57 protein-coding genes and 5 pseudogenes (1 of these 62 only partly in view) are annotated in these 54,630 nt (G+C 58.5%); 23 read left to right on the top strand and 39 right to left on the bottom strand.

Annotation, left to right across the window (positions count from 1 at the left end):
• Window positions 1-275 (bottom strand): annotated as a pseudogene (locus ACI2KK_RS10930) (ferritin-like domain-containing protein); its annotated part reaches 223 nt to the left of the window's first position; the annotation flags it as partial.
• A gap of 271 nt (window positions 276-546) precedes the next feature.
• On the opposite strand from ACI2KK_RS10930, the gene ACI2KK_RS10925 reads away from it, so the two are divergent.
• Genes ACI2KK_RS10925 through ACI2KK_RS10915 form a run of 3 tightly spaced genes read left to right on the top strand, consistent with a single transcriptional unit; the run spans window position 547 to window position 2,197 of the window.
• A complete protein-coding gene (locus tag ACI2KK_RS10925; RefSeq protein WP_261871709.1) occupies window positions 547-1,425 on the top strand; it encodes a manganese catalase family protein in 879 nt (292 codons plus the stop codon).
• A 16-nt stretch (window positions 1,426-1,441) separates the two neighbouring features.
• Complete coding sequence (locus ACI2KK_RS10920; protein ID WP_054888269.1) at window positions 1,442-1,672, top strand: hypothetical protein; 231 nt, start codon at window positions 1,442-1,444, stop codon at window positions 1,670-1,672.
• A gap of 24 nt (window positions 1,673-1,696) precedes the next feature.
• Window positions 1,697-2,197, top strand: a complete 501-nt coding sequence (locus tag ACI2KK_RS10915) for a ferritin-like domain-containing protein (protein WP_054888270.1) — start codon at window positions 1,697-1,699, stop codon at window positions 2,195-2,197.
• A 155-nt stretch (window positions 2,198-2,352) separates the two neighbouring features.
• On the opposite strand, the gene ACI2KK_RS10910 is transcribed toward ACI2KK_RS10915, so the two are convergent.
• Complete coding sequence (locus tag ACI2KK_RS10910; protein WP_102689577.1) at window positions 2,353-3,147, bottom strand: OBAP family protein; 795 nt, start codon at window positions 3,145-3,147, stop codon at window positions 2,353-2,355.
• Window positions 3,148-3,445: 298 nt separating this feature from the next.
• Between ACI2KK_RS10910 and ACI2KK_RS10905 the strand changes: the two genes are divergently transcribed.
• A complete protein-coding gene (locus ACI2KK_RS10905) occupies window positions 3,446-5,044 on the top strand; it encodes a histidine kinase famiy protein (RefSeq protein WP_102689582.1) in 1,599 nt (532 codons plus the stop codon).
• Window positions 5,045-5,220: 176 nt separating this feature from the next.
• Here the strand turns inward: ACI2KK_RS10905 and ACI2KK_RS10900 are convergent.
• Both ACI2KK_RS10900 and ACI2KK_RS10895 read right to left on the bottom strand, forming a co-directional pair.
• Window positions 5,221-5,313 (bottom strand): annotated as a pseudogene (locus ACI2KK_RS10900) (general stress protein); the annotation flags it as partial.
• Window positions 5,314-5,574 (bottom strand): annotated as a pseudogene (locus ACI2KK_RS10895) (general stress protein); the annotation flags it as partial. It abuts the pseudogene before it with no gap.
• Between the two features lie 317 nt (window positions 5,575-5,891).
• On the opposite strand from ACI2KK_RS10895, the gene ACI2KK_RS10890 reads away from it, so the two are divergent.
• On the top strand, window positions 5,892-6,110 hold the full coding sequence (locus ACI2KK_RS10890; RefSeq protein ID WP_102689575.1) for a hypothetical protein: 219 nt from the start codon (window positions 5,892-5,894) through the stop codon (window positions 6,108-6,110).
• Window positions 6,111-6,197: 87 nt separating this feature from the next.
• Here ACI2KK_RS10890 and cyoD read toward each other — a convergent pair whose 3' ends face one another.
• Genes cyoD through cyoA form a run of 4 tightly spaced genes read right to left on the bottom strand, consistent with a single transcriptional unit; the run spans window position 6,198 to window position 10,053 of the window.
• Window positions 6,198-6,536 (bottom strand): cytochrome o ubiquinol oxidase subunit IV, encoded by a 339-nt coding sequence (gene cyoD, locus ACI2KK_RS10885; RefSeq protein WP_210014320.1) that lies wholly within the window; start codon window positions 6,534-6,536, stop codon window positions 6,198-6,200.
• Window positions 6,536-7,147 (bottom strand): cytochrome o ubiquinol oxidase subunit III, encoded by a 612-nt coding sequence (gene cyoC, locus ACI2KK_RS10880; RefSeq protein ID WP_134698424.1) that lies wholly within the window; start codon window positions 7,145-7,147, stop codon window positions 6,536-6,538. The genes cyoD and cyoC overlap by 1 nt, the downstream gene beginning before the upstream one ends.
• Before the next feature lie 3 nt (window positions 7,148-7,150).
• On the bottom strand, window positions 7,151-9,124 hold the full coding sequence (cyoB, locus tag ACI2KK_RS10875) for a cytochrome o ubiquinol oxidase subunit I (protein WP_054888276.1): 1,974 nt from the start codon (window positions 9,122-9,124) through the stop codon (window positions 7,151-7,153).
• A gap of 5 nt (window positions 9,125-9,129) precedes the next feature.
• Window positions 9,130-10,053, bottom strand: a complete 924-nt coding sequence (cyoA, locus tag ACI2KK_RS10870; protein WP_054888277.1) for a ubiquinol oxidase subunit II — start codon at window positions 10,051-10,053, stop codon at window positions 9,130-9,132.
• 217 nt (window positions 10,054-10,270) lie between these two features.
• On the opposite strand from cyoA, the gene ACI2KK_RS10865 reads away from it, so the two are divergent.
• The 3 genes from ACI2KK_RS10865 to ACI2KK_RS10855 all read left to right on the top strand — a co-directional run bounded on the left by ACI2KK_RS10865 (window position 10,271) and on the right by ACI2KK_RS10855 (window position 12,087).
• Complete coding sequence (locus tag ACI2KK_RS10865) at window positions 10,271-10,567, top strand: hypothetical protein (protein WP_404668945.1); 297 nt, start codon at window positions 10,271-10,273, stop codon at window positions 10,565-10,567.
• Between the two features lie 1,090 nt (window positions 10,568-11,657).
• A complete protein-coding gene (locus ACI2KK_RS10860) occupies window positions 11,658-11,867 on the top strand; it encodes a hypothetical protein (protein ID WP_016488107.1) in 210 nt (69 codons plus the stop codon).
• 13 nt (window positions 11,868-11,880) lie between these two features.
• Window positions 11,881-12,087 carry a hypothetical protein gene (locus ACI2KK_RS10855; RefSeq protein WP_404668944.1) on the top strand — a complete coding sequence of 69 codons (207 nt, stop codon included), beginning with the start codon at window positions 11,881-11,883 and terminating at the stop codon, window positions 12,085-12,087.
• A gap of 117 nt (window positions 12,088-12,204) precedes the next feature.
• Here the strand turns inward: ACI2KK_RS10855 and ACI2KK_RS10850 are convergent, their stop codons facing one another.
• On the bottom strand, window positions 12,205-13,653 hold the full coding sequence (locus ACI2KK_RS10850; RefSeq protein ID WP_404668943.1) for an efflux transporter outer membrane subunit: 1,449 nt from the start codon (window positions 13,651-13,653) through the stop codon (window positions 12,205-12,207).
• A 90-nt stretch (window positions 13,654-13,743) separates the two neighbouring features.
• Here ACI2KK_RS10850 and ACI2KK_RS10845 point away from each other — a divergent pair, with 90 nt between their 5' ends.
• The 6 genes from ACI2KK_RS10845 (at window position 13,744) to ACI2KK_RS10820 (ending at window position 22,030) form a co-directional block, all read left to right on the top strand.
• Complete coding sequence (locus ACI2KK_RS10845) at window positions 13,744-14,358, top strand: TetR/AcrR family transcriptional regulator (RefSeq protein WP_404668942.1); 615 nt, start codon at window positions 13,744-13,746, stop codon at window positions 14,356-14,358.
• A gap of 80 nt (window positions 14,359-14,438) precedes the next feature.
• Window positions 14,439-15,545, top strand: coding sequence for an efflux RND transporter periplasmic adaptor subunit (locus ACI2KK_RS10840; protein ID WP_404668941.1), 1,107 nt, complete (start codon window positions 14,439-14,441; stop codon window positions 15,543-15,545).
• Window positions 15,542-18,634 carry an efflux RND transporter permease subunit gene (locus ACI2KK_RS10835; protein WP_404668940.1) on the top strand — a complete coding sequence of 1,031 codons (3,093 nt, stop codon included), beginning with the start codon at window positions 15,542-15,544 and terminating at the stop codon, window positions 18,632-18,634. Before ACI2KK_RS10840 ends, ACI2KK_RS10835 begins: the two co-directional genes overlap by 4 nt.
• A gap of 65 nt (window positions 18,635-18,699) precedes the next feature.
• Entirely contained in the window at window positions 18,700-19,992 is a 1,293-nt protein-coding gene (gene fabF, locus ACI2KK_RS10830; RefSeq protein WP_404668939.1) for a beta-ketoacyl-ACP synthase II, read from the top strand.
• Window positions 19,989-21,230 (top strand): multidrug effflux MFS transporter, encoded by a 1,242-nt coding sequence (locus tag ACI2KK_RS10825; protein WP_404668938.1) that lies wholly within the window; start codon window positions 19,989-19,991, stop codon window positions 21,228-21,230. Before fabF ends, ACI2KK_RS10825 begins: the two co-directional genes overlap by 4 nt.
• Window positions 21,231-21,799: 569 nt before the next feature.
• Window positions 21,800-22,030 carry a hypothetical protein gene (locus tag ACI2KK_RS10820; protein WP_404668937.1) on the top strand — a complete coding sequence of 77 codons (231 nt, stop codon included), beginning with the start codon at window positions 21,800-21,802 and terminating at the stop codon, window positions 22,028-22,030.
• A gap of 158 nt (window positions 22,031-22,188) precedes the next feature.
• On the opposite strand, the gene ACI2KK_RS10815 is transcribed toward ACI2KK_RS10820, so the two are convergent.
• From ACI2KK_RS10815 to mobH, 6 genes are all read right to left on the bottom strand, one after another.
• Complete coding sequence (locus ACI2KK_RS10815) at window positions 22,189-24,105, bottom strand: hypothetical protein (protein WP_404668936.1); 1,917 nt, start codon at window positions 24,103-24,105, stop codon at window positions 22,189-22,191.
• Window positions 24,095-24,601, bottom strand: coding sequence for an ABC-three component system middle component 5 (locus tag ACI2KK_RS10810; protein ID WP_404668935.1), 507 nt, complete (start codon window positions 24,599-24,601; stop codon window positions 24,095-24,097). The genes ACI2KK_RS10815 and ACI2KK_RS10810 overlap by 11 nt, the downstream gene beginning before the upstream one ends.
• Window positions 24,601-25,167, bottom strand: coding sequence for an ABC-three component system protein (locus ACI2KK_RS10805; RefSeq protein WP_404668934.1), 567 nt, complete (start codon window positions 25,165-25,167; stop codon window positions 24,601-24,603). Before ACI2KK_RS10805 ends, ACI2KK_RS10810 begins: the two co-directional genes overlap by 1 nt.
• Entirely contained in the window at window positions 25,164-25,457 is a 294-nt protein-coding gene (locus tag ACI2KK_RS10800) for a hypothetical protein (protein WP_404668933.1), read from the bottom strand. The genes ACI2KK_RS10805 and ACI2KK_RS10800 overlap by 4 nt, the downstream gene beginning before the upstream one ends.
• A 533-nt stretch (window positions 25,458-25,990) precedes the next feature.
• Entirely contained in the window at window positions 25,991-26,083 is a 93-nt protein-coding gene (locus tag ACI2KK_RS10795) for a hypothetical protein (protein WP_404668975.1), read from the bottom strand.
• 715 nt (window positions 26,084-26,798) lie between these two features.
• Complete coding sequence (gene mobH, locus ACI2KK_RS10790) at window positions 26,799-28,514, bottom strand: MobH family relaxase (RefSeq protein WP_404668932.1); 1,716 nt, start codon at window positions 28,512-28,514, stop codon at window positions 26,799-26,801.
• Between the two features lie 222 nt (window positions 28,515-28,736).
• Here mobH and ACI2KK_RS10785 point away from each other — a divergent pair, with 222 nt between their 5' ends.
• Together ACI2KK_RS10785 and ACI2KK_RS10780 are read left to right on the top strand one after the other, a co-directional pair.
• Window positions 28,737-28,946, top strand: a complete 210-nt coding sequence (locus tag ACI2KK_RS10785) for a hypothetical protein (RefSeq protein ID WP_404668931.1) — start codon at window positions 28,737-28,739, stop codon at window positions 28,944-28,946.
• Between the two features lie 102 nt (window positions 28,947-29,048).
• Window positions 29,049-29,414 carry a histone-like nucleoid-structuring protein, MvaT/MvaU family gene (locus ACI2KK_RS10780; protein ID WP_100851758.1) on the top strand — a complete coding sequence of 122 codons (366 nt, stop codon included), beginning with the start codon at window positions 29,049-29,051 and terminating at the stop codon, window positions 29,412-29,414.
• Between the two features lie 85 nt (window positions 29,415-29,499).
• Here the strand turns inward: ACI2KK_RS10780 and ACI2KK_RS10775 are convergent, their stop codons facing one another.
• The 16 genes from ACI2KK_RS10775 to ACI2KK_RS10700 form a co-directional block, all read right to left on the bottom strand.
• Window positions 29,500-30,438 (bottom strand): ArdC family protein, encoded by a 939-nt coding sequence (locus ACI2KK_RS10775; RefSeq protein ID WP_404668930.1) that lies wholly within the window; start codon window positions 30,436-30,438, stop codon window positions 29,500-29,502.
• Window positions 30,439-30,523: 85 nt separating this feature from the next.
• Window positions 30,524-30,847, bottom strand: coding sequence for a hypothetical protein (locus ACI2KK_RS10770; RefSeq protein ID WP_404668929.1), 324 nt, complete (start codon window positions 30,845-30,847; stop codon window positions 30,524-30,526).
• Window positions 30,848-31,144: 297 nt separating this feature from the next.
• Window positions 31,145-31,510, bottom strand: coding sequence for a DUF3085 domain-containing protein (locus ACI2KK_RS10765; RefSeq protein ID WP_404668928.1), 366 nt, complete (start codon window positions 31,508-31,510; stop codon window positions 31,145-31,147).
• Between the two features lie 812 nt (window positions 31,511-32,322).
• Complete coding sequence (locus ACI2KK_RS10760) at window positions 32,323-33,861, bottom strand: conjugal transfer protein TraG N-terminal domain-containing protein (RefSeq protein WP_404668927.1); 1,539 nt, start codon at window positions 33,859-33,861, stop codon at window positions 32,323-32,325.
• Window positions 33,862-33,870: 9 nt separating this feature from the next.
• Window positions 33,871-34,176 (bottom strand): hypothetical protein, encoded by a 306-nt coding sequence (locus tag ACI2KK_RS10755; protein ID WP_404668926.1) that lies wholly within the window; start codon window positions 34,174-34,176, stop codon window positions 33,871-33,873.
• Entirely contained in the window at window positions 34,173-35,528 is a 1,356-nt protein-coding gene (locus ACI2KK_RS10750) for an integrating conjugative element protein (protein WP_404668925.1), read from the bottom strand. The genes ACI2KK_RS10755 and ACI2KK_RS10750 overlap by 4 nt, the downstream gene beginning before the upstream one ends.
• A complete protein-coding gene (locus ACI2KK_RS10745; RefSeq protein WP_404668924.1) occupies window positions 35,528-36,505 on the bottom strand; it encodes a TIGR03756 family integrating conjugative element protein in 978 nt (325 codons plus the stop codon). Before ACI2KK_RS10745 ends, ACI2KK_RS10750 begins: the two co-directional genes overlap by 1 nt.
• A gap of 221 nt (window positions 36,506-36,726) precedes the next feature.
• Entirely contained in the window at window positions 36,727-39,468 is a 2,742-nt protein-coding gene (locus ACI2KK_RS10740; RefSeq protein ID WP_404668923.1) for a conjugative transfer ATPase, read from the bottom strand.
• A complete protein-coding gene (locus ACI2KK_RS10735; protein WP_404668922.1) occupies window positions 39,468-39,887 on the bottom strand; it encodes a TIGR03751 family conjugal transfer lipoprotein in 420 nt (139 codons plus the stop codon). Before ACI2KK_RS10735 ends, ACI2KK_RS10740 begins: the two co-directional genes overlap by 1 nt.
• Window positions 39,850-41,358, bottom strand: a complete 1,509-nt coding sequence (locus ACI2KK_RS10730; protein WP_404668921.1) for a TIGR03752 family integrating conjugative element protein — start codon at window positions 41,356-41,358, stop codon at window positions 39,850-39,852. Before ACI2KK_RS10730 ends, ACI2KK_RS10735 begins: the two co-directional genes overlap by 38 nt.
• Window positions 41,348-42,154, bottom strand: a complete 807-nt coding sequence (locus tag ACI2KK_RS10725) for a TIGR03749 family integrating conjugative element protein (protein WP_404668920.1) — start codon at window positions 42,152-42,154, stop codon at window positions 41,348-41,350. The genes ACI2KK_RS10730 and ACI2KK_RS10725 overlap by 11 nt, the downstream gene beginning before the upstream one ends.
• Window positions 42,154-42,792: a PFL_4703 family integrating conjugative element protein gene (locus ACI2KK_RS10720; protein ID WP_404668919.1), complete on the bottom strand. Its 639-nt coding sequence runs from the start codon at window positions 42,790-42,792 to the stop codon at window positions 42,154-42,156. Before ACI2KK_RS10720 ends, ACI2KK_RS10725 begins: the two co-directional genes overlap by 1 nt.
• Entirely contained in the window at window positions 42,789-43,190 is a 402-nt protein-coding gene (locus tag ACI2KK_RS10715) for a TIGR03750 family conjugal transfer protein (protein ID WP_404668918.1), read from the bottom strand. Before ACI2KK_RS10715 ends, ACI2KK_RS10720 begins: the two co-directional genes overlap by 4 nt.
• Before the next feature lie 7 nt (window positions 43,191-43,197).
• Entirely contained in the window at window positions 43,198-43,575 is a 378-nt protein-coding gene (locus ACI2KK_RS10710; protein WP_404668917.1) for a TIGR03745 family integrating conjugative element membrane protein, read from the bottom strand.
• A 15-nt stretch (window positions 43,576-43,590) separates the two neighbouring features.
• Window positions 43,591-43,830 carry a TIGR03758 family integrating conjugative element protein gene (locus ACI2KK_RS10705; RefSeq protein WP_404668916.1) on the bottom strand — a complete coding sequence of 80 codons (240 nt, stop codon included), beginning with the start codon at window positions 43,828-43,830 and terminating at the stop codon, window positions 43,591-43,593.
• Window positions 43,817-44,149, bottom strand: a complete 333-nt coding sequence (locus ACI2KK_RS10700; RefSeq protein WP_404668915.1) for an RAQPRD family integrative conjugative element protein — start codon at window positions 44,147-44,149, stop codon at window positions 43,817-43,819. The genes ACI2KK_RS10705 and ACI2KK_RS10700 overlap by 14 nt, the downstream gene beginning before the upstream one ends.
• 136 nt (window positions 44,150-44,285) lie before the next feature.
• Here ACI2KK_RS10700 and ACI2KK_RS10695 point away from each other — a divergent pair, with 136 nt between their 5' ends.
• Window positions 44,286-44,495: a DUF2188 domain-containing protein gene (locus ACI2KK_RS10695; protein WP_404668974.1), complete on the top strand. Its 210-nt coding sequence runs from the start codon at window positions 44,286-44,288 to the stop codon at window positions 44,493-44,495.
• Window positions 44,492-44,947 (top strand): DNA methylase, encoded by a 456-nt coding sequence (locus ACI2KK_RS10690; RefSeq protein WP_404668914.1) that lies wholly within the window; start codon window positions 44,492-44,494, stop codon window positions 44,945-44,947. Before ACI2KK_RS10695 ends, ACI2KK_RS10690 begins: the two co-directional genes overlap by 4 nt.
• On the opposite strand, the gene ACI2KK_RS10685 is transcribed toward ACI2KK_RS10690, so the two are convergent.
• Window positions 44,925-46,046 carry an ATP-binding protein gene (locus ACI2KK_RS10685; protein ID WP_404668913.1) on the bottom strand — a complete coding sequence of 374 codons (1,122 nt, stop codon included), beginning with the start codon at window positions 46,044-46,046 and terminating at the stop codon, window positions 44,925-44,927. The genes ACI2KK_RS10690 and ACI2KK_RS10685 overlap by 23 nt on opposite strands.
• A 250-nt stretch (window positions 46,047-46,296) precedes the next feature.
• On the opposite strand from ACI2KK_RS10685, the gene ACI2KK_RS10680 reads away from it, so the two are divergent.
• Both ACI2KK_RS10680 and ACI2KK_RS10675 read left to right on the top strand, forming a co-directional pair.
• Window positions 46,297-46,536 (top strand): DUF6555 family protein, encoded by a 240-nt coding sequence (locus ACI2KK_RS10680; protein ID WP_404668912.1) that lies wholly within the window; start codon window positions 46,297-46,299, stop codon window positions 46,534-46,536.
• Window positions 46,537-46,666: 130 nt separating this feature from the next.
• Window positions 46,667-47,047, top strand: coding sequence for a response regulator (locus ACI2KK_RS10675; RefSeq protein WP_404668911.1), 381 nt, complete (start codon window positions 46,667-46,669; stop codon window positions 47,045-47,047).
• Here ACI2KK_RS10675 and ACI2KK_RS10670 read toward each other — a convergent pair.
• The 3 genes from ACI2KK_RS10670 to ACI2KK_RS10660 form a co-directional block, all read right to left on the bottom strand.
• The gene (locus tag ACI2KK_RS10670; RefSeq protein ID WP_404668910.1) at window positions 46,943-47,416 is read right to left on the bottom strand and encodes a response regulator; all 474 of its coding nucleotides are present in this window, start codon (window positions 47,414-47,416) and stop codon (window positions 46,943-46,945) included. The genes ACI2KK_RS10675 and ACI2KK_RS10670 overlap by 105 nt on opposite strands.
• 131 nt (window positions 47,417-47,547) lie before the next feature.
• The gene (locus tag ACI2KK_RS10665; RefSeq protein WP_404668909.1) at window positions 47,548-47,982 is read right to left on the bottom strand and encodes a low affinity iron permease family protein; all 435 of its coding nucleotides are present in this window, start codon (window positions 47,980-47,982) and stop codon (window positions 47,548-47,550) included.
• Between the two features lie 220 nt (window positions 47,983-48,202).
• A complete protein-coding gene (locus ACI2KK_RS10660; RefSeq protein ID WP_404668908.1) occupies window positions 48,203-48,577 on the bottom strand; it encodes a response regulator in 375 nt (124 codons plus the stop codon).
• Window positions 48,578-48,803: 226 nt separating this feature from the next.
• Between ACI2KK_RS10660 and ACI2KK_RS10655 the strand changes: the two genes are divergently transcribed.
• Both ACI2KK_RS10655 and ACI2KK_RS10650 read left to right on the top strand, forming a co-directional pair.
• The gene (locus ACI2KK_RS10655) at window positions 48,804-49,277 is read left to right on the top strand and encodes a hypothetical protein (protein WP_404668907.1); all 474 of its coding nucleotides are present in this window, start codon (window positions 48,804-48,806) and stop codon (window positions 49,275-49,277) included.
• Window positions 49,278-49,322: 45 nt separating this feature from the next.
• Window positions 49,323-49,571 (top strand): hypothetical protein, encoded by a 249-nt coding sequence (locus ACI2KK_RS10650; protein ID WP_404668906.1) that lies wholly within the window; start codon window positions 49,323-49,325, stop codon window positions 49,569-49,571.
• Window positions 49,572-49,635: 64 nt separating this feature from the next.
• Here ACI2KK_RS10650 and ACI2KK_RS10645 read toward each other — a convergent pair.
• Window positions 49,636-49,830, bottom strand: a pseudogene (locus ACI2KK_RS10645) (general stress protein); the annotation flags it as partial.
• A 539-nt stretch (window positions 49,831-50,369) separates the two neighbouring features.
• On the opposite strand from ACI2KK_RS10645, the pseudogene ligD reads away from it, so the two are divergent.
• A pseudogene (gene ligD, locus ACI2KK_RS10640) lies at window positions 50,370-52,884 on the top strand (DNA ligase D).
• 106 nt (window positions 52,885-52,990) lie between these two features.
• Here the strand turns inward: ligD and ACI2KK_RS10635 are convergent.
• From ACI2KK_RS10635 to ACI2KK_RS10625, 3 genes are all read right to left on the bottom strand, one after another.
• Window positions 52,991-53,434, bottom strand: coding sequence for a DUF421 domain-containing protein (locus ACI2KK_RS10635; protein ID WP_404668905.1), 444 nt, complete (start codon window positions 53,432-53,434; stop codon window positions 52,991-52,993).
• Window positions 53,435-53,443: 9 nt separating this feature from the next.
• Window positions 53,444-53,896, bottom strand: a complete 453-nt coding sequence (locus ACI2KK_RS10630) for a hypothetical protein (protein ID WP_404668904.1) — start codon at window positions 53,894-53,896, stop codon at window positions 53,444-53,446.
• Between the two features lie 65 nt (window positions 53,897-53,961).
• A complete protein-coding gene (locus tag ACI2KK_RS10625; RefSeq protein WP_404668903.1) occupies window positions 53,962-54,465 on the bottom strand; it encodes a CinA family protein in 504 nt (167 codons plus the stop codon).
• Window positions 54,466-54,630: the final 165 nt, after the last annotated feature.

Below are 54,630 nucleotides of genomic sequence, written 5' to 3'. Positions count from 1 at the left end.
TTGACGACTTCATCACTCATGGTCATACCACCCACAGCCTGCCCGAATGCCATGAGCTTTCCTGCAAGATCTTTCAAAGTTGAAGGACTTCCTCCCAAACGCTTAATGCATTCCCCAAGTAGACGTTGTTGTCCCTCCGTCTCTGCGATGTGTTGAACGATCCGCTCACGAAGCTCGGGATAATTTTCTAACCGCTCTGCTTGTGCTTTGAGCATTTTCTCCGCTTGCTGCTCCATTGCATGAGCATCTCGCAGCCAATCGAGTAAGTTTTCAGTCGGGGGTCGTCATGGTCAATATCCTCGGAAATGAGTTATTGGGAATCCGGATTGTCTCAGGGGTTCGTTTCGGTCGACGAATGGATGGGTACGCTAAAGATTAGAGTTAAGGTATTTTCGAGTGATGTGAAATTTCGATTGAACTTATCTTCCCGGTCCATTCATCCAGAAAGCGGATATGGATTTAGCACGTAATAACATCTGTTCGCTCCTAAGCATTGATGGTGCCTACATTAGAGGGCGCCTGCTTACTAGCCGCGAGGAGCAAACCATGTTTATCCATAACAAACGCTTGCAATATACCGTGCGTGTCGCCCAGCCCAATCCCGGCCTGGCCAATCTGTTGCTCGAACAATTCGGTGGTGCTCAGGGCGAGCTGGCCGCTGCTAGCCGATATTTCACCCAGGCACTGGCGGAAGACGACCCAGGGCGTAAAGACCTGCTGATGGATATTGCAACCGAAGAGCTCAGCCACCTGGAGATCGTCGGCTCCATAATCGTCATGCTCAACAAGGGTGCCAAAGGCCGCTTGGCCGAAGGGGTCGAAGAGGAAGGCGAGCTGTATCGAGCAATCAATGGTGCGGGTAACGACTCCCACATCACCAGCATCTTGTATGGTGCCGGTGCTCCACTGACCAATTCGGCTGGCGTCCCTTGGAGCGCTGCCTATGTCGATACCATAGGCGAGCCTACAGCAGACTTTCGTTCGAACATTGCAGCTGAAGCGCGAGCCAAGATCGTCTACGAACGTCTGATGAACGTTACCGATGACCCGGGCGTGAAAGAGGCGCTGGGCTTTCTCATGACCCGGGAGATCGCCCATCAGCTTTCCTTTGAAAAGGCGCTTCATACCATTCAGCCGAACTTCCCCCAAGGCAAACTCCCTGGTATGCCGGAGTTCACCAACAAGTATTTCAATATGTCTGGTGAGCCCAATGTGCGTGGCCCTTGGAACGAGGGCAGTGAGTGGGAGTACGTGGAAAATCCATCAGCTGCTGTGGATGGTGGGGATGGCACCGCTTCGGTGACGCTCACTCCTGCCGAAGCTGAAACAGTTGAGGCGATGAAGCTTCGGACAATGTGTGATCCAACCGCCAACCCGGTTACAGGCGCAGATCTCGGCTCCGGCTTGATTAATGGCAAAGACTGAGAAAGTCGGAGGCATCATGAACATTCTGCGCAAGAAAGCCTCGCTACATCGCCTGTTTGGTGTTGAGCACCTCATGAGCCAAGCGTTGGCCGAATTTGAAGCTGAGTCCCGCCTGGCCTGTCGAGCTCTGCGTGTACGCATGGCCGTAATGACCTTCGGAGTCGGCTCGCTTCTACCCAACGACCTTCCCGGCGATGCGCCGGAAGTCGAGCGCCCGGAAACTTTTCTGAGTAACACCCTGCACTGATCACTACCGTCTAGGAGATAACCAATGGCTGCACGGAAAACTGTTGAAGACCTGTTTATCCATGAACTGTCTGATGTGTATAGCGCAGAAAAGCAGATCACCAAGGCGCTGCCTCGGTTGGCCAGGGCCGCCACCAATCCACTACTGGCCGACGCCTTCACATCCCACCTGGCCGAGACCCAGGGTCAGATCGAGCGCATCGACCAACTGGTGGAGTCGGCAGGTTTGAAGCTCAAGCGGATGAAGTGCGTTGCGATGGAGGGGCTGGTGGAGGAGAGCAAGGAATTGCTCGATGAAATCGAACAAGGCGCGGTGCTGGATGCCGCACTGATCGGCGCCTGCCAGAAGGTAGAGCATTACGAGATCGCCAGCTATGGAACGCTGATCGCCATGGCCAAGCACTTGGGAATGAAGGAAGCAGTGTCGTTGCTGGGCGATACCTTGGCCGAGGAAAAAGCGGCGGACGACAAGCTTTCTGCTATCGCTGAAGAAGGAGGTAACCAGGCGGCCACACTCGAAAAATGAAGGCGCAAGCCCGGTGCCGATGCACCGGGCTTTTCACACCTTACTTTCCCTTGGATTTTGGGGGATGATCACCATCATGATGATCGCCAAACACGACAGCCTCTCCCCGAAGGGGGCGCGCCCAAGACCTTATCTAACACAGTTGTTGCAGGCGGCTATTGGCTAGACCGGCTATTCGTAGTGGATGGCGTAGCTGTTGAAGAACGATGTACATGGGCACCGGTTGGATCGGTGATTTGAATGACATTACCGTGCTGCCAGCCATCCGCCTGGGGATCAGCATCAGGAATACGGATGTCAGCCCGCTCGCCTTTGGTTTTCCCAGCATCCACACCCAAGCGCCCATTGCGCTGTTCGACCATCGCCGGGTCAGCCTGCCCATCTGCGGTAAAGCCCATCATCAACTGCGGCACCCCCACCGGCAGCGCTTTGTCCTGATCGGTATGCCAGGTGTGCCACGTCTTCCCGTAGGTGTGAGCCAGTCGCGCCATCAGGGCATGTTCCGCAGGATCAGGGATGCCTGGGGCGATCAACTGCCCAGAGGAGACCTCGTAGCCATGACTGTGCCACATCGCCTTCTCCCTCGTTGGTAAGCCGGCAAAAAGCTTCTCGTCGATGATGTACTCGACGCCCATGATCTTCGCCCCCTTGGTATTGCCGTCGAATATCACACATTGAATGACATCCTCGTTGAGGATGGAGCAGTAGTGGTGCGCTTCCATCTGCACGTCCGGATGCCCGTTGTAGAAGTGAAAGCCATCCAGGTAAGCGTTGATGGCCTCAATGGGCGGCTTGGACTGCAGCGTCGCGGCGCCGGCTTCCAGCAGCTGGGTTTTAGCAGACTCGGGCCTGCCTGGTGTCTCCACAGGAGACTTCGTTTCGTGAGCGGAGCAGGCCCACAGCAGAGAGCAAGCGAGGGGAAGGGTTATCGTTTGAAATAGCTGTCGCATGAGAAAGGCTCTGGCTGGTGTCCTTAGAGGACAACCATGGCCAATAAAGCGGACAGCCCAACGGACGAGTGGTCTGAGTCAGTTTCAAATGGCTAATCCATCCAATAACGGCCTCTTCGCTGGCCAAAGCAGTGCTCGACCAGCTGAGGTAGTTGCCGTCCAGGGTGTCCAGCAGCGAGTGGATAGCCTGTTCCCTGAAACTGCCGACGTCGTGCAACTTGGCGGCTGACCGGGAGCAACCTGCCCACGAAAGTTGTCCAGATTTAACGAACCAGGCGCAATGATCAAGGAGATTCTCGTGACCGAAAAGAAGGCGCGCGTCAGCAACCAGGCTTCGGGCGACATTTCCGGCTTGGCCCGCGATATGTTCTTCGCCGCGGTGCAAACTACCCGGATGCCGATGATCGTCACCGATCCTAACCGAGACGACAACCCGATCATCTTCGCCAACCGGGCCTTCCTGGAAATGACAGGTTATGCCGCGGAGGAGATTCTGGGCCAAAACTGCCGATTCCTGCAGGGGCCCGACACCGACCGCACGGTGGTAGACAGCCTGCGTCAGGCCATAGAGCAGCGCGTCGATATTGCGGCTGAGATCCTCAACTATCGTAAGGACGGTTCAAGCTTCTGGAATGCCTTGTTTCTCTCGCCGATTTTCAATGAGCGCGGTGAGCTGATCTATTACTTTGCTTCTCAGCTGGATGTCAGCCGACGCCGCGACGCCGAAGACGCCCTGCGTCAGGCGCAAAAAATGGAAGCGTTGGGGCAGCTGACAGGCGGAATCGCCCACGACTTCAACAACCTGTTGCAGGTCATGGGTGGCTACCTGGGCCTGATCGCCCGTCAAGCCGAGAAGCCCCAGGCGGACCTGAACCGTATTCGCCGTAGCGTCGGGCATGCGCAATCGGCAGTCGACCGTGCCAGTACCTTGACCAAGCAATTGCTGGCGTTCGCCCGTAAGCAGAAGTTGCATGGACGGGTACTGAACCTGAACCACCTGATTGACGATGCGCGCCCAATCATCGAGCGTACGTTCGGCGCCGAGGTGACGGTGGAGTTTGATCTTGAGGACCAGCTGCGTAGCTGCCGGATCGACGCGACACAGGCAGAAGTGGCCCTGCTGAATATTTTCCTCAACGCCAGGGATGCCCTGATAGGCCGCAAGCGGCCGCACATATTCATCGCAACCCGAAACGTCCTGATCACCGATCCAAGCCTGTCGTTTGACGGATTGCTGCCGGGTGGCTACGTGAGTATATCCATCACCGACAACGGTGTCGGTATGCCTGCGGGCATCCGTGACCGTGTGATGGACCCTTTTTTCACCACAAAGGAAGAGGGAAAAGGGTCGGGGCTGGGGTTGTCGATGGTGTACGGTTTTGCCCGCCAGTCCGGGGGCGCGGCGCGTATCTACACCGAAGAAGGCGAAGGTACCACGTTGCGCCTGTACTTCCCGGTGGATGACGCTCAGCTGGTGCAGCAGCAACCGTCGAAAGTGGCTAAGCGCAGTGCTGGCAGTGAGCGCATCCTGATCGTCGAGGACCGGCCGGATGTGGCCGAGCTGGCGAAGATGGTGTTGGAGGACTACGGCTATGCCGCCGACATGGTGCTTAACGCCCGCGAGGCGCTTAAACTGATCCAGGCTGGGGAGCGATATGACTTGCTGTTTACCGACTTGATCATGCCGGGCGGCATGAACGGCGTAATGCTTGCCCGAGCCGTGCGGCGCCTGCAACCTGGGATCAAAGTCTTGCTGACGACAGGCTACGCGGAAAACGCGATCGAGCGGACTGACATTGGCGGCGCCGAGTTCGAGGTCATCTCCAAGCCCTGCCAGCCACACGATCTGGCTTGCCGGGTCAGACAGGTACTAGATGGTCCGACTGGCGTGGCGTGATGGGCAACGGGGCGCAAGCAAGCTGTTTTGATGGCAGGTGCGCGTGAGGCCGCCATGATGCCCGGATTGGGCTGCGCCACGGGCACGGTGTGTTGCAATCTTATTGTGCATGAACATGGGACGTCCACATCAGCGCGCAGGAGCAGCCCGGCTGCCCCTGCGATTTTCACGGATGACTAGCGGTTGTCATCACTCTTGCGACCGCCACCGTGGCTATGCTGGCCACCGACCCGTCCGGCTTCCGAGGCTTTTTCGCGGTCATTGGCAAAGTTGCCGCCGGACGCCTGGCCGCCCTTGTGGCCAGCTTCGGATGCCCGCTCAGGGTCGTTCTTGAAATTACCGCCGGATGCCTGGCCACCCTTGTGACCTGCTTCCGAGGCGCGCTCTGGATCGTTCTTGAAATTACCTCCTGACACCTGGCCGCCTTTGTGCCCGGCCTCGGATGCCTTTTCCCGGTCATTGGCAAAGTTGCCTGGATTGGTGTTGGCGTTGCCACCTTGATTCCCGCGGTCGTCTTGATTGCTAGCCATGATTGACACCTCATGTCGGTAGTTACACAGGAAGGTCTGTGTTAACCAGTGACCCATGGAAAGCGGCACATCGTGCAAAGAATTTCACTCGGGCGGACAAGAGGCTCTAATGAAAGTTGGCCTTTCATCTTGTGGCAAACAAAACTGGCGACCAAGCATGCAGGAAGCCTTAATCATGCACCACCAAAGCCTTGCACGATGGCAAACAGAGTTCACCCTTGCCGGCTGCCAGCCGTCTTTTGGGCTGAACGAATGCGAACCGATAACGATCAATCCTACTGAGTCGTCCATCCCCATCTGAAAAAAGGAGTATCCGTATGGCCAACTACCTGTACTTGATCAGCTACATCCTCGACAACCAACCCGGCACCTGCGAGCTGCGCAGTGAACAGGAAAACTTGAGTCGCGAAGCGGCGCGCGATTACCTGCAAGGCCTGCATCGTAGTGAAGCGTCGTCGTTTACTGACGTGCAGGTGCAGCGCCTTGAGCATGACCACGAGCGCGGCACATCGCCGGGGCATTACCAACAGCCCTGAGCAGGGGCGGCACGCATGGTTTCATCCATTAACCCGCTCAGCAACACCATCGCCAGGCGGCAGGACAAGCCCGTGGGCGAGGACAGGTCACAAACCGAGCATGTTGTAGTGCACGTAGTACATGATCCATAGCGACAACCCCACCAACAGCACGATGATCACCACGGAGAACACCAGCGCCACCAGGCTCCAGCGCTGCTCACGCGCGGTGGTCAGGTGCAGGAAGAACATCATGTGCACCAGAATCTGCACCACCGCGCAGACCAGCGCCAACAGGAAGGTAGCGGCGCGCGGCAAGCTGGGAAACATGGCCAGCCCGAACGGCACAATGGTCAGCAACGCAGCCAGCAGGAAGCCGATATTGTACGATCTGTGGCTGGACTGGCTGGCGCCGGCACTGCTGTGAATCTGGCTTTCGCTGCTCATCAGATCACTCCGAACAGGTAGACGACGGTAAACACGCACACCCACACGATGTCGAGAAAATGCCAGAACAGGCTCAGGCAGCTCAGCCGTGTGGAGTTGACACAGCACAGGCCACGCTGCTGGACCTGGATCATCAGCAGGGCCATCCACACCAGGCCGACCAGCACGTGCAGGCCATGGGTGCCGACCAGGGTGAAGAAGCCGGTGAGAAACGCGCTGCGCTGCGGCCCGTAGCCCTCGGCGATCAAGTGGTGGAACTCGTTCACCTCCATGGCGACGAAAGCCAGGCCCAGCACAAAGGTGACCCCCAGCCACTGCAGCACCCGGCGCTTGTCCTTGCGGTGGTTGGCCAGCATGGCGTAGCCATAGGTGATGCTGCTGAGCAGTAGCAGGCTGGTTTCGCCCAGGACGTAGGGCAGCTCAAAGATGTCCGCAGGGCCAGGGCCGCCCGCCACGGACTGGCCCAGCACCGCATAAGTGGCGAACAACGTGGCGAACAGGATGCAGTCGGTCATCAGGTAGATCCAGAAGCCGAACAGGCTCAGCGAACCCGCATCCTCGTAGCCTTGCTCCTGCTGGTGGGCGCTTTCGTTCAAGATGATGTGCGACATGGCTCAGGCCTCCGCCATCAGCTGACGCCGTTGGGTTTCCACGCGTTCGACTTCCTCGGCCGTCACGTAGTACTCGGTATGCCGGTCGTAGCTGCGTACGATCAGTGCTGCCACCGTGGTCAGCAGTGAGGCAATCGCCAGCCACCAGATATGCCAGACCAAGGCGAAGCCCAGCACTGTGCTCAATGCGCCGATCAACACGCCCAGGCTAGTGTTGCACGGCATGTGAATCCTGCGAAAATCCGCCTCGATCAGCGTCTTGACCCCACGCTCCTTCATTCCCCAATAGGCGTCGATGCCGTGCACCACCGGTTGCTCGGCAAAGTTGTAGAACGGCGGCGGTGACGCAGTGGCCCACTCCAGCGTGCGGCCATCCCAGGGATCGCCGGTGTGGTCGCGGTTTTCGTGGCGCTTGCGGATGCTCACAATCAGTTGCATTACCTGGCAGGCCACGCCGCAGAGGATGATAAGCACACCAACCATCTCCAGCAGCAGAAACGGCCGCCACTCAGGCACATTGAAATGGTTCAGGCGCCGGGTCATGCCCATGAAACCGAGAAAGTAAGATGGCATGAAAGCGAAATAGAAACCCGCCAGCCAGCACCAGAACGCGGCACGCCCCAGCGGGTCGTAGAGCTTGAAACCGAACGCCTTGGGGAACCAGTAGGTCAGGCCACACAGGTAGCCGAACACCGCGCCGCCAATAATCACGTTATGGAAATGCGCGATGAGAAACAGGCTGTTGTGCAGCAGGAAGTCTGCGCCCGGCACCGCCAGCAGCACGCCGGTCATGCCGCCAATGCTGAAGGTGACGATGAAGCCCACCGTCCACAGCATGGGTGTCTCGAAGCGCACCCGACCGCGGTACATGGTGAACAGCCAGGTGAAGATCTTCACCCCAGTCGGGACGGCGATGATCATGGTCATAATGCCGAAGAACGCGTTCACGTTCGGCCCGGCGCCCATGGTGAAAAAGTGGTGTACCCAGACGATGAACGACAGCAGGGTGATGACGATGGTGGCCCAGACCAGCGAGTAGTAGCCGAACAGCCGCTTGCGTGAAAAGGTAGAGGCCACCTCAGAAAAGATTCCGAAAGCCGGCAGGATCAGGATGTACACCTCCGGGTGGCCCCAGGCCCAGATGAGGTTGATATACATCATCGGGTTGCCGCCCATCTCGTTGGTGAAGAAATGCATGCCCAGGTAGCGGTCCAGGCTGAGCATGAACAGCGTGGCGGTGAGAATGGGGAATGCGGCCAGAATCAGTATCGAAGTGCACAATACCGTCCAGGTGAACACCGGCATGCGGAACAAGGTCATGCCGGTGGTGCGCATTTTTAGGATGGTGACGAAGAAATTCAGCCCGGTCAGCAACGTCCCAACGCCGGAGATCTGCAAGGACCAGATGTAGTAATCCACGCCTACGCCCGGGCTGTAGCCGATACCGGACAAGGGCGGGTAGGCGACCCACCCAGTGCGGGCGAACTCACCGATCCCCAGCGAGAGATTCACCAAAACCGCACCCGATACGAACAGCCAGAAGCTCACCGCGTTCAGAAACGGGTAAGCCACGTCGCGCGCACCGATTTGCAACGGCACGACGATGTTCATAAGGCCGACCACGAATGGCATGGCCATGAAGAAGATCATGATCACGCCGTGAGCGGTGAAGATCTGGTCGTAGTGTTCCGGTGGCAGATAGCCGGGCGAGCCGTCCGAAGCCATGGCTTGCTGAGTACGCATCATCAGCGCGTCGGCAAAACCCCGCAGCAGCATCACCAGGGCGACCACGATGTACATCACGCCGATGCGCTTGTGGTCGACCGAGGTCAACCACTCCTTCCACAGATACGTCCATTTGCGCTTGTAGGTAATCATCCCGAAGCCGCAAACGCCGATCATGCCGACTACAGCAAGGGTGTACATGATGATGGGTTCGTCCATGGGGATGGCGTCCCAGCTCAACTTTCCGAACATGCGGGTCACTCCTTGCTGCCTTTCGGCGCTTCATCATCAGGGATGCTCAGGCGCCGTTCGACGTCGTTAGACCGGTCAATGCCCTGGTACTTGTCGATCAGGGACTGGAACAGGCCGTCGTCCACCTTGGCGTAGTGCTCCACAGGATGGGCGACGCTCGGTTTGGCCAGCTGTGCATAGCGCGCCTGGTCAAGCCGATTCGGTGACCTGCGCACCGCTGTCACCCAGGCGTCGAAACCGGCTTGGTCTAAAGCCAAGGCCTCGAAATACATATCGGAAAAACCCGGCCCGTTGTAGTTGGCAGCGATGCCGTTGTAGGTACCCTTGTGGTTGGCGATCAGATGCAGCTGTGTCTGCATGCCCGCCATGGCATAGATTTGCCCGCCGAGGGCCGGAATGAAGAATGAAGTAATGGCGCCATCGGAGGTCACCCGAAAATCCACCGGGGTATCCACTGGCATGGCCAACTCATTGACCGAGGCGATGCCGAGTTCGGGATAGACGAATAGCCATTTCCAGTCTGTGGCGATCACCTGAACCTTTATCGCCGGTCGGTCAGCCACGAGTGGTCGGTACGGGTCCAGCGCATGGGTCGAGCGCCAGGTCACCACGCCGAGCACAATGATGATGATAAGCGGCACACCCCAGACCACTGCCTCGATAGCGCGCGAATGGTTCCATTCCGGCGTGTAGCGCGCCTTTTCATTGGAGGCGCGGTAGTGCACCGAGAATACCAGCGCCATGATCATGACCGGGACTACCACTATCAGCATAAGCAGCGTGGCGAGAATGATCAGGTTGCGCTGCTCCAACCCGACCTGACCTTTTGGATTGAACAACACCATGTCGCAACCCGAGAGCTGCAAAGCACCGATGCTGAGCAACATAAGACCGAGCAACCGTGCGCCATACGTGAATCTCGTGGCCATGATCTTGTCCTGTAGCGATTGCCAGTTGTTTTGCTTGTGGCGTTAGAAGGACGGCGACGAAACGAAGGTTGTATGAGATTTGCGGATTGGCGACGAATGGTGGATGTACAAAAAAACCGCTTTGTATAACTCGGCCGCCTGTCCGATGGCGTCGTTTCATTTGGACTGATTACGCGCGCGAGGCTATCTACCGCTGACAACAGCAGAGGACAGGCAGATGAAAAGAAGAGGGGAAACCTATCGTCAATGGTGCGATCCGATCCTGCACCACCAGATCCATGAGGAAACGCTGGACACAGGAGCCTGTCTCGAAGTGCAGGCACGCTTGTCACGAACGGGTGCCACTCAGTTGTTCATCGGAGTTTATCGCGCCGATGGCTCGATGATGAGTGAGCAAGCCTTTTTCCAATGCCCTGGCGAAACCATGAGTCGGGCGATGGTGTGGGGCGTCGGGTATGCCAGGCGAGTCCCGACCGAGGGCAAGGCGTTCGATGTCGAAGTGGTTGGAAGTTGAGGTGCGGGAGGAACCAGGCGGAGCAGCTGTTCCGATCGGATTGCTACCGGCGGGCGGTGATGGTCAATCCTTACTGTCAGGCTGTTCACCAGAAGGGGTTTACATCGCATGGATGTGTTGCTTTACCGGTCGAGGGGCTGTAATGGGTGGATAGTTGTCATCCGCGACCCACCACTACACCGCGTCATCCCATAAGACGACCATGTACAACCAGTGGGCTCAATGGAAAGGAAGCATGTCTCTGCCGCGCGCCTTGGGCATGACCCGACGCGGGTGGCAGCAGACGGTGGAGCATCCTTTCGGAACGCTCAAACTGGGAACCACCCACTTCCTGGTCAAGACCCTGCCGAGGGTAATCGTCGAGATGAACCTTCACGCTATCCTACAACCTCAAATGAATGATGATGATAATCGGAATTGCAGGACTACGTAAGCGATCAGGGCATGAGGCCAGCTGCCGCGGTCCAGATGGCACAACCACCATGCCTATGACCGATCCAGGGTGATCCACGCCTCCATCTGCTAGACCTACAGGCCTGGTCCGCATATCTTCTTCGTGAACTGGGGCTTTTTTACACAGCCTGGGATGATAGCGCACACTTTTGCTCGGAACGGATCACACTGCAATCGAGAAAGTTCGAATCCCTACGCTTCCGCCACTACTTCTCATTAAAGCCATGATTTTTCAGGGCTTTTTTGTGCATGTGTGTTTTTGGTCCCCCATCTGGTCCCCCATTATTAGCTAGGCTTTTACTGGTTTGCTGCGGATTGTGATGGACGTGCTGTTTTCATGGGGCCTAGTGACTCACGTTAGCAAGGGGGCGATTTTTCAAAGGCAGCGTAGGTGTGCTTGGCTCTTGCCGGTAGCTATCAACCCGGCGCCTGAATATTGGGGTCGCTTCGCGACCCATTGCCGATACGCGCTGCTCTCACAGAGGCTGGCGCAGGTCTCGAAGCTGGTGATATTCCTACGGGAACCGGTTTGCCGCGATGAGGCCTCAACTGCTAAACACAAAGCCTTGGATCGATGCCTGTCATCACACCCTCGCTATCGCCATATGATGGATCAACAGAGCAGAATGGGCAGAGCATGAAGCGAACTTTGGAAGGCATGGCCAAAGCCGGCGAGCCGCTGCTGCGCGAAGCCCTTGATGCGATAAGGGCGCATCAGGCCGCGCAAGATAACGGGGCATCTCCAGAAACAATCGAACGGCTTAGAGTGTTGGCTGACTCCGTTTATCACGCGGTGGTGGATTTCCAGGTGCTTGAAGCCGGCAGTCTGTCTGAATCAATTCACTGATATCGAGGCACTGATGCCCAAACAGTCGAAGATTTTGCCGCCCGACCACCCAGCCTACACCGAGGCAATTGAGGCAATGCGCCGGTACCACGAAGCTCAGGATAACGGCGCGCCTGCTATAGAGGTGGAAAGATTACGCCTGATAGCTGAGTCTCTGTTCCAGGCTGTAAGCGACTATCAAATGAGAGCCTTTGGCCACGGAGGCGGAACTACTCACTGATTGGCAGTTGCGCGGAAGATGGTACGTCCTGTGAATGACTACTAACGACCCAAAGCAGCCGGCAAGAACCAGTAGAGTCCAGTCAGAAGCAGACTCAGGCAAGCCTCCTTCTACCACTCATCGGAGGGCCAAAGGCTGTGGGTTCCACCCCCCTCCTAAGGCAAGAAATGCGGCAATTGCAGCACGCGCCGATTCTGTTTGTGCTTGAGCTCTTTCATCCGAAGCACGGAGCAAGGTTTCGTCTGCATTGAGCACATCGATCAGGCTGGCGGCGCCGCTCTGATAGGCAATGAAAGACGACTGCCTGGCGCTGCTCAGGGACGCTTCTCCTGCCGTCAGGGTGGTCGCCTGGGCCTCGCGATTGACCAATGCAGAGAAGGCGTTCTCGACATCCGAACTGGCTCTTAAGACCGACTGACGATAAGCCGCTAGCGCTTCGGCTTCCTGACCCTTGGCCTCATCGATTTGTGCATTGATACGGCCAAAGTCGAACAGCCGCCAGCGCAGGCCCAATACACCCGACGATTGCGCGGCGCCGCCGCTGAACAAGCTTCCACCCTGAGTGGTGGCACTGCCGAGCAGGGCACTGAGCGAGAATTTCGGATAATACTCGCTGATCGCCACACCGATACGAGCATTGGCCGCGACCAGTCGGCGCTCGGCGGCGATCAGGTCGGGGCGGCGGCGCAGCAGGTCCGCTGGCGAGCCGGTGGCCGCCAGTTGCGGCGCACGTGGAATGGCGCTTGCGCCAGACAGCTCGAAGCGGTGCGTGCCGGGGGGGCTGCCGAGCATCACGTCCAATGCATTCATGGCTGCATCCAGCCCGGTCTGTAGCACCGGCATACTGGCCTTGACCTGCGACAGCTGGCCCTCGGTCTGCTGTACCTCATAAGCTGCGGCCAAACCCTGGCCATACAACAGGCGCACGCTCTCCAGCAGTGCCTGCTGGGTATCGACCTGTTGTTGGGCAATCGCCAGCCGTGTCTGCAGGCCACGGAGGGTGGTGTAGATATCGGCGGTTTGCGCCGCGACGGCGAGCCGCGTCGCCACGACGCCGGCTTCGGACGCTTGATAGTCTGCCAGCGCCGCCTCCCTGCCGCGGCGCAGGCCTCCAAAAAGATCCAGTTCCCAGCTCGCGTTGAGGTTGGCATCGTAGCTATTACCGTAACGGTCATAGCCGGGCGTGGCGTCAAGCACTTGCCCCAGTGGCGTTTCGACCGACTGGTACGCACGTGCGGCTTGGCCATTGAGCGTGGCGGAAGGGAGTAGCGCCGCGTTGGCAGCGCTCAGCCCTGCGCGCGTCTGGGTGACACGCGCCTGCGCCTGGGTTATGTCGAGGTTTTGGGCAAGCGCCTTGTTGATTAGGGCACTCAATTGCGGATCGCAAAAGCCTTCCCACCAGACCTGGAAGTTGGTAATGGTTGTTGCGGTTCGGGCCTCCACCCCTGCCTGGCCGATGTATTGCTCGGCCAATGGAGCCTCCGGGCGAAGGTAGTCCGGGCCAACCGCGCACCCTGCTGCCAGGCTGGTGCTTACCACGAGAGCAAGAATACGGAGCGCAGGCATAACGTTTCTCTAGAGTCGATTCAGGTTGTGACCATGTTACGTATTGGTCACTATCTGTCAATCAGCTCTCCACGGAGTTAAGCTTTGGACATGAATGAAGATATGAACACCTCGACCCTACGTGGCCCGCTGGATCATGAGATCCGCGACCAGATCATCAACGCGGCGACGCAGCATTTCGGCCATTACGGTTACGAAAAAACCACCGTCTCGGATCTCGCCAAGGCGATTGGTTTCTCCAAGGCCTATATCTATAAATTCTTCGATTCCAAGCAGGCCATTGGTGGGGTGATATGCAGCAACCGCCTGGCCATGATCATGCAGATCGTAGAAGCCGCCATTGCCGAGGCGCAGACCGCATCCGAGAAACTAAGGCGCCTTTTTCGCTCGATTTCCGAGGCAGGCAGCGATCTGTTCTTCCATGATCGCAAGCTTTACGACATCGCTGCCGTCGCTTCGCGCGATCAGTGGCCATCGGTCAAGACCCATGAACTGCGTATCCGCGAGCTTATCCAGCAGATCGTCCTCGAAGGCCGAAAGTCTGGGGAGTTCGAGCGCAAGACGCCCCTGGACGAGGCCGTCAACGCGATCTTTCTGATGCTACGCCCCTACGTCAACGCGGCTCAATTACAGTACAACCTCGATACAGTACCTGAGGCCACTGTGCTTCTCCCGGCACTGATATTGCGCAGCCTGGCGCCTTAGGTAGCTGATTGTGACCATTGACAAAATTGGTCACTAGAATAAGAATGTGGTTCCTATCTTGCTCTTGAGTAACGGAACCCATGCGCCTCAAGCCCGCCACGTTCGCCTTTTGCTTACTGCCCATCGTCCTGGTGGCGTGCGGCAAGTCGTCAATCAACCAAGACCCTCGCGAAAAACCGCCGCTGATCAGGACGGCGGAAGTCAAACAGTGGTCCGAGACGGACCGTTCATTCACCGGCGTAGTGGGCGCGCGTACCCAGAGTGACCTGGGTTTCCGCGTTTCGGGCAAGATCCTCGAGCGCCTCGTAGACACCGGTGAGATGGTCAAACGCGGCCAGCCGTTGATGCGCCTCGACCCCATCGACCTTCAATTGCAGGCCCGTGCGCAACAGGAGACGGTCACTTCCGCTCGGGCGCTGGCCAAGCAGACGGCTGATGACGAGGCGCGTTATCGCGAGCTTGTAGCCGCCGGTGCGGTATCGGCGTCACGCTACGATCAGATCAAGGCCGCCGCCGATTCCGCCAAGGCTCAGCTCAGCGCTGCGCAGGCTCAGGCTGATGTGGCGCGCAATGCCACGGGCTACGCGGTGTTGCTGGCTGACTCCGATGGGGTGGTGATGGACACTCTGGCCGAGCCCGGCCAAGTGGTCAGTGCGGGCCAACCGGTGGTGCGATTGGCGCGGGCAGGGCAGCGCGAAGCTGTCGTGCACCTTCCTGAAACCCTACGCCCGGCGCCGGGCTCCATGGCTCAAGCCGTTTTGTATGGCAATAGCGGCACTGCCGTGGCAGCCAGGCTGCGCTTGCTCTCCGAGGCAGCCGATACCACCACCCGAACCTTCGAAGCCAGGTACGTACTCGACGGTGCGCTGGCGAACGCACCGCTTGGCTCGACCATTACGCTGAAGATCGCAGAAGGCAAGAACGCCACTCAAGTACTGCAGGTGCCTATCGCCGCGCTCTACGATCCAGGCAATGGCACAGGCGTGTGGGTAATTACTGGCGAGCCGGCCAAAGTCTCGTGGCGGCCTGTTCAGGTGATAGGTATCGGTGATGATGCGGCGCGTGTCGCCGGCAAGCTCAATGCTGGCGAGCAAGTAGTGGCCCTCGGTGCACACCTGCTGCGTGATGGTCAGGAGGTTCGACTTGCCCAAGTGGCTGTCACGGTGGTGGCCGGGAGCCAGCCATGAGCGAGGGGCGTTTCAACCTGTCCGCTCTTGCGGTTCGCGAGCGCTCCATCACGCTGTTTCTGATCCTGCTGATCGCGGTGGCCGGGACACTGGCGTTCTTTCAGTTGGGTCGCGCCGAGGATCCGCCGTTTACCGTCAAGCAGATGACTATCATCACTGCTTGGCCAGGCGCTACCGCCCTGGAAATGCAGGATCAGGTCGCCGAGCCACTGGAAAAGCGCATGCAGGAGCTGAAGTGGTACGACCGCAGCGAAACCTACACCCGTGCGGGCCTGGCATTCACCATGGTGTCGTTGCGCGACAGCACGCCGCCGTCGCAGGTGCAGGAGGAGTTCTACCAGGCGCGCAAGAAGCTGGGAGATGAAGCCAGAACGTTGCCTGCCGGCGTTATCGGGCCAATGATCAATGACGAGTTCTCCGATGTGACCTTCGCGGTGTATGCACTGAAGGCTAAGGGTGAACCGCAGCGCCAGTTGGCGCGTGATGCCGAGTCGCTGCGTCAGCGGCTGTTGCACGTGGCAGGGGTCAAGAAGGTCAATATCATCGGCGAACAGGCCGAGCGCATCTTTGTCTCGTTCTCTCATGACCGGCTGGCAACCCTGGGTGTGACGCCACAGGACATCTTTGCTGCACTCAATAGCCAGAACGCCCTTACGCCTGCCGGCTCGGTGGAAACCAACGGGCCGCAGGTGGTCATGCGCCTGGATGGAGCCTTCGACAGACTGGCAAAAATCCGCGAGACACCAATTGTCGTGCAGGGCCGTACGCTGAAGCTTTCCGACGTGGCAACCGTGGAGCGTGGCTACGAGGACCCAGCCACCTTTCTGGTACGTAACGACGGGGAGCCCGCTTTGCTGCTCGGTGTAATCATGCGCGAGGGCTGGAACGGGCTGGACCTCGGCAAGGCGCTCGAGGCTGAAACCGCGAGCATCAACGACGCCATGCCGTTGGGCATGACATTCAGCAAGGTCACCGATCAGGCCGTCAACATCACCTCGTCCGTTGACGAGTTCATGATCAAGTTCTTCGTCGCCTTGCTGGTAGTCATGCTGGTCTGCTTTATCAGCATGGGCTGGCGCGTTGGCGTCGTGGTTGCCGCTGCCGTGCCGTTGACGCTCGCCATCGTCTTCGTGGTGATGGCCGCCACGGGCAAGAACTTCGACCGAATCACCCTGGGCTCGCTTATCCTCGCATTGGGCCTGTTGGTGGACGACGCCATCATTGCCATCGAAATGATGGTGGTGAAAATGGAAGAGGGCTACGACCGCTTCAAAGCGTCGGCCTATGCCTGGAGCCACACCGCCGCGCCGATGCTCTCCGGCACGCTGGTCACCGCCATCGGCTTCATGCCCAACGGCTTTGCCCAGTCCACTGCGGGTGAATACACCAGCAACATGTTCTGGATTGTCGGCATTGCCCTGATTGCATCATGGGTGGTGGCAGTGGCGTTTACACCTTACCTGGGCGTGAAGTTGCTGCCCGACATCAAGCAGGTCGAGGGTGGCCACGCGGCCATCTACAACACCCGCCACTACAACCGTTTCCGCGCGCTGCTGGCGCGGGTTATTGCCCTTAAATGGCTAGTGGCTGGGGCAGTCATCACCTTGTTCGTGGTTTCGGTACTGGGCATGGGGTTGGTGAAGAAGCAGTTCTTTCCGACGTCCGACCGCCCCGAAGTGCTGGTCGAATTGCAAATGCCGTACGGCACCTCCATCGAGCAGACCAACGCCACAGCGATAGAGGTTGAGTCATGGCTGCGCGAGCAGGAAGAAGCCAAGATCGTGACCTCCTACGTCGGTCAAGGCCCACCCCGCTTTTTCCTGGCCATGGCGCCGGAATTGCCCGACCCGTCGTTTGCCAAGATCGTGGTGCTGACGGACAGCCAGGAGGCCCGTGAGGCCCTCAAGCTGCGCATTCGAGAGGCCGCCTCCGAAGGGCTGGCGCCCGAGGCCAAGGTGCGTGTGACGCAACTGGTCTTCGGCCCGTACTCGCCGTACCCGGTGGCCTATCGGGTGATGGGGCCGGACCCGGTGCAACTGCGCGAAATTGCCACCCGTGTGCAGGGCGTGTTGCAAGCCAGCCCGATGATGAGAACCGTGAACAGCGACTGGGGTCCTCTGGTGCCAACGCTGCATTTCTCGCTGGATCAGGATCGCCTGCAGGCCGTTGGCCTGAGCTCGAACGCCGTTGCCCAACAGCTGCAGTTCCTGCTCAACGGCGTGCCGATCACTACGGTGCGCGAAGACATTCGCTCGGTGCAGGTGATCGGCCGAGCAGCGGGGGATATCCGTCTCGATCCGTCGAAGATCGAGGGTTTCACACTGGTTGGCTCAGCTGGCCAGCGCATTCCGCTGTCGCAGGTCGGTGAGGTCGATGTCCGTATGGAGGACCCGATTCTGCGCCGTCGTGACCGCACGCCGACCATCACCGTGCGAGGTGACATCGCCGAAGAGCTGCAGCCGCCAGACGTCTCGGCAGCGGTGTGGAAAGACCTACAGCCGATCATCGAAACCTTGCCAACTGGCTACCGCATCGAAATGGCAGGTTCTATCGAGGAATCTGGCAAAGCCAGCCAGGCGATTTTGCCGCTGCTGCCGATCATGATCGCCCTGACGCTGCTGATCATCATCCTGCAGGTACGCTCAATCTCGGCGATGGTAATGGTGTTTCTCACCTCGCCCCTGGGTTTGATCGGCGTGGTACCGGTGCTTCTGCTGTTCCATCAACCGTTCGGCATCAACGCCCTGGTCGGGCTGATTGCGCTGTCGGGGATCCTGATGCGCAACACGCTGATCCTGATCGGGCAGATCCATCACAACGAGAACGAGGGCCTGGACCCGTTCAATGCGGTGGTCGAAGCCACCGTACAGCGCGCCCGACCTGTGCTGCTGACCGCACTGGCAGCGATTCTTGCCTTCATTCCACTGACGCACTCGGTGTTCTGGGGAACCCTGGCTTATACCCTCATCGGTGGCACCTTTGTCGGCACCATCATGACCCTGGTGTTTTTGCCGGCGATGTACTCCATCTGGTTCAGGATCCGCCCCAGCGGCCCCGCCGAAGATTCGCACGTTACGGCGAAAGCCTGACGTAGCTCCCGGCCATGCGTTCTCCTGCCGCCAGGGCGAACGCCGACCGACACAAAGAGGTTCCAATGAACAACGTTCAGCAACAGAGGCGCATCGTGGTCACCGGTACCGGCATCGTCGGGCCATTGGGCTGTGGTGTAGAGGAAGTGTGGCGTCGACTGCTGGCCGGGCGCTCGGGCATTCGCACGCTGCCCGCGCCAATCACCGAAGGCACGGGCGTAGCGGTGGGCGGTCAGGTACCCACGTTCGAGGAAGACGCGCTGGCGGGCTATCAACCCGAGCAGATCATCGCGCTGAAAGAACGCAAGAAGATGGACCGCTTCATCGAGTTTGCGCTGATTGCCGCTCATGAAGCGCTGGAGCAGGCAGGCTGGCACCCGAGCAGCGAAGCCGAGCAGGCATGCACCGCAACCGTCATCGCGTCCGGTGTAGGCGGGTTCGGTGCCATGGCCGAGGCCGTGCGCACCACCGACTCACGTGGGCCGCGCAGGCTGTCGCCGTTCTCCGCACCCTCGTTCCTGGCCAACATGGCAGCGGGGCAGGTGTCCATTCGCAACGGTTTCAAAGGTCCGCTTGGCGCGCCGGTCACCGCATGTGCCGCCGGTGTTCAGGCCATTGGCGATGCCGCTCGCCTGATCAGAAACGGTGAGGCCGATATCGCCATCTGCGGCGGTACGGAAGCGGCTATCGACCGCGTGACCCTTGGCTGCTTTGCCGCGGCGCGCGCGTTGTCCACCGGTTTCGCCGAAAACCCGCAGCAGGCCTCGCGCCCGTTTGATCGTGACCGCGACGGTTTTGTGATGGCCGAAGGTGCCGGGCTGCTGGTGATCGAGTCACTGGAGCACGCCCTCGCGCGCGGTGCCACGCCGTTGGCCGAACTGGTGGGCTACGGCACCAGTGCTGATGCCTATCACCTCACCGCCGGGCCCGAGGATGGCAGCGGTGCCCTGCGCGCCATGCAACAGGCGCTGCGACAGGCGGGCCTGAGCCCAGGCGATGTGCAGCACATCAACGCCCACGCCACCTCCACCCAGGTTGGCGACAGCGGCGAGCTGACAGCCATTCAGGCGCTGTTCGGCCCTGAAGCAGGCGTGGCGATCAGCTCGACCAAATCCGCGACCGGCCACTTGCTGGGGGCTGCCGGCGGCATTGAAGCGATCTTCACGGTGCTGGCGCTACGCGACCAGATCGTGCCGCCGACACTGAACCTGAACAACCCGGACGAAGCCGCGGCGGGTCTCGATCTGGTTGCGCTGAGCGCGCGCAAAATGCCGATCACCCATGCGCTGTCCAATGGTTTCGGTTTCGGCGGTGTGAATGCCAGCGTGTTGTTCCGCCGCTGGGAGGCAACGCCATGAACGGGCAGCACCAAGCAGCGAGCGACAGCGTGATACCGGTACAGAGCGGCACGCCGCTGACCGGTAACGTCGTGGCTTTGCTGGCTGCGCTTTCGGCGATCAGCATTCTATCCACCAACATCATCCTTCCCGCATTTCCGGACATCGGCCAGCAGCTTGGCGTATCGTCTCGCGAGCTGGGCCTGACGCTTTCCAGCTTCTTCATCACCTTTGCGCTCGCACAATTGGTGGTTGGGCCGCTGGCGGATCGTTTCGGCCGTAGGCGGCTCGTTCTCGGTGGTCTCTCGCTATTCGTAGCAGGCACGTTGGTCGCCGGCTTTGCCGGCTCACTCGATATGCTGATAGCCGGACGAGTAATCCAAGCGCTGGGCGTTTGCGCAGCCGCTGTGCTGGCTCGCGCCATTGCACGCGACCTGTTCGAAGGCGAAACCCTGGCGCGAGCGCTGTCGCTGACCATGATCGCCACCGCGACAGCCCCCGGTTTCTCACCGTTGCTCGGCAGTCTCCTGACTACCGCGCTGGGTTGGCGAGCGATTTTCGTGATGGTTGGAGTCGCTGCTGTTGTGATCGCGTTTTGCTACGCGCGTGGCCTTGGCGAAACGCTGCCGCCTGAACGCCGAACCACGCAGTCGATACCGCAGGTAGTGGGTGCTTACTGCCGGCTGATCACCGATGGCCGCTTCATCCTCCCGGGTGCTGCAGTGAGCTTGCTTATGAGTGGGCTATTCGCTTCCTTCGCAGCCGCACCAGCGGTCCTGATGAGCGGCATGGGATTGTCGTCCTTGCAGGCAGGGCTGTACTTCGCTGTCACCGTATTCGTGGTATTCGCTGCCGGCATGGCAGCGCCGCGCCTGGCCCGTCGCTTTGGCAGTCGTACGGTCGCGACCCTGGGCCTGGCCACCGCAATGTCAGCCGGCTGCCTTCTGCTGGTCGGTCCGAGCTATCCAGGCCTTGGTTGGTACTCGCTGTCGATGGCGACCTTTCTCTGGGGTATGGGCCTGGCCAACCCGCTGGGCACGGCCATCACCATGGGTCCATTCAGCAAGCAGGCGGGGCTTGCATCGGCATTGCTCGGCTTTATGACGATGGGCGCTGCAGCGATCACTACCTGGCTGGTATCGGTTCTGGAATACCCGCCGGTGTCTAGCTTAGGAGTTATCCAGACTTCGGTTTGCTTAATGGCGCTGATAGTGTTCGTTTCGAGCAACCAGGTCGAAAGACGGACGGACAGACATTAGATACTCGTTATGGAGCTCCGATTGCGTACAGCGAAAGGCAGCGCTGGGCGTAGCAGCCAATCGTGGATGGCTGCTTTCGCCCTCAGCCATGCGTGCGGCTGGTGATAGAGAAGTAACGGGCAACCATTGAGATCTCCGCCCCCGCGACTGTCTGCTTTGGGTCGATAGCAGCCGGTCACGACGGACCGCTACCGACCCATATGGTTTTTGCATGGGGTGCAAGGGGTCGAGTGTTCGAATCACGCCATCCCGACCAAAAAACTCCAGAAAATCCAGTCACTTAGCGGTGACTGGATTTTTTTATGGGCGGTGATAAATCTAGGCCCTGCAGAAATACCCATACTTATACCCCTACTCGGAGAAAGCGCTAAATCCGTGGTAAGCCACAATGCTCATGGATTCCAATCAACAGCCACGTGCGGCCGGTGCGTGGCAGCCTGGGATCAACCTACAGCAGTGCTCTGTCCACGAGCACCTCTTCATGGCGACATCTCAACGCCAGTCCACTATGAGATGCCTTGATGCTTTAATTTAAAAGGACTAATACTTAAGGACTGCTCCGAAGAGGGATGGTCATGCAGACACGCTTTGTTGTAATCCCCGCCATGCCAGAGAAAGAGCAATTTCCTCGTCGTATAGGCGTCCCAGCCGTCCTTGGTATTGGGTACGATCTCTACGATATCCATGGTAAAACACGGCTGGTTTTAAACTACCCAACCCGGGCGGAGGCGGAGTACGCCTGTGCAAGTCGGAATAACCAGGAAGGTGCTGAAGGGAATCGTCTGGTAGGGCATGGGTGAGGTCCCGTGCTTTCACATTCTGTGCGGCAAAAGAAAGCCCGCTGCTAGGCGGGCAAGGTCTTGGGTTAAATGGCGCTGTCGCGCTGAAGGGGCTCAGTGGGTGCGTGAGCCTTGTCCCTCATCGACTCATCGGAAGCACCAGGGGCAGAGGTTAGGCTTCAGAGATTTAAAGTGTGCATGCCTTTGGCGTAATGAGGGCCTACGCAACACTCAGACTTGTCTAGTACTGGGTCAACCATTGAAGTGGTCATGATGACTTGGTACGACTCGGCGCTGTACTCGGACAGCGCTCCGACGAGCACTCTCTGGAAGTTCTGGCTGCGATCGGGCCCCATTCCTTTATCTTCGGTGTTATCAAGTAGATACAGGCGCGGATAGCGCATGGTGGCGTCTTCCAACGACTCCAAAAGGATCGCGAGATGAAAACTGTTCTTCAGGACGGTTTCGGAACTGGCAGAGAATTTCGACCGCCCATCGACGAGCATGAAGTCTTTAGCGAAATCGAACATAACGGCTTTGGCATTGTTGAAAGCAGGTTCGAATCCGCCATCCATCTTCAGAAGCTCAACAGTTTTTTCAGAGATCTTGCTTTCGATTAGCTCCCGACGATCACTGGTCTTCGCTTTGTTTTCTTTGATTTTTTCGTTCAAGTCCAACATTGAGCTGTTTAGGCTTTCTTTCCTTTTGATCAGCCCCTCGATTGCAGTAACCAACTGTGCCTTGGTTTCTAAGTTTTTTATGCGTTCCTCAATCGTTCCTATGTTGGCAGAAACTTCATTCAGCTGAAGGACTCGGTCAGAGCTCATTCGCAATGCCGCAATATGATTGGCCTTGGCTGTTTGAAGCGTGCGTTGATTGGATGTGAGATAGCGGGCATGCTCGCTGAGCTTGGTGCGCAGCTCGACTAATACCTTTGTGCTCTCCTTCTTTTGAAACATCAGCTCGTTCAACGCCGCCAGGTAAGAGGCCTCTCGGGATTTATCATCTAGCTCGGTTTTACACAGATGACACTTTTCTCGCCCCGCGTCCGACAATGCGGACAGGCAGCTTGGGCAGAACTTGAACCTGACTTCGCCGAAGAAGTCGTAGGCGGTACGCGACTCCTTTAGTGCCTTGATGCGGGACTCGATCGCTGCAATGAAAAGTTCTGATTCAAGAATTTCATTAACCATTTCTGCTTGTTTGGCAGTCCTGATGTCGATTTCCTTCGTAAGGTAGGCGATCTCTTGGCTAGCTTGGGCGGCTTTGGCCTTGAGTTCGTCGGTCGAATTCGCGTCTTCGGGCTGTGCCAAAAGTGCTTCACGGCGCCCAAGCAACGTTTTGAGTTCGTGGGTAGCGTTGTCGATTGCCGTCTGCAGTGAAGCCTCGCGCAGCACTCCTTCAGAAGGGGATACGTACCGGTAAATGGAGTCCAGCTGACCGTCAATCTTGGCGAATTCAGATTCGGCTTTTGAAAGCTGCTGCTTCAGCGCGTAGATGCCGAGGTCGTCCAGGCCGAGCAGAAAGTCTCCGATAGCCTGTCGCATGCTGGGCTTGTCGAACTGAGAGTGCTCAGCGCGCAGTATCTTGTTCACCGCGGTACCCTGGTCAACGTAGATCAGACGCAGAATCTGGTGGATGGTCAGGTTTGCAAAGTCGTCGGTCTGGCTGTGGGGCCAGTTCAATAATTCGAAGATTTGCTGGGAAAAGCTGAGCTTCTCATCGGTTCGATTGAGACCGTAACTCTGCCATACAGCGGCTGAGTTCAGGGCTAGCAGCTGATCATAGCTCCCGTCGAAAAAGTTCATGGGAGGCTTTCTGCCAGGCTGTATTTGGCGGTGAATCGTCAGGACGTGCCCGTCGAGCTCGATTTCTGCGAAGACGGCATCGCATAATCTTGCTTCCTGGTTCCATCGGTCTTCAGCGATATCGCCGCCCAAACAGCTGAACAAAAAGTCCATGATAGTGGACTTACCTACGCTGTTAGCTCCACGGATGATGTTAACGCCTCTGTGGAACGTCTCGTCATAAACGGCCTTTCCACCTTTGCCGATAATGAATCTGTTGATGAAGAATGTCGATGGCTTAGAGGTCATATATGTACTCCATCAATCCGGAGCGCGATTTGAGACCGTTCGATCCGTTGAACTGTAAAATTGGAAGTCCTTTGGCGATCACGCCAAAGGTATCGCTTCTGAGGAAGTCATCTGCCGCTAGGAGGTCGATGTATGCAGAAGGTAGGGATTCTGGCTCTAGCTCCATGATGCCTTTATCAAATGCCGATTTGGAAATGACACCCTTCGCGATGAGCTCGAGTGTTGCAGATTTTTGGAACGTTTCGAGTTCAAAGAACGTACGTGCAGGGTTAGTCATCTCCTCGAACTGCTCTGGAATCTTCGTTACCAGCGCTTTTAGCTTGGAAATTTCGCGTGGCCAAGGCTGAATTTTCTTGAGTTGGCTCGGGAATAGGTAATAAAAATCGAGCATTCTAAGGAGCGGCCAACTGATCGGAGTTTCGCGAGTTGCGTGCAAAATTGACACAATTCTGTAGAGGCAATGGTTGACGTCGAAGGCAGGATGATACATCAGCATTATGATTTCTCCCAGATCAGGTGGCATTTACCCGTCAGGAAATACAACATGCCGGATATCATGTACTGGTCAATGGTGAAGTCTTCGGCCATGACCTCGTGATAAATCGTGTCAACTATGCCTTTTAAAATAACACTGTCGATAACTTCGTTGGGGATACCCTGTTTCATTAATGGCCGAATCTGCTCTTCGAAAGCAAAACTTATCTTTTGAAGGATGTAGAGGAAAATGCCTTGGCGCCTTCGATTCAATTGTGATTTGAATAGGCGCTTTGCAAAAGCATCCTTCCGCTCAATTGCTATCTCAAGGAGGTCATTCCTTCCGCCGTTAAGGAGTTTCTGCTCAAGGCCAATAACGGGTATTTGAGTTTTCTGGTTGGTAAAAAAGTCTAGGCGTCCGATGAAATATTGGAAATCTTCATCACTCTCACTTAGCTCCTGAATTTGCGCTAAGAGTCGTGAGAGAGCAGCGGGATCAGGCGGGGGAGTGTTGATAATGTAATTGGTATCATCACCCACCCGGACATTGCCATCTACTCGGGCACCCCACAAGTTAGCCTTATTCATTTCTTTTCGTAAGTGGTATTGTTACCGGCTTGGACATTTCCATGCACGGTGGTGCGTTTGAGGGTGACGGTATTGCTCCCGGCTTTTGGCTTGAGGCCGGCATTCACCAGCGCCAGGCAAAGACCGAAAACGACCACCACGATTAATGCCAGCAGAGCGAAGAGCTCAGTATGCGTAAGGTTTTTCAGATAGGGTGATGCAATGATCTGCGGGTAGACGGTATAACCCACCAAGCCTGCCACAGCACTGATGCCGCAATACTTGACGGCACCTGCCCAGAATCCTTCCATGATCAATCCAGTATTGGAGTCAAAACGCTATCATTGCTCATTGGGCTGCAGTCGTAAAGGTGAAGCTAGTCGTAAATTGGAGCTTTTTTATTGACGTCAGACCTTCTGTTCTCGAGCTGGGCATGTGTGTCGCTGAGAGCTGGCTTAGGTTGTATTCTGGGCGCGTGAGGGTGCTCCCACACCTGGTACATGTTGTTGGCATTCGCGTTAGCGATGGGGCTTTATCCATCGGTCTATTACGACTTCCGTGCCTTGCTCAGCGAATTTTTCAACGATGATCGCGCGCAGCTCTTCGTGGTTAGCGGAGCGATGGGCGTTCGGTTTGATGCGTGCGTCATACTACCGCTCTGGCTTCTTGAGCACTTTTCGCAGAGCAATGCCTATTTGCGCTCATTCTGCTGACCCAGCATCACGACCTCACCTTCGCTGGCAGGGAATTGGCCCACAGGGGTAGATGATCGAGTGCGAAGCGCCGGCGCGTGGAGGAGGGGCGCCGTCATATGTGTAGCAGTGTGGCTAGCCTATCTACTCAACTAGCTCTCCAACATGCTGAAGTCGACACGGCTACCTTTGCCGGTCTTGTTACGCAGATGGAGGCCTGAGAGGACGCCGGTGCAGGCATACATGCCGGCAGCTATACGCTTTCCTACCCACAGGTTAGGCTTCAGCAGCGCAGTACGCTCCATGTATTCGTGCGAGAGAAGGTCAGCGGTCTTGGAAAATCTCTCAATTGGCGTATCCAAGCAACTAGCTCGATCTGGCGGATGGTGGAGGCAGGTGTTGGTATCGGGATCATTCCGGAGTCAGCAACTGTGCGGCACCAACAGACGATGAAGCCTTTAGTGAAGAGGATCGATTAAGGGAGCGAAGCATCCTGGTTCGAGAGCTAAACGCTCTGCCTGGCTGTGTCCGAGTGCTGATCGACCTGCTAAAACCCGCTATTCCTATCTCTTAAGCGGCCGGAGACCTTGCAGCAGCTTGCCCCAGCCTTGTGCGGCCGTCATTGGTGTGCACGGGGCATCGCCTCATGAGGGGTGGTCAGGTTCTTCCCCGGATCGCCTTAGGGCTCATCGATGACGTAGATAAGTTTACGTCCATCAGTTGCTTCTACTTTTACGCGATCCAGCCAGCGAGCCGGGTAAGCGTTGTCTATTTCGCCGTCCAGAACCATTACGGCCTTGGTGAGGAATAGATCTGGTTTGACCTGCTAGTTTACAGAAGCAGGTGCGGAGTTTGAAATACTTTTTGTCTCCATCAGAGCCACCAAAACTATAAGCAGCACCAGTTATGACTGCCACATCTCACACGGTTCAAAAATAAGCGAATAGGTAGTTGAGGGGTTCAAAGCATCAAAGTCAAAAACGGATTGTTGCTGGGGAGCTCATCTGAAATTGACCTGGCGTCGCGTAGCAAGTAGCCGTTCAATGAACTGGCTTTGCGGGGTCCTCTTACTTTGCAGCTCCAAATATTCTGGCCATTGGACTTTTTCACATGGACATCCAGCTTCTCAAAATGACGTTGAATGCGCCGCCAAGGTTCTTGATGATCGTTTCCCTCAGGCTGCCCTAGATGCTCGGCTGTATAGCGTTGGAATATGCCGGGCGTGACCAGGAAGAAAGTGCCGTCCACGGTGTGGACCTTTGCCTTGCTGTCGTTGACCACTAAGTGGTGACTGCGAATGCCTTCGCGCAGCCACTCGATAAACGCTAACCCCGCGTCATCCTGGCCCGACGAAGTGGTAGGCCGGAGGCTTTCCGAAGTTGGTCCAGCCTGGAGGTCCGTCGGCTCCTGCAGCATGTCCATCAGATCGTCGAGATAGTCAAACTCCTGACTTAGCGGCATAACGGGCTGTTTTGCTGCCGCTGCAATCTGTGGCCCAGCCAAAGCCGACTCCTTGGCTTCATCAGTCGGCAGGGATGGGTCCATGGTCGGCTTGAGAGTGCCACCGAAAAATTCAGGTCGGAGCTCATCGGCCCAAATCAGGCTCGGCTGTAGGCGGAGGAAGGTGAAGCGATGCTGCCAATCACCGTCCGTGACAGTGGCGTTCCACACTGCTTTACCTTCCGGTGTCGCTTCCACCAATCCATGGGACTGCAGCTCATCGAACAAGGCGATGTTGGAGGAGGGAATACCGTCCACGGCCTGAACCAGCAGATGTGCGCGCAGCTTATCGGCTGCGGTCTTGCTGACCAACCATAGATGGTCAGCGGTGAGCCAGCCGGCTGCGCCGGGCTGGTTGAGTTTGAACTCATTCTTGACCAAATGGCGCAGCCCCGTCAGCAAGTGGTGCTGCAGGGAGTGCTTGGGCGCCTGCAAGGCCTTCGCGGGATTGCCACCGATGTTTTGCGCGGTGGACACCCGGTCCGCCTGCAGCACCAATTCCCCGAGGGTCCCAGCGTGCTCGTAGTGGTCGGCGAGCAGGAACAGCAATTGGCTCCACAATTCGGGGTAATCGCTGAGCCAGTCGAGCAGCGCGGGCGATAGGATCTGGGTATAGAGCAGCCCTGCCGCGGCGCCGTGCAGCTTGTAATCGCGGGCTAGGTTGTAACGAAAACGGTAGGGATGGTTCAGCGGGCCGTGCCAGGGATGCCAAGGCTCGCCGTTCAAGTACTCCACCTGCAGGTCGACGGCGATTTTGCCGATGTCATGGAGCAAGGCACCGTAGGCAATCGCGGCGCTCCAGGCATCGGCTTGTGCAGCTTGGTCTTCCGGTGCTGCGCCACTGGGGAGGAGGTAGGACTGGCGCAGCTTCAAGCTGCAGGCCACCAGCTCCAATCCGTGATCGAGCATGCCCCCGGGATAGGCGTGATGATGGCTTTCGCTCGCCGGGAATTGCTGTACGTAGCCGGCGTAACGGCGGATGGGCTCGAGGTAGAGCCGATCAAACTGCGCTTCGGAGAGGGCCGTATACTGCCAGATACGTTCGAGCAGCCTTTTCCGGTGATCTACGTCGAGCAGAGATTCGGCCGACTGGGGGAGCAGGAAGCCCTCGGCGATGGGAGTGGGAGTGAGCTCTGCCGGCTCGCCTTTTCGAATTTTCAACCACCAGCTTTTCATCGCATGACCTGCTGTTCGTTCGGGAGGTCCTTTTGCCTTTTCGGATAAGCCTCTTACCCTTGCGCCCCCTTCCATTACCGCCGTTACCCTTTACCGCCTTGGCCTTTTTCGCGTGTGTGATAATTCGAAGCCAGGTCCATCGGGATCGGCGGCCTCTCGGAATAGCGGTCCCTTTGTTCAGGGCGTAGACTGCCCGGCATCATTGCTAGAGCAGGGGTGCGGATGACGTTGAGTGATGCGGTATTGATCGTGTTATTGGCCGATCGGATTCATGGCACGGATACGGCCATCCGGTCAGCGGCCAAACGCTGTGCGAAAAAGCTGCCCCGCAGCCAGCGCGATATCGTGTTTAAGATCGGGAACAGCTCAAACCCGAGGCAACTTGTGGCGCACCTGTGTCAGCACCTGAATAACCAGGCGAGGTCGTTTTAATCGACGCCTCGCAAGAGCGCGTGCGCTTTAAGTAAACCCTCGGCTAAATCCGCAGTCTCAGTTATTATCCCAGCACTTGTCCCACGCCTAGGAATATTATTCATGTCCAAACTTGCCGAGTTCAAAGCACTGGAAGCGCAACTGGCCGCGCAGCTGCAACAGCTGGATGCCATGAAAAACGACTCCGGTTTGAAGCAGGAAATCGAGTTTGAACAGAAACTCAAAGCGTTGCTGGAAGAGTACGGCATGGGCCTGCGCCAGGTAATTAGCATTCTGGATCCGGCCAAGGGCCTGAGCGTACCGACCGCGAGTGCGTCCAGCAGCAGCCAGCGCAAGCCTCGCGAGGTGAAACGCTACAAGCATCCGCAGAGCGGTGAGGTTGTGGAAACCAAGGGCGGCAACCACAAGATCCTCAAACAGTGGAAGCAGGAGCACGGCTCGGACACCGTCGAGAGCTGGGTACAGTAATCACTGACTTGCTGACAGCGGCAAAAGTCGCGCTGCAGACAACATAAAGGCCCCGGATAGGGGCCTTTTTGCTGGGTGAGTGGAATTACGCCGTGAGACGAGTTGGCGTATCTGTGGCTTGATTAGACTGCAAGGCCAACAGGTACTCAGAAGCTTCTCGGGCCTGGCCACTGGCGCGGAAAATGGCTCGTTTGTCTTCCTTGAGTATCTTCAGCCAGGACGCCAAGTATTCCTCGTGACGCAACTCACCCGCAGTACCGGTGAGTGCGCATAGAAACGCGGCGCCCATTTCTGCGACCAGTTCCTCGAAGGCATACGCCGTGGAGCCGAATGCATGCCCGTCGGTGATACCGTCACGGTTCAGACGAGTGCGATGGCCGGACCAGTGCGTGAGCTCATGCAGCGCCGTTGCGTAGTAGCTGCCGACGTCTTCGAACTGCGCCTTCGTAGGCAGTTGGATCAAATCACGAATCGGCTGATAGAACGCATCATCGCCGTAGCGATGGTCGATGCGCGCCCCGCTGGCGACCAGCAGTTGCTCTGCCGGTTCATGATCGATGAAGGTCGTGGGCTCGGCGTGGTCAGCGGAGGCTGGCTCCTCGCCCGGCAAGCCCTCGGTCTGCTCGATGTTGAACAGGCAGTGTGTCCGCAGCAGCGCAAACTGCACCATCTTGATATTGCCCTGTTCATCACGAACGACTTGGCCGTCCTCGTCGTGCGCTTCCTTGCTCAACGGTTTGTACAGCACCGCGAGGGTGGATTGCTCGCCTTTGCGCACATGGCCTCCGCCTTTGCGCGCCTGGTTGTAGGTCAGCCAGCGATCTTGGGTGAAGCCTCGCAGTCGCGCCTCCGCCCACAGTAGCGGAATGTTGATGCCGGCGTAGGGACGCCGAGTGATGGCGTTGATGGGAAAAGGACCGTCAGCGCTTGAACCTGTGGTGGTCCAGGGCTTGATCCAGGGGATCACGCCTTGGCTCAGGGCGCTGACGATTTTGTTGGTGACGTCCAGATAGATGTCGGACATGACGTTCTCCGATTGTGAAGGGGAACGCCACCCCATCCGGGAGGTGTTCCCGGTTGGGGTAAGGGCAGAGGAAGTGCTGGTCGTGTCAGAGGACTGTGAGATCCACCGAATGCTCAGCTGGCAAGCGGATGTGCAGGAAGGAAGGGGCGCTACGTGGCGTGATGTGGGCCAACTGCAACAGCGAAAGTTGTTCGGCCGCAGATGGCGCGCCGTCCTGTGGCAACTGAATGTGCAGATCAGTTGGACAGGGTGACGAATGAGTAGCAGCCGCCAGAGCACTGGTGAGCAGGATGGCCAGACGTTGTGCTACCTGATCTGCGGCGACGTTTCCTGGGCCAGGCTCCATGAGTTGCTGCCATACGCCAGGGCTGAGCACGACGGCCGTGGAGAGGCTGCAGTGGCTTGACATGAGTACCTCCAGAGTAGATCGCGCGAGCACCTCAGTCGAAGTGTGGCGGGGCTTAGTCGCTGTAAATATTGCCGCGAGCTGGGAGTGCCTAAGCAGTAAAAAACCTGTGTTGAGCGGTGGTCAATGGCCACTCAGGAACAACGCAAATACGCCTATCCAGAGCGTTCCAAGGAAGGCTGGGCGCTTTAGCTTTCTGATAAATGGCGACCTCGGATGGAACGGAAGGCACCCGGAAAGGCGCTTCCAGAGGTCCCGACAGCGAGCCCTCTGGAAGCGCCTGTGACTTAGGTCAAGTGGTTAAGTTTTTCCCGTCGGCTCGACCTCGGCGGCCAAGTACAGGTGAGTGGAAGTGGCTTCTACCACCAAAGATCCTGCTGTCCCGCGAAGACTGGCCAGGACAGGATCTTCGATGTCGAAGTACTCAGCGAAATCGTCACCGCCGAATTCGTCTTTAGCGCGATTCCACCAGGTATCGAAGTCGTCGACCTCGGGGTTGCAGCCAGTGGCATACGCCACTCGCTTGCGTCCGCTTCCATCGGGTTTGCTCTCGCCGATCTCGGCCATCAGGTAAACGCCGTGATCCTTGACCAGCATCACTTTGCAGCCATTGATACCGGCCTCGGCTAACACCGCGTGAAGTTCAGAGCCTGTGAAGCGCAGCATGATGAAATCCTCCAAAAGGTGCGGAGGAATGCCACCCGTGCGGGAGAATTCCCAGCACTGAAATGGTTTGAGTAGACGCGTCGAAGGTGCAGGCTTGGAAGCCTGGGGATTTAGAGGGCGTTCATCACCGTGGGAACGATGACCATGCGAGCTGCCGAACGCTAATCGCATTTGGGACAACCATCACATGTGTGACGTAGCCTCGAAGGTCATGGCTACCTGGGTGCTGGGAAACCAGCGCTTGCAGATCTGGTTTAACAAGCGGCTGAGCGGAGCGTCAAGGGCGTTTTATGTGAGTCAGAGCGATGTGAGTCCGGGGAGTGCCACCAGTGATCACCACTACTAAACGAGGTGATCAGCGGTCATTGAAATCGGCGGAACAGGAGTAAGCTTTAGCTTGTATCCAAATTCTCTCTAGCTCGTAATTATGAGCAGAGAAGGGCGGTGTTGAATGACTCATCAAGCCTCTTCGATTGCCGGTCGTACTATTCTTGGCAGGCATATAATTCGCGCTGCTGTTCGCACAGGGCGCGTGGCAAATCAGCTCGAAACCCGCATTCTGCGATCACGGGTTTGGGCGTTTGTTCCGGCCCAGTATCGCAAAGTGGGCTTGCTCGCTTTCAAGTTTCTCCTCGTTCTCGCCGTTGCATCGTGCGCGCTCTTCATTGCAGTCGTGATGGTGGCTATTTGGACTATTGCGATGCTCCCCATCAGTACTGATAGGCAACCTCGTATCCATGAAATGAATCACCCACGACATCATCTCTTATACCCAGAAATGTACGATGACAACGGTACGCCTAGATAACGGGTCATCTTGATTTTTTGGCTGCTGACATGAGCTGTGAGGTTCCCTTCTCTGCCTGTGCTTGGGCGCCATCCGTCGCGCGAGTCAGGAGGGTCTGTACGCCACTTCCCACGTTGTACCCCGCCCAGCTCATTACGCCGAGGAAAAACATCGGCAGCACTACGAACATCGCACCCATCACGTATTCAATTACCTGCGCGGTAACTGTGCCGTCCATGAAGCCTGCAGTCGGCAACGATAATAGCGCCTGATCGGTGGCAGAGACCTGGTTGTATAGCGTTTCCAGCATGCTCGAATCGATCCATCGCGCGAGCTCCCACCAGAATGTCAGCATGTGGAGGGTGAAAAGCGCGAACGTGATCGTCATGAGCGCCTTTAACTGGTAGGTGCTAATCAGCAGCACCAGTGGCAAGCTGATGATCGTGCCCATGATCAGGAAGGCCTGGACCATCGGCAAGGCGGCACGAAGCGCATTCATCGCCGGGAAATTACTGAACGAGCCCAAAGCGAGGCCGGTGTTGGTGGCCAGGTTGTTGAGACCTTGCGTCAGGGAGCCGCCTCGGGCACTGCTGCCATAGTCCTGGAACACCTGCCCAGGTGCCATGCTCAATGACTGCTGCCGTGGGCTCACCAGCTCACGCAAGGTAGCGTCTTCGATCTCGGTGGTGCTGCGCCCAGTCAGCCAGCTCCGCAACTGCGACATCAGCGATGGATCGACCTCGGCCACCAAGCGATCACGTAATCCGATGGTGCCATCGCTCCACCACTGCTTGCAGGTGGGATAACCAGCACCGTTGTCGAGCTGGGGCAGCGAGGTATCCCGGGTTTCGTCGTATGGCCAATCGATCCTGGGCGTTCGCGAGCGATCGGTGTCGTAGTAGCCCGGTGTATTGAGCAGGTATGTCGAGCCGATCCAAGAGGCGTCGTGGCTCTGTGATTCGTCCAGTTCGGGCCGGTTGGTAAACAGCCGTGAGCGCGAAAAGCCGTAGCAGTCCCGGGTGAAATCGGCGACCTCCTGCAACAGCACCTGGTCGTTGATCCGCGAGCTGTCGATCTCCATACGCATCGCACGGATGTCCGGTGCGCAGGGGATCGACGCGGTCGCGGCGGCGGTGATGCCTTTGCTCATGGCATGCACCAGGAACCACCACAGCGGCACGTTCGCTGATTTCTCGCCGATGGTGTTGAAAGTCGTGCCCCAGGCAGTGTGCGCGGGCTTGGCCATGGAGACGCCACAGCGCTGGCTCGCAGCATCGTCGAAGCTCACCGATGAAAGGTTGAGCGGGAAAAACGGCATGCAGCCAAAAAGAATGACCACGTAGCTCATCCACAGCCGGTTCTCGACGCGAGGGATCGACAGCAGCCCCTTGTTGCCCTCGTCGGCACCCTGTTGGCGGGCCGACAGCCATTCCTGCAGGATGATCGCGCCGAACGGAGCGGCGAACAGCCCGGTGTCCGCCAATGTATTCCAGATGCCGTTATTGATGATCCAGGCCAGCAGCGAAAGGTAATACTCGAGGTAGCTGTTGGTGCTCATGTTCATGGTTGCACCTCACACGCGAGACAGTTCGACCAGGATGATCGAGCTGAAGCCGATCAATCCCAGGCGCTTTAGCCGTTGTTGATCTGCAGGCGTGGGCCGCCTTCGCAACGCTGCGGCCCAACCGGCAAAAATCAGGGTGTACAAGAGCGCGCGCCAGCACGCGAAGTAGGGCGTTGTCCCTCGTGCAGGTTCGAGCCAATTGAACTGGGTCACGGACAGGTGCAGCGCCATCCAAGCAATCAACAAAATGCCCAGCATGGCGCCGAGCATCATCAGCACAAGTGCGAGCGTGGATCTCACCGAAATCAAGATCATGGTGTGCTCCTCTCCTGTTCGGCTCGGCGCAAACGGTCCGGCTGCGGATCACGCTGATCGATGCTACGCGAGGCGTCGGCACCGCCGGTGTGGCGATCAAGGACCAGGCTGGCGGTGTTGGTGGCCAGCGACTGGCGCACCTGCAGCTCGGTTTTCAGCAGGCGGATCTCGCGCTCCAGCGTTTCGACGTTGCTGTTGAGGGCGCTGGTGGCGGGCTGCGCCGAAGCCACGTTTGGCTCGTGGCTGCCAGCGAACAGCGTGCGCTGCAGCAGCATCGCTTTGTAGATCACGCTCGACAGGGCAGTTTCGCTGGCCAGGCGCCGAGCCAGCAGGCTCTGGTCGGGGTCGTCGCGCAGCCCCTCGATGACACCGCGGGATACCTGCAACAAGGGGCTGGAGACTTTGCCGAGGTTCTCCGGTGTCGGCTGCTCGGCGCCTGAGACCATGCGTTGCAAGCCTTCCAGGTTTTCCGTGTAGGTTTCCTGGATCAGCGGCGACAGGCCGGTACCGGCGGTTACTCGCAGCGTCTCGCAGTCGTCGCAGGTCTGAACCTCGGTTTCCCCGAGCACGCGTGTCGCCCACTCGGAGGCCTCCTCGGGACTCGACCAGGCTTGGCAGATGGCGCCATTCTGGCAACTCGAACCCAGTGCTGAGGTATCCTCGACCGCCCGGTTGTGCAGCAGGTTGTAGCCGGCTTTGACGACGTCCGAAGTGACCCGGATGGGTTGCTGGCCGTTGCCACCGGCTTTTTGCCCGCCGACCCAGCTGACGCCGTTGTTGCCGTTGTTCGCTTCGGTGTCCTTCACCGCCGTCACGGCATCACCGCCGGACTGCTCGAGGTTGTGCTGCATCTCCTGGTTCTGCGCCAGCGCACCCCAGCCGGCCTGGTCGACTTTGTCGGCCATCTTCGCCGCCATCGCCTGGCAGGTGAGCTTGGAGCGGTCGAAGTCGATCCGTCCCTGCAGCACTCCATTGCTGAGCAGCTCATACAGCCCGGGATTGGCCCGCTGGATGATCATCGCCGGCAGCGACATGACGGCCTGCGTGGCGTTCTGGATGACGTTGCCCATGATTTGCTGGAAACCCTGGGTGGCGCCATTGAGCTGGTTCTGCAGGGTGTTCGAGAGGTTCATGTTTCCGCACATCATGTTGGCGCGCCACGACATGCCTACACCGAGGCCATTGGGTCGGTAGAGCGAGGAGGGCGCTCCTGCCGCCGAACCACCGCCGATGGTGTACATCACCCGGTCGTCCAGGACCTGGGCCTGGTCACCAAGGTGGTAGCCGTTCTCGGCGGCGTGGCCCACGGCATAGACGAGGAAGCACAGCAGACCGAGCGAGAGGGTCTTCATCATTGGCCTCCGTCAAAATCGATGCTGGACAGGAAGGTCTGGCCCATGCGCTGGCAGCAGCGGTAGGGCCGCCACAGCGCCCAGGCATAGGCGCCGTCGGCGCTCTGGATCGTTGGGCTGGGGAAGATGGCGCAGGTGCTTTGGGTCACCGGGACGAGCATTTGCCAGCGATGGTTATTGACGTTGTTCTCCAGTACCGGCTGCGGCGGCCAGTAGCCAGGCGCGGGCATCGGCTGCAACGGCAGGTAGACATGCGGCTGGCCAACGCGAGTGATGAAGTCACTGGCGCGCTGAGCCATCACGGCAGCCGCCTTGAAATCGTCGGGCTGCACCAGAAAACCGTGGCGTGGGTAGACGCTTCCCCACATGTCGCCGAGTCCCTGGTTGCCGATCTCGCGGATTCCCGGCACCAGTGCCTGCGGGTAGACGGATTCGGGAATGGCCTGGCGCCACGCCAGCGGGTCGAGCGTGCTGAGGTAGTAGGGTGCAAATGGCACGGCACTGCTTGGGCAGGCATAGCCGAACGTATGCGCCAGGGCGGTGAGGGCAGCCCCGCCGGGGTGCCCGATGCCGTCGACATTCTTGAACCGAGGCAGGTTATCGCGCTGCAGCGAAGGCGTGATCAGGTTGCCACCCCCTTGTGACGCTGGCGTCGGTGTCGACAGTGCCGACATCTCGCTCCAAGGGTTGGCGCCGGTGTCGGCGTAACTCGACACCACCAGCTCGGGAATAAAGTGACGGATCTTCGGCGAGGTGCGCACCGTGCAGCCGAACGGCGTGCACAGCAGCCAGTAGCAGATACCGACGACCCGGTATTCCAGGCACTGCAGCGAAGTGACGGAGGCGATGAGGGTCGGGGTGGTCAGTGCCAGGCACTGCTCAGTGGCGATGAGCAGAACCGCCGCAGTGAAGGCACGACTTCGGCCGGCCTTCCTGGGCATCGGTAATCTGCAGGCGGTGGAGGCGGTCACGTTCATGGGCAACGCTCGGCAGGTGGCAGCGGTGTGCATCCATGCGCCAAGTTTCAGCATCCCTGATCCGGCACTGGAGGAGGGAAACAAACTGAGCCCGGGTTTATCGATTTCGTCTGGCGGGCTGATTAACAGAGCGGGTTAGGCAAAACACCGAAAGAGTACAAATGTGCTCTTGTCGATTTTTTGCTGAACTAAGGGATTGCGAACAGTCCTGGCGGTATCGCTCACAACATGCCGCGCAGGCGATCGATCTCCTCCGCGACCTGCAGCGCGGCCTCCAGCTCGGACTGCTGGTGCTCTTCCATCAATCGCCAGCGTTGGGCTTTTTCCTCGGGCTCGGTCATGGCCAGTGCGAGGTACAGGCTCGGCGGCACAGCGCGGAACAGTGTTTCCAGGTTCTTCGACAGGACTACGCCCTCGGTGTACTTGCCCGAGGCCTTGCTCGCGGAGAGCAGCAGCGCCTTTTGCGCCGGCGTGAGTTTCTTGAAACGGGCGATTTCCTCGATTTCCGCTGGCGGCATGTTCAGGCAGATCCACCACTCGATCATGTTGAGCATGGTCTGCGCCGCGTCAGGCAAGTCGGCCAGGTTCTGCGTCGCCAGCCAAAACCAGGCGCCCAGCTTGCGCCACATCTTCGTGCCCTTGACCACAAAGGGGGCGAGCAACGGGTTCTTGGTGATGATGTGGCCTTCGTCGGTGACCATGACGATTGGCCGCCCGAGGTACTGGTCGCGTTCGGCGATGTTGTTCACCGTGTTCATCAGGCTGATGTAGCTGATCGACATCTGCGCCTCGTAACCCTCACGGGCGTAGGTGGCGAGGTCGACGATCGTCACATCGCTCTCTGGCCAGGGCGTACCGGGCCGGTCAAACAGGGCACCCTCAAAACCCTGGCAGAACAGGTCGATGGACTCGGCCATCTCCTGGGCGCGCTCACGGCGTTTGTCAGGTAAATGGGCGTCGCTGGCGACCTGGCGCAGGGCGTCGCGAACATGACGCGTCAGCACCTGTTGCTCGGTCGCTGCGCAGTGCTGGGCGGCATCGAGGATGCACTCGCGGATCAGGCTGCGGTCCGCGCGGGTCAGGCGCGCCTCTTCCTTGGCTTCACCGCCGGTGATCATCAGCCGCGCGGTGATCTCCAGCTCGCCCAACACGTCGCGCTGCTCATCACTGTCCGGCGCCGTTTCCGCCAGGTCTTCGGTCGATAGGCTGGCCACCTGGTCTGGGTGCTCGATCAGCCGACGGGCATCGGCGAACGGCGCCAGGCTCAAGTCACTGCCGGGTTTGAGCTGCACCTTGTTGACGGACAAGCCGAGGGTAGCGAAATAGTCGCCCTGCAGGCCAAAGGAGTTGCCCGCTTCAACGATGAACAGCCGCGGCCGGTACACGGCCATGATCTGCATCAGGATCGACACCAGGGTGGCCGACTTGCCGGCGCCGGTCGGCCCGAACAGCAACAGGTGGCCATTCATGGAACGATCGAAACGTGACAAAGGGTCAAACGACAGCGGAGCACCTCCACGGTTGAAGAAGGTGATGCCTGGATTACCGGTACCGATACTACGCCCCCAAAGCGGTAGCAGGTTGGCGACGTGCTGGGCGAACAGCAGGCGGGTGTACCAGTTGCGCGTGTCTCGTGCCGGGTTGTAGACCATCGGCAGCCAGCGCAGGTAGCTGTTGCAGGCTGCCACTTCGTCGCCCTCGCGCACTGGCTGCAGGCCAACGCCGAGCAACACGTTGGCGGCCTGTACCGAGCGTTGGCGCAGCTGCTGTTCATCCGCACCGCGTAAATACAACGCCAAGGTGCCGCGGTACAGCTTGTGCTGGCGACCGATCAACGCGCGTGCTTCTTCTACGTCCTGGCGTGTCTGGGTCGAGGCGAGGTTCTCGCCGATTGCTTTACGTGCCAGGCGGTTGAGCTGCTCCTCGAGCACATCCTGGGGCGTGATCACCAGGGTCAGGCTCATCACCGCCTGCTCGGGTAATTGATCGAACAAGGCGTTCAACGCCTCGCCCTTACGCGTTTCACCGGTCAGCTGGCCGATATGCGGTGGCCTGCGCAGCTTGTCGACCACCATCACTGCATGGGGCTGTTGATCGAAGTACCAAAGGCCCTGCTCGCTATCGGAGCGCGGCTCCTGGAAGAACAGCCGCTCGGCAAAATCGTGGTCGAACGGTAGCGGTAGGTCCTCGCCGCCGTCGGTCTCCGGATAGGGCACGCGTCGATAGAACGCTGCGGGGGATTCGCCGGTGAGGGCGGGAGACGGGTTGAACCAGGGCAGCAACCAAGCGTAGAAGTCGCGTCCGGTCAACCGTCGAGGGCTGACCCCGCAGGCCTGCAGCGAGGCCACTAGGCGGTCGCAGGTGCGGCTCAGCAGTTGGGTCGGGCTCTGCCCATCATCATCGGCCTGCTCCCCGAGCCAGCGGTAGACCACCAGTCGAATCCGTCGATTGCTGCCGCGCCAAGGCAGGTGGGACACGACATGGTCGTCGAACAGCCCGCCAGGTTTAGCGATGGCGTCGAGGTGACACTGCATCGAAGCGAGGAAGGCTTGGGTAAACGGTGTACCGCGAGCTCTCGGCGCGATATAGCGCTCCAGGCGTTCGAGGTACGGGGCAAAGTCACTGTCGTCCTGGCAAAAAAACTGCACCACCCAAGGCGTCTGGTCCAGTTCGTCGAAGCTGTCCTGCAGCGCATCTTCCAGGGCGTCGCGGGCCGCCATCAACCACTCTGGCTCACGACCCTCGGTCCCGATCGGCTGCAGCTCGAACACCGCGCCCACGGAGCGGTTGTCGTCAAGCAGAAAGCACTGCTCATCCTCGAGGTATTCGACCCAAGGCAAGTGATCGGTAAAGCTGGGATTATGCGCGTACTGGGCAGCTTCGTCGGCAAGTGTGGCACGTTGGCGCTGCGCCGCACGCCAGGGCTTCCAGCGGGGCGGGTTGCCACTTGCGTCATCGGCCATCACAGATCGTCCAGGCGTTCGCCGGGCAGCGCGTACTGGACCTTCTCGTACAACGGGAACACGGTCGAGTAGCCTGGTACCGGTGTCTGCTGGGTACCGGCCAAGTGAGGGTACACGTACATGACCAGGTCCGGGTTGGGCAGGCGTGGGAACTGGGCGCGGATCTCGTCGGCGGCGGTGCGCGTGTAAGCGCTTTGGTCGCCTATCAGGCGCTCAGGGTCGAGCACTGGACGGCGCAGTTCGCCGCGCGCTTCCTGCAACTGCTGCTGGGCACCGATGGCGCCACCGCCGTTCCAGATGTCCAGCATGGTTTGATCGCCGTGGGGCAGCATTTCCTCCTTGCTGGTGGAACAGCCGCTCAGCTGCAGGGCGAGCAGCAAACTAATCCAGATCCAGTACCGAAACGGATGGGCTTTCATGGTTCACTCTCCGGCCTTTCGGCTCGTAGTCGATGCTGATTTCGTGATCCAGGTGCAGGGCAACCTTGGCCCCCGGCGGCACGTAGATGGCGGCAAAGGCTTCACCATAGAGCTTGTTGATCCACTCCCGGATATCGCCAATACCACCGCTGATGACCGAGTTCAGTGCGCTGTTGCCGTTGTTCTGGGTCATGCCCAGGCTGCCGCTGGCCGAGTTGATGAACGAGGTGTTGGTCTGCTCGCTGCCCAGGCCCGCGGCGAAGCCGGCGCCGGCCGCGGTGATCAGGCTCTGGCTGCCCAGGTATTGCTGGGCGTTGGAGCGGCGCTCCCCGGAGATGCAGGGAATGCCGTAGGGGTCGGAGATGTAGCCCAGCCCGCCGCGGATCTTCTCGGTGTCCGAGGTCTGGGCGCTGCTGCGATTGCGGCTGACGACCTTCTGCGGCTGTGGCACCGTGCGGACGGTGCCGTCGCTGAAGACAAAGGTGATCGACTCGACCTGGCCGCGTACGCAGGACAGCGTCCAGTCGCCGGCGGCGGTGCCGCTCATGACCGCGCCGACCACGTCCGGCAGGTCGATGCCATTGGCGGTGAGGTTGTCCGGGCCCACCAGCACCTTGAACGGATAGGGGTCGTTCACGGTACCGTCCACCGGGACCCGGCCAATCAGCGCGGTCATGGCAATCGAGCCCATCAGCGTCGAGTTTTCAGGGAGGGTGTAGACGGGCCTGGCGCCCTCGGCGCGGTCCTGGATGCTCTCCAGGTCACGCTCGCCTTTGGCGACGGCACGCAAACGGTCCTGGCCACGATCGATGGCGTTGTTGTCCAGGCCGTGCAGGTCTTTGAACGTCGACGTTAGCGACGACAGCGGACCGTCAGCTTTGCTGACGTCGCCCTGGCTGGCGCGCGCATTCGACGGCTCGATCCACTGCACTGCATCAGGCGCTGATTGCGCACCCGAAAACTGTTGTTCGTCGCCGGGCTCAAGGCCAAAGCCTGCGGGCACATCCGATTTCGCGGCCGGCTTGCTGGAGAGCTGGTCTTTGAGCCTGGACAGCAGGCCCTGGGTTTCGCGGTGCTGCTGTTCGGCCTTCTGCCGGGCATCGCTGGCCTGCTGGCGCTGCTCGGTGACCTGCTGGGTGACGCTGCTCAGAGTGCTCTGGATGCGCGTATCGATATTGCCTTCGCGCGAGCGCAGCCGATTGTTTTCGGTCTGCAGCGCATCGTTGCCTTTCTTCAGCGTCTGCATCTCACTGCGCATCGCCTTGACCTGGCCGATCAGCGTAGCCACGGTGTCGCGTGGGGTATCACCCGCGATGCCCAGGGCCTTGGCTTGTTCCGCACTGAGTGTGGTCTTGTCCGGATCGTGCGCGGTCTGGCTTTCCGGCGAGGCCATCCAGGATTTTCCGATGATCAGCACGATGCCCAGCAGGACCCCGGGTACCAACCACTTCAGCAGGCTGTTAGCTTTCATGATCGGCAGCCTCCGGTGTAGGCGGGGGCAATAGCAGTTCGTGTTTCAGATCTTCTCCGCGGGTGACGAGGTAGGCCACGGTGGTGTCCTCAGGCGTACCGGCAAGGCCGAGGTCCGCGTGCTGGAACGTGGCGGCGTACAGCGTGGCCTGCAGGTGACGTGGGTCCAGCGCGACCTTGCCGGGGCCGCGGTTCACGATCTTCACCGCCGTTACCCAGTAGTCCCCAAGTCGCCAGGCGGCGAGCGCCTTGATCGAAACCCGCTCGGTGGGCAGCAGAGTGCTGAGCGCGATGGAGTCGCTCAGCGGCACACGCCGCACACCGGGCAAGGGCGCCACGGTACGCAGAGGCGCATACAGGTTCTGTGCGGCATAGCGGGTAAGCACCACCGGTACCGGCGTCGCCACAGGTGCAGCGTCCTTCTCGGTCTTCGTGTCCGGAGCCTGGATCTGGGCCACGATCTTGACTGGCTCCAACGCCTCGCTGCCCTCGAGCGCCTCGATATCGATCAGGATGATGTCGCCCGACTTCACGGACTGCAGCTGCAGCCGGGTAGGGGGCAGCGCTTCCGCGGCGCGCAGGTACACCGTCCCGCCGACCGACTGCACGCGCAGTTTGCCGGCGATCGTACTGGGCAGCCCGACGCGAACGTCTTCATCGAGCATCAGGACCCGCTCTTGGCCCACTGTGAGCGGAACGGCCAAGGGCAGGCGGTCCCAGTATTTCACCTCGACGGCGCCGACCGCTGAACACCAGCCGCTGCCCATCATCAGAATCAGGATCAAGACACGCATCATTACGCACCTCCCGGCAGCGTCAGCTTCTGCGGTGTGCCTTCGTAGCAGTCCAGGGCCAGGCCCCATTTGTTGCGCTCGGGGTCGACGTCGAAGCGCACCACCCGCAGCGGATAGCGCACCACTACGCGTTTTACCGGCTCGGCGGCGTAGTACTCGTCGGCGTTGAGGTCGAGCTTGACCAGCCAGCTGTGCTTATCCAGCTGCTTCACGCGCAGGTCGGGGTCGTCGCTGTAGCCGCGGCCCAGCACCTCATACACCCCGCGCACCCGGCCACGCAGTTCGCCGGCGGCCTTGCGATATTCGAAGTCGCCGTCGAAGAACGTCTTGCACGCGGGCGTCAGGTAGGGCTGCAGGGCAAAGATGGCACGGTGGTAGTCGACCTCACCGTCGGTGGGCCAGCGGTTGAGTTGGCCGAAGATGTACAGGGCGAAGGCGTAGATGTTTTCCGGGGGCACATCCCACCACTTGCGCGTGCTGCCTGAGCGCAGATCAGGCGGTACGTGAATGGTGAGCTCGGAGGGCGCGGCCTGCCAGCCGTACCACAGCCCACCGCACAGCAGCGCCAGGATGGCCACGGCCAAACGCAGGCTGAAGATGTGCGCCTGCTGCACATCCACTTTGTTGCGGAAACGGCTCATGGGTTGGCCCTCCTATGCCGGCGAGTCCGGCGCACGGTCCACGGCCCCGCATGCAGGATCAGTTGGTGCGAACTGATGCCCCAGTGCACCGCCAGGTGCCACTGCAGGCGCCGGTACAACCAAGTTTCCGGGCGGGCGCGCTTGGCCCGGCGCAGCAGCTTGCCGCCGCCGAGCAACACCAGCGCCATGCAGACGAACATGCAGGTGGGGAGGGTGGCGATGGAGGCGGTAGCCACCGCCAGCGGCGCACCGATGATCACACCAAGCCCGGCACCGACGATCAGGGCTACCCACATCTCGTCGTTGGTGAGGCCGCGCAGGACGGCCGGGTCACGGTTGAGGCGTTCCGGCAGGAAGGTCAGCGTGCCGTCAGGCAGCGTGGCAGGGGTGTCGGACATGAGGACCTCACAGAATCGTCGCGGCTTTGGTGAGGAACCACAGGATCACTACTAATAGCAGCGCGCCGACGCCGACCACCGCGCCGAGGTCCTTCCAGGTCTTGCGCTGGTTCTGCACGTCGGCGAAGACGGTCAGCGAATGCCAGGCCACGCCGAGGAAGGCTAGGGTGGCGATCAACAGGCCGAGCAGGATGCCGCCGTCGTAGGCGTAGTTCTTAATGGTGTCGATCAGTCCCGACCCTTCACCTCGGGAGGGGGCTTCCATGGTTGGCAGGTCGGCGCTGGCGAATGTCGAAGTCAGCAAAACTAGACCGCCGAACAGGGCTTTTGAACAGGTATCCCGCAGCAGGAGAAGCTGGCGGTGGCAATGGTGGGAGGGTTTCATAGCACGGTCTCCGGGTTACGACAGCATGAAAAACATCAACACGATCAGGACGAGTGCCAGGCGAAGCGTGCTGCCGCCGAGCGCACCGAAATTGAGGTTACCGGCCGCCCAACCGCGGTAGCCGGTCCACAGGGCCCAGGTGCACCAGAGCAACGCCAGCACCAGCACGGATGACCGCCATAGCACCGAACTGAGCTGCGGGGAAAACCCGGCCACGGCGGAGAACGCACTCAGTTGAGCGTCAGTCATGCTCATTGGAGAGACCCGACTCATGCGCGTCATGGCGGTAATCCCCAGTCAACTCGACCAAGTCAGCAGGCTGCGCTCGCGAAGGCGAAAGGTACTTGCTGATGCCTTGCTTTACTCTGTCAAGGTCGGCGATGAGCCTTGGATAATCGAAGCGATAGCGGGCCCCTGCGGTATCGACTGAGCTGTTTGCGCGATCGGCCAACAGTTCGATGGCAGTGATCTGCCGCTGCACCAGACTGAGGTCCGAGCGCTCGCGCACGTCTTGAGCGGCGGCCGTGGCGGCAACCAAGCAGGTTACTAGTAAGAAGTAGGGAAAAAGCATCATGGCGGAATCCAACTGAGTATTTGGGCTTCACCTTGATCATTTAGGCTGGCATTGGCATGCGCTAAAGGGAATGTAGAGAGTTCGGTTTTTTCATGCCGGCTGGAAGGTCGCTAGCAGGGGCAGGGATAACTACCATCTGAGCCCAACCGCTGATGGCTGGGAACTCAAGAAAGCCGGTGCCGACCGTGCTTCCAAGCGAGCCGCAACAAAAAAAGCATTAGTCAGCTCGCTGGCCGACTTCTTTGACGGCAAAACCGCATCGGTGAAGATCCATAAGGCTGACGGCACCATTGAGGAAGAGCGAACGTACCCACGTCCCGCCGACCCGAGGCGTTCGAACGGGTGATACCAGTTACTGCAGCTGACCTTGACATCGATGTCAGCGATCCGACCGGTCACGGGTTGTACAAGTGGCTGCTCGCGAGCTTTCTGATCGGGAAGAGGATTCATTCCTCCGTAGCCGTGGAGGCGTACCGGAACTTGGTTGATCGGCATGGCCTGGATACGCCGGACAAGTTGGCCCGCTGCTCCCATCGGGATCTCGTCAGGCTTCTGGGCCAGGCAGGTTATGCGCGGTACGACGAGTCCACGGCGAAGCGACTTCATGCATTGGGCGTTGGCGTTTCTGACGAATTTGATATCCAGTTGAGCTCGCTGAAGAAGAACGATATGGGCAGCTCTGCCTTACAAGCTTGGCTTCTGGGCTTCGAAGGGGTTGGCCCTAAAACCCTCAAGATTTTCATGCGTGAGGCAGCAGCCGTCCTTGAGCACCGCTCTACAAGGGGATCGTCACACTGAAGCAGGTGCCGCTCTCTTTAGAGGATGACACGTCGATTTTCCCTCCATGACTGGCGACGATTTCAGCTGCGATGAAAAGGCCTAACCCCAGGCCTTGGGAAGCTTTGCTACCCGTCTCGGTATAACCAGAGTAGCGACGACCAGGATCAAACAAGGATGGCATAGCGGCTGGAGAGATGGGCTCTCCGGCGTTTCTGACTTCGAAGGTCATTGTGTTGTGGCTGCCTTTGAGGGCGACCTGGATTGGCTGCTGCAGGTCACCATGCCTGACTGCATTACCAATCAAGTTGGTGAATACCTGAGCCATTCGCTCTGGATCAAAACCACCCACGACCGGATCGGTATCATTGAATATAATCGTCGCGTTTGGCTCCCCAGCACTCAGTTCCTTGATTGTCGTGCGGCAGATCAAATTCAGCTCGGTTGGACTTTTGACAACCGGAATACCGGTGCCAAGGTTGCATCGTGCGAGGTCGACCAAATCGTTGACCATACGATTGGCTCGGCGGGCGCTGACCCCAACCTGAGCAGCAATGTCTTTTTCTCGATCCGAGAGCGTTTGGCTTTTTCTCAGTAAGTCAGCGCCCATCAGTATCGCTGTCAGGGGGGCTCGCAAATCATGTCCCAGCACGCCTAAAACCATTTTTCGGGTCGTTTCGACAGCTTGACCGTAGGCGCTGATTGACTCCACCAGCGCCTGGTCGATGGCCTCGTTAAAACGCACCATGTCCTCGATTTGCGAAGGTGAGCTGAACGCTTCCTCTGCCAGCCACAGTCGTAACACGCTGGATCTCAAGGCGCGAAATTCCGACACCATTTGATCCATGGAGAACCCGTCTATAAGCCTGAGAATGGCGTGCGTTTGTGCTGCAGTTTCTTGGTCACTCTGTGGCGCCAGGCCTTTAGACTTCAAAATTTGCTGACGTTCTGTTTGCGGAGTTCGCATGTCCAGGGCGGCGGCTTTGAGGATCTGTTGCGCATGGTTCCTAAGCGCACTGGCCGCCAGATCCTGCCTTGGGACATCAATGTCTCTGGCGAAGCGCTCCCACGCGTGGAGGATCGATTCAAGATTCGCTTCGATGAAGTCGGGGAGTCGCATCGTCTACCTCTTTTGGGCTACTGCCATCCTAGGCCAGCCGTGAACTATAGCCGGTAAGTCAGCGATCCGCCCCGTGCGACAACGGCCAGAACGGAACCTCAAGCCTACTCTTTTCACCGTAGGAGTGGGCCACGTCTGTCGCCAAAAATGCTGTACATATTTTTGTTTTTGTACAACTTTTAGTCGTGAAACTTATTGAATCCATGCAGTTACGGCGGCTCCATATATTATCCATAGGAGCCTAAATCATATGCCTTCACTCAAACTATACGTCATTGACTATCAACTTCGCGGAGCGTCCAAGCAATTCGTCATCCGCTTGGAAAATATGTCCAATGCGGAGGCCTGGCATTGGGCGAGCTGTGACGCCGGGATTGGGGTGATCCCAAGGTTCGCACAGCAAAACATTCGCAAGGTGAGCCGCCCCGTGGCGGAGCGTTACGGTCTTTCTGACGTTCGTTGGAGACTTTCAAGCAGCGTCTCGGCATGAGGGTCGAAACGGCCAACGGCCTTGAACGAACCGCTCCGCTGATCGCGGTACGCTCAGTCTTCTCATGGCGGTGGTTCAAATGAGGCTAGAAGCTGACGGACTATCGTTAAGCGGACACCATGTGCTGGTCGTGGAAGACGACGAAACACTCAATATGGTACTGGCCCAGATTCTCACTGAGCTGGGCGCCTGTGTAGCGAGTTTTGGCAACGCCGAGGATGCGCTGATTGGTCTTCTTGAAAATCACGGCGCTTGTTCATTGGTGATTGCCGATCACGGCGTTCCTGGAACGCTCAAGGGCTTGGAATTTTTGCAAATGGTCGCTGAAAAATGGCCTCATATTCCCACCATTCTCACCTCTGGGTATCAGTTGCAGCCCACCGGTGATGCGCCTCCTATGACATTCCTATTCAAGCCGTGGTCGGTTGAGGAGCTGCTGTCCGCGATTGGCCAAGCAATAGCGAGGGACTCGATCATCACGCCGCTGGGCGCTGATCAACCTGGTGGATGAGGTAAGGACGAACCACTCAATGAAGGCCTCCAAGGCCCAGGGCTTTGGCAGAAAACGGATGCCGTGCGGTAACGCTTCGTTGATCTGCGGGTGATACCCGCTAGTGACAATGACGACGGTAACGGGCAGGTCTCTACGTGCAATCCAGGCCAGTTGCAAACCGGTTGAAACGCCGGGTGTCCGGACATCCGTGATCACTAATGCCCAAGGTTTGAGCTTCAGCGCAGCAATTCCTTCGTCGGCACTGGGGAGTGCGGTCACTGCCGCCCCCAAGTCTTCGAGCAATAGGGTGATGAGCTCGCGCAGTGCGGGTTCGTCTTCTACAAGCAGTACGGAGGGTGTTGCAGCGTGTTGTCGTGACTCAGTCATCTTAGTGCTCGCAATCTAGCGCACGTCGAAAGAAGCTATACGGCCTTAATCTGCCCAAGGGGGCAGTGCTACGTGCGATATCATTCTGACATTGCTGCCCCCGAGATAATTCACCTTCGACACCAGAAAAATTAGCCAGCATCTCGCGGCACGCTACCCTTTGATGCCCCCTCTGTATTTGTGTCGACATCGTCCGCTCCAAGTGGCTTTTCCGGGCCACATTGCTCGCCCATGGCACGGTACTCCCTACGCAAAGCACGCAATTGCTTGCTGTCCATCGCTTCAAGATCAAGCACGGAGCGCTCGGCTGATTTCGTCGCTCGAATGAGCTCGTCAAGCTTCACATGGATGATGTCGTTGTCCCGGTTCTGGGTGTTCTGGATGAGAAAAACCATCAGGAAGGTGATGATCGTTGTGGAGGTGTTAATGATGAGCTGCCATGTATCGTTGTAGTGAAACCATGGCCCCGAGGCTGCCCACATTCCGATCAGTACGATGGCGATGAGGAAGGTACTTGGCCTGCCAGCATGGTTGGACAGCCATTGGCAGAACTGCGCGAATTTCATGATGCTTTTCCTTCTGAACACGTTGCACGTGTTCCGTTGACCCTCAAACTGTTCAGAAATCTTTTTTTACATTTGCTAGGGCTGACGAACAGCCGCGTGATGTCCAGATCCAGCTATTGGATGCAGTCTTGGTTGCACGAGCCAGCATGTTGCGTCCTTGGCGATGTGACCTCGAATGTCTTGTGCCAGTCCCTCAGAAACAGGGCCTCTTTCCCGAGCGTTACGGGTGCTTCGGATGGCCATTGGCGAGTAGTTCGCTGATGGTGTCACCGAGCACATCAAGGGTGCACGGCTTTGTGATGAACCTTGCATTTACAGGGAGGGAGCCTGGAGGTAAAACCGTGCGCCCAGAGATGACGATGACGGGAAGGTCGCGGTTGGTTGACCAGAGCGTTTTGGCGAGCCCGAGCCCATCAGTGGTGCCTGGCATGTTCACGTCCGTAATGACGAGAGCAAACGGCTCGGCGTTTAACCTACGAAGGGCATCGTCGGCGTTGCTGCACTCGACGACCTGGTAGCCGAAGTGTGTCACGGCGTCGGCCATCAGCCAGCGCAGGATGTCATCGTCTTCAACCAACAAAACCTTCTGTGACATAGAGCTTGATCCTTGTCGTTGTACTCGTTAGTGGATCCTCCGAGCACAGCGTTGCTTGCTCCTGACAAATGGTGACCAACCCGCTAACAGATCTCGATTGAGTCGAAGTTCCGACGCCGCTGTCTTCGCTGTAGGTCATTCGTAGCCACAAGGCTGCCAAGGAGCGAATGTGAGGATCGGATGCTTGGGATGGGGATCACTTATTTGGAAACCTGGGGAGCTTCGCTTGGCGGGAGATTGGCGGGCGGACGGCCCAGCACTCCCTATCGAATTTTCGAGGGTCGCTGATGGGGGAGAACTGGCTACAGCAATATGCCTTGGCGCCGCTACGGTCGACGTTCTGTGGGCGCCCCTCATAACGACATCTCTTCAGCAGGCCTATGATGACCTGGCCAGCCGAGAAGGTATTTCTCCTGAGCGAACAGATGGGGTCGGCATATTGATGGTGCATGATGTTGAAGATGGCGGTGGTCTAAACAGCTGGGCATTGGCTCATCGTCTCGATGCTCTGGTGTGGACGGCGCTTCCACCCCGTTATCAAAATATCGAAAATCGAATCCCGACAGCGCCTGAAGCAGCTGACTACCTGGTGTCCCTTGACGAGACCACTCAAGCTCACGCAAGGGATTACCTGAAGAAGGTGCCCGGACAGATCTATACCGCATACCGGCAGTTTTTTGCCGAGCGCCTCGGATGGTGATTCAGCCCGGCTGTGCTTTCGTTGAAGCACGGCCTAGCACTTCCTGTGAATGGTTTCTTCATCCTCGAGCAGGGGAATACAATGCGTAGATCTGGTTGGTTTCTTATGGTGCTTGGCAGCGCAGGGCTCGTCGGTACGCTGGCATTGCTGACATTTCAACTGATGGGATTTAGTGCTGATGCAGGCGACTTCATGGCGGGAAGCTTTTTCATGATGGCGTTGTCAGCTTTGCTGATCATCTTCGGTGTGCGTCTTCGAGCGAGAGGCAAGCCGCTGCTGCCTATTTTGCTGTAAATGCTGTGCTCGTCAGCCCGCGAGATGCCAGGGTGATGCTCACCCCGGCAGAGCTCATTCAGGCTTAGCGGTTTTCGCTATTGCGGCCACCACCGTGGCTGTTTTGTCCGCCTTTGCGACCCGCCTCGGAAGCACGCTCGCGGTCGTTGGCGAAATTCCCGCCCGACGCTTGGCCACCTTTACGGCCTGCTTCAGACGCTTTTTCGCGGTCATTGGCAAAATTGCCTGGGTTGTTCTGCGCGGTGCCGCCTTGATTGCCGCGATTACCTTGATTGTTAGCCATGATCTTTCACCTCATGTGTCACACAGGAAAGTCTGTGTTCAATTCGGAGGGGTGAAAGCCGCTGTTTCGCACACCTCATTTTCGCTTTGCCCGACGGGTTGCGCTAAGAAAGCTGCTCCACGTACTGTGGCGGGCCAACTCTTAGCATCCCAGTAGAACAGCTCGAGACCTTGCCCATTCGGCTCTCACGCTGAACTGAAGTTCTTTTCGCCTCCTCGAATTTGGACATGGTTTCTGAGAGGATTCGGGGAATGGACGACACGGCCCTGACATTCATGATCTTCGCGACGGAACACCCGGACGCGCTTGCCCAAGTCCAAGGCTTGAGTGAAGCGCAAGCGCTGGAGGCTGGCGAGCCGCTGTCGGCCCTGCGTGACACCATGGTTGTCCAGACCCTCACGGCTGAAGCCAGCAAGCAAGGCGTCTCGCTCCGTGAGCTGGTTCAGACGCTTATCGGAAGGGACGCCGAGGAGGAGGGCGATGCGACCGTCCCAGGCTTGGAAAAATACAACCGCATGCGTGATTTCAACGCCTCACCGGAACCATCGGGAGCAGGGAAATCTGTTAAGCGTTCGAAGCGCGCAGCTGCTCATGCCTTGCAGTTTTGCGTTCAAAAGCACGATGCCACACGACTGCACTACGACTTCCGCCTGGAGCTCGAGGGCACGCTCAAGAGCTGGGCGATTCCCAAGGGGCCATGCCTGGATCCGAAGGTAAAGCGGCTCTCGGTGCATGTCGAAGATCACCCGCTCGATTACGCGTCCTTCGAAGGCACGATCCCGGAAGGGCACTATGGGGCCGGGGATGTCATCGTCTGGGATCGTGGCGTATGGCATGCCCAAGGCGACCCGGCTGAGGCCTACAAGAAAGGTCGAATGAAGTTTGAGCTGCAGGGTGAAAAGCTTTCAGGCCTGTGGAACCTTGTCCGGACGAACATCGAGGGCAAGCAGGAGCAGTGGTTTCTGATCAAGCATCAGGACGAGGCCGCTAAGCCGCTTGCTGATTCGACGTGGTGGTCGAGATGCCCAACAGTGTCCTGAGCGACCGTACCATCATCCCCAAGAAGCGCGGTCGGACGAAAGCCACGTCATCCAAGCCGAACCCTCCCACAACCGTCACCGGGCCGAGCGCAGAGGGCGCTGTGGCGGCAGCACTGTCGGAGAAGCTCTCTCCGCAGCTAGCGACCTTGGTCGACTCCAGTCCTCGCTCTGAAGAATGGCGCTACGAAATCAAGTTCGATGGTTACCGAATGCTGTGCCGCGTCGAGGGGGATGACGTCCGGCTGTTCACCCGCAATGGTCATGATTGGACTGCGAAGTTGCCTAAGCAGGCGGCTGCCATCGCCTCGCTCGGGCTTAAATCAGCCTGGCTGGACGGCGAGATCGTCATACCGGATGAGAACGGCGTGCCGAATTTCCAGCTGCTACAAAACGCTTTCGACGCCGGCAAGAGCCAGGGCATTGTCTACTACCTGTTCGACCTGCCGTATCTCAATGGCGGGGATCTTCGGCAGGTGCCGGTTGAGAGTCGTCGTGGTTTGTTGAAGCAGCTGCTTGATGACTCGACCGACCCGCTGCTGAGGTTCTCCGAAGACTTCACCGAAGACGTCGACGCATTGATGAACAGTGCCTGCCAGATGCGCATGGAAGGGCTGATTGGCAAACGCTTGGGCAGTCCTTACGTATCCCGGCGCAGCGATACGTGGATCAAGCTCAAGTGCAAGCATCGCCAGGAGTTTGTCATTGTCGGCTATACCGACCCGAAGGGTGCCAGGAGCGGCTTTGGGGCACTCGTCCTTGCCCTCAATGATGAAGGCAGTGGAAAGCTGCGATACGCCGGCAAGGTCGGCACTGGTTTTACCGAGTCGACCCTCGCCACCATCTTGGAAACGCTACTGCCGCTGGAGCAGAAACAGGTGCCGGTGATGAACCCACCGAAAGGTGTCGACGGCAAAGGCATTCACTGGTTGCAGCCGACGCTATTGGCAGAGGTCACCTTCGCGGAGATCACCTCGGACGGTGTGGTCAGGCACGCGGTGTTCCAAGGTGTCCGGACGGACAAGCCTGTCCAGAATATTACGGAGGAGAAGCCGGCGTCTGCGCCGAAGGCGCGAAAGTCAGCCCATGCGAAGTCGGAAGACAAGGCCTCGGCCACCAAGGTGCGGATCACTCACCCGGAGCGTGTGATCGATCCCAGCAGCGGCCTCACCAAACGAGACCTGGCCGAATATTACGCGCAGGCCTCACCTTGGCTGCTGCCCCACCTGAAAGACCGGCCCATCGCTCTAGTAAGAGCGCCCGAGGGGATTACCGGAGAGTTGTTTTTCCAGAAGAACGCTGACCGTCTGGCCATTCCGAACATCACCATGGTGCCCAAGGCCGAGGCCGGCAAAGCGGGCATGGTCATCAACAGCGTTGAGGCCCTGGTCGGTGCCGTGCAGATGAGCACCATCGAACTGCATTCCTGGAACGGCACGACCGAGCACATCGAGCAGCCAGACCGCTTCGTGCTGGATCTCGACCCTGATCCCGCGCTGCCTTGGAAGGCTATGGTCGAAGCCGCCCAGCTGACCTTGGTAGTGCTGGATGAGTTGGGTCTGCAGTCGTTTCTCAAAACCAGTGGAGGAAAGGGCATACACATTATGGTGCCGCTCACGCCTAAGGCTTCTTGGGAAGAAGTGAAGGACTTCAGCCAGGCCATCGTAAAGTACATCGCCAAGCTTATCCCGGATCGGTTCTCAGCCGTGTTAGGCCCGAAAAATCGTATCGGCAAGATCTTCATCGACTACCTGCGCAACGGCAAAGGGGCACCACTGCCAACGTCTTCTCGGCGCGGGCTAGGGAGGGACTGCCGGTATCGGTGCCAATCTTCAGGGAGGAGATCGTCGAGCTGCAATCGGCGGCCAAATGGAACATCAAGAATGTTCAGGAGCGTCTGGATGAACTGGGTGGCGATGACCCATGGGATGCTATGCCGACCATCAAGCAATTGATCACCCTGGAAATGAAAACGCGGATCGGAATGAAGTAGCCGCTGATGCGAAGCAGAGAAGGGGAAGGCGCTTGGCACATTTCGTCATGCCTGGATTCGCGGCGTCGAGCTTCACCAAGCCCTATGCTGCAATCGCTGGCTTCACTCATTCCTTTGGAATTATCGAGATTTTTCCGTTCCGCTCCACAATCGCAAATTTGATTTGCTCCACCGATTCTATCCCCTGGCTATCTCGCGCTGATTCGAGAATGTCATCCTCGGTTAAACGAGATTGGCGCATTCGCTGATGCAAGAACTGTCCGTGCTCAACCACCAGGGTTGAATGGCCATCGAGAAAGCGGGCCAGCGGTCGGGAGTTCAGCTTGGCAAGAGACAAGCCCACATCGACCACGATCAAGGTGGCGATCACCAGCACGGCGTTGGTAAACGAGAAATCCTCGCCCAGAAGAGCCTGCTGCGTGGCTTCCCCGATGATCAGCAGCAAGACGAAATCGAAGGTGGTCAGATCGGCCAGGGAACGCCGCCCGGCTACGCGGAACAGCAGCATAAGGGCGACATACATCCCAGCAGCTCGCAGGATCGAATCCAAGACGCCCTCCTAGGGATAGAGAAATGTGGAAAAGTGGACTTCGGTGTTCGAGCCCGCCCTCACAACCCCTTCCAAGCTACCCACGTGCTCACTTCGCAGTGTTAGGTACAAGGTGGCCATACCATCCTTGCTGGTACCCAATTTCAGCAGCAGGGCTGGGCCATCGGACATCGACACCTGGGGTTCGGGCTGCATTGTCTCGATACTGGCTTCGCGCAGCAGTGAGCCCTCAAGTTCAACCATCACTGGTTGACCCGGGCTCCCTTGAATTGTGATGAAAAGATTGTCGGTGGAGCCACTGCGACTGAGGCGTTGATATTGAACTTTTAATTGACCATCCTGACTCACCACCTCGGCATCGCTTAGTGGGCCATTGCCGAACAGCCCTGCCAAGGCAAGCAATACGATGATCACCAGCACATACCATCCCACACGTTCGAAGCGCCAAACGCGCTTCTGCATGGGCATGTTCTCCTGGATCGGGTGGCTTCTGGATATCATCTCATCGTTCGGCATTTCATGTGCCCTCAGGCGCGTTCGCCGCGAAGCCAGCGTTGATGGTAATGAGCAAGGCGCGTCAGGCCGAACAGCGCGCCTTGTTGCATCACCTCCGCTCTCTCGCCGAAGAAACGCTGAGTACGTGTAAAAACCGCAGCAGGCTCGCCAGCAAAGGCCCAAGCAAAGCACATCGTCCCGGGAGGTACTCCAGATTCGGCGGTAGGCCCCGCTACTCCTGTTGTTGCGATTACCACGTTGGCATCGCTGTCTCGCAATGCACCCAACGCCATTTCCCACGCCACAGGCTCGCTAGTGAGCCCGTAGCGCTCGATGGTCTCGGCACAGACACCCAGCAAACGCTTTTTCGCACTCGGTGAATAGACGACATAACCACTCTCCAGAACCTCCCCAGTGCCAGGTACCGTCGCCAACAGCGCCACCATGCAGCCTGCAGTACAAGATTCGGCGGTGGAAAGAATCAACTGATTGTCCTTGAGGTAGCCGAGCGCGGCCAGTACAGGTTCGGTTGCCATGAGGGTATCGACTCGCTTGTTCTTTACCGGTGGACGCAACCCTCGGGCAATTGGTTCAGCGCTTATTTAGGGAAACTCCGAGCAAGTTACCCACCAGTCGGAAATGGACGGCTTGGAGATGCCGAAAACTCCGATTTTCAGCCGCTGATTATTGGAAAACCAAGG

Source organism: Pseudomonas sp. NPDC089406, from assembly GCF_044900265.1.
In the GTDB taxonomy this organism is placed as follows: Bacteria; Pseudomonadota; Gammaproteobacteria; order Pseudomonadales; family Pseudomonadaceae; genus Aquipseudomonas; species Aquipseudomonas fakonensis.
This window is presented reverse-complemented; position numbering and strand designations above follow the sequence as displayed.

Coding starts and splice junctions, on each gene's coding strand:
- ACI2KK_RS10890 (WP_102689575.1), top strand. CDS start 5,892: ATGGCCAACTACCTGTACTTGATCAGCTACATCCTCGACAACCAACCC.
- ACI2KK_RS10915 (WP_054888270.1), top strand. CDS start 1,697: ATGGCTGCACGGAAAACTGTTGAAGACCTGTTTATCCATGAACTGTCT.
- ACI2KK_RS10845 (WP_404668942.1), top strand. CDS start 13,744: ATGAATGAAGATATGAACACCTCGACCCTACGTGGCCCGCTGGATCAT.
- ACI2KK_RS10625 (WP_404668903.1), bottom strand. CDS start 54,465: ATGGCAACCGAACCTGTACTGGCCGCGCTCGGCTACCTCAAGGACAAT.
- ACI2KK_RS10750 (WP_404668925.1), bottom strand. CDS start 35,528: ATGAAGACCCTCTCGCTCGGTCTGCTGTGCTTCCTCGTCTATGCCGTG.
- ACI2KK_RS10825 (WP_404668938.1), top strand. CDS start 19,989: ATGAACGGGCAGCACCAAGCAGCGAGCGACAGCGTGATACCGGTACAG.
- ACI2KK_RS10780 (WP_100851758.1), top strand. CDS start 29,049: ATGTCCAAACTTGCCGAGTTCAAAGCACTGGAAGCGCAACTGGCCGCG.
- ACI2KK_RS10775 (WP_404668930.1), bottom strand. CDS start 30,438: ATGTCCGACATCTATCTGGACGTCACCAACAAAATCGTCAGCGCCCTG.
- ACI2KK_RS10920 (WP_054888269.1), top strand. CDS start 1,442: ATGAACATTCTGCGCAAGAAAGCCTCGCTACATCGCCTGTTTGGTGTT.
- ACI2KK_RS10800 (WP_404668933.1), bottom strand. CDS start 25,457: ATGGAAGGATTCTGGGCAGGTGCCGTCAAGTATTGCGGCATCAGTGCT.
- ACI2KK_RS10860 (WP_016488107.1), top strand. CDS start 11,658: ATGAAGCGAACTTTGGAAGGCATGGCCAAAGCCGGCGAGCCGCTGCTG.
- ACI2KK_RS10815 (WP_404668936.1), bottom strand. CDS start 24,105: ATGACCTCTAAGCCATCGACATTCTTCATCAACAGATTCATTATCGGC.
- ACI2KK_RS10785 (WP_404668931.1), top strand. CDS start 28,737: ATGACGTTGAGTGATGCGGTATTGATCGTGTTATTGGCCGATCGGATT.
- ACI2KK_RS10835 (WP_404668940.1), top strand. CDS start 15,542: ATGAGCGAGGGGCGTTTCAACCTGTCCGCTCTTGCGGTTCGCGAGCGC.
- ACI2KK_RS10720 (WP_404668919.1), bottom strand. CDS start 42,792: ATGAGCCGTTTCCGCAACAAAGTGGATGTGCAGCAGGCGCACATCTTC.
- ACI2KK_RS10730 (WP_404668921.1), bottom strand. CDS start 41,358: ATGAAAGCTAACAGCCTGCTGAAGTGGTTGGTACCCGGGGTCCTGCTG.
- ACI2KK_RS10910 (WP_102689577.1), bottom strand. CDS start 3,147: ATGCGACAGCTATTTCAAACGATAACCCTTCCCCTCGCTTGCTCTCTG.
- ACI2KK_RS10770 (WP_404668929.1), bottom strand. CDS start 30,847: ATGTCAAGCCACTGCAGCCTCTCCACGGCCGTCGTGCTCAGCCCTGGC.
- ACI2KK_RS10740 (WP_404668923.1), bottom strand. CDS start 39,468: ATGGCCGATGACGCAAGTGGCAACCCGCCCCGCTGGAAGCCCTGGCGT.
- ACI2KK_RS10665 (WP_404668909.1), bottom strand. CDS start 47,982: ATGAAATTCGCGCAGTTCTGCCAATGGCTGTCCAACCATGCTGGCAGG.
- cyoB (WP_054888276.1), bottom strand. CDS start 9,124: ATGTTCGGAAAGTTGAGCTGGGACGCCATCCCCATGGACGAACCCATC.
- cyoC (WP_134698424.1), bottom strand. CDS start 7,147: ATGTCGCACATCATCTTGAACGAAAGCGCCCACCAGCAGGAGCAAGGC.
- ACI2KK_RS10745 (WP_404668924.1), bottom strand. CDS start 36,505: ATGAACGTGACCGCCTCCACCGCCTGCAGATTACCGATGCCCAGGAAG.
- fabF (WP_404668939.1), top strand. CDS start 18,700: ATGAACAACGTTCAGCAACAGAGGCGCATCGTGGTCACCGGTACCGGC.
- ACI2KK_RS10850 (WP_404668943.1), bottom strand. CDS start 13,653: ATGCCTGCGCTCCGTATTCTTGCTCTCGTGGTAAGCACCAGCCTGGCA.
- ACI2KK_RS10865 (WP_404668945.1), top strand. CDS start 10,271: ATGAAAAGAAGAGGGGAAACCTATCGTCAATGGTGCGATCCGATCCTG.
- ACI2KK_RS10670 (WP_404668910.1), bottom strand. CDS start 47,416: ATGACTGAGTCACGACAACACGCTGCAACACCCTCCGTACTGCTTGTA.
- ACI2KK_RS10855 (WP_404668944.1), top strand. CDS start 11,881: ATGCCCAAACAGTCGAAGATTTTGCCGCCCGACCACCCAGCCTACACC.
- ACI2KK_RS10755 (WP_404668926.1), bottom strand. CDS start 34,176: ATGATCTTGATTTCGGTGAGATCCACGCTCGCACTTGTGCTGATGATG.
- mobH (WP_404668932.1), bottom strand. CDS start 28,514: ATGAAAAGCTGGTGGTTGAAAATTCGAAAAGGCGAGCCGGCAGAGCTC.
- ACI2KK_RS10630 (WP_404668904.1), bottom strand. CDS start 53,896: ATGCAGAAGCGCGTTTGGCGCTTCGAACGTGTGGGATGGTATGTGCTG.
- ACI2KK_RS10725 (WP_404668920.1), bottom strand. CDS start 42,154: ATGATGCGTGTCTTGATCCTGATTCTGATGATGGGCAGCGGCTGGTGT.
- ACI2KK_RS10820 (WP_404668937.1), top strand. CDS start 21,800: ATGGTCATGCAGACACGCTTTGTTGTAATCCCCGCCATGCCAGAGAAA.
- ACI2KK_RS10685 (WP_404668913.1), bottom strand. CDS start 46,046: ATGCGACTCCCCGACTTCATCGAAGCGAATCTTGAATCGATCCTCCAC.
- ACI2KK_RS10840 (WP_404668941.1), top strand. CDS start 14,439: ATGCGCCTCAAGCCCGCCACGTTCGCCTTTTGCTTACTGCCCATCGTC.
- ACI2KK_RS10700 (WP_404668915.1), bottom strand. CDS start 44,149: ATGATGCTTTTTCCCTACTTCTTACTAGTAACCTGCTTGGTTGCCGCC.
- ACI2KK_RS10760 (WP_404668927.1), bottom strand. CDS start 33,861: ATGAACATGAGCACCAACAGCTACCTCGAGTATTACCTTTCGCTGCTG.
- ACI2KK_RS10810 (WP_404668935.1), bottom strand. CDS start 24,601: ATGCTGATGTATCATCCTGCCTTCGACGTCAACCATTGCCTCTACAGA.
- ACI2KK_RS10705 (WP_404668916.1), bottom strand. CDS start 43,830: ATGAGCATGACTGACGCTCAACTGAGTGCGTTCTCCGCCGTGGCCGGG.
- ACI2KK_RS10735 (WP_404668922.1), bottom strand. CDS start 39,887: ATGAAAGCCCATCCGTTTCGGTACTGGATCTGGATTAGTTTGCTGCTC.
- ACI2KK_RS10795 (WP_404668975.1), bottom strand. CDS start 26,083: ATGTATGCCTGCACCGGCGTCCTCTCAGGCCTCCATCTGCGTAACAAG.
- ACI2KK_RS10715 (WP_404668918.1), bottom strand. CDS start 43,190: ATGTCCGACACCCCTGCCACGCTGCCTGACGGCACGCTGACCTTCCTG.
- ACI2KK_RS10710 (WP_404668917.1), bottom strand. CDS start 43,575: ATGAAACCCTCCCACCATTGCCACCGCCAGCTTCTCCTGCTGCGGGAT.
- ACI2KK_RS10805 (WP_404668934.1), bottom strand. CDS start 25,167: ATGAATAAGGCTAACTTGTGGGGTGCCCGAGTAGATGGCAATGTCCGG.
- ACI2KK_RS10925 (WP_261871709.1), top strand. CDS start 547: ATGTTTATCCATAACAAACGCTTGCAATATACCGTGCGTGTCGCCCAG.
- ACI2KK_RS10680 (WP_404668912.1), top strand. CDS start 46,297: ATGCCTTCACTCAAACTATACGTCATTGACTATCAACTTCGCGGAGCG.
- ACI2KK_RS10660 (WP_404668908.1), bottom strand. CDS start 48,577: ATGTCACAGAAGGTTTTGTTGGTTGAAGACGATGACATCCTGCGCTGG.
- ACI2KK_RS10765 (WP_404668928.1), bottom strand. CDS start 31,510: ATGCTGCGCTTCACAGGCTCTGAACTTCACGCGGTGTTAGCCGAGGCC.
- cyoD (WP_210014320.1), bottom strand. CDS start 6,536: ATGAGCAGCGAAAGCCAGATTCACAGCAGTGCCGGCGCCAGCCAGTCC.
- cyoA (WP_054888277.1), bottom strand. CDS start 10,053: ATGGCCACGAGATTCACGTATGGCGCACGGTTGCTCGGTCTTATGTTG.